This is a genomic window from Shewanella sp. MF08487 (assembly GCF_050848685.1).
Classification (GTDB): domain Bacteria; phylum Pseudomonadota; class Gammaproteobacteria; order Enterobacterales; family Shewanellaceae; genus Shewanella; species Shewanella glacialipiscicola.
The window spans coordinates 115343-173013 of the sequence record NZ_JBOZPB010000003.1 but is presented as its reverse complement, the minus strand read 5'-3'; the positions used below and the strand labels follow the sequence as shown (position 1 = coordinate 173013).

Sequence of the window (57671 nt, the reverse complement as noted above, 5' to 3'; positions counted from 1 at the left end):
TTTCATCCCACTGAGCACGTTTCTGGCCGGGATGATTAAGCCACCCCAGTAAATCTTTAATGGGATCGTTAAATACCAACTCTTGAAAGTCTTTCGCCTCTAAACGACGACCTTTCAGTGCATCCACTTGGGTTTCAAGTAAATCACGCAGCACTTTGGGAATGACCTCTTGAGTACTGTTATCTTTAGCCACATCCAGCTCTAGTCCAACCCTTGGGTTTGTCAAAAACGAGCCAACACTCCAGTCTCGTCCAGCAGTATTATAAGCCCACCAGCTTCCGCGATATTGTAACTCTGCAAGCGGCCGTAAATAATCCGGACAATCCTCAATGGCGCGCAGCGCCTTACGCCCCACGCCTGGTAAATAGATGATAGGTGTGCGCCCTTGGGGAATTTGTATCTCTTCGAGTACCCCCGCTATCACACACTTAAGCCAAATGGCAGGGCCGATTCTCTCACCGGGCTTATAATCCCCCAGCTCAATCAGTTCTGGCAGGTATTCCTTAATCAAGGGCATGGCGCTCTGCCATTGGCGTGCTTCATCGGTCCACAGCACTGCGGCTGGAGCCACTTGCACAGCAGGATTGAAAGCCGCACTTTGGCGCAGTTGCTCAACCAGTTTATCTATCACTTGCATTCTTTACTTCCCTGCTACTTCAGGTAAACAAAACAGCGTCAAGGCTTTATCAACCATCACTGCCGTTCTTTGCTCAATTTGCTCAATCGACCAGAGCTCGGCCTCGGCCAGTTCCTGGTTCAAGTACAAACCATTGTTATACCCCACAGGACGCTTGTCGCGGGTCATACGGTCACGTTTTTCCAAAAAGCTCTTATTACCCAAGGTGCTGTTGTAACCCGAGATGGTTAAGTTGCCCAGGCGATGGGCATGGCTTTGCCTGTATTGCTCCGCCAGCGCCCTATCGCCATCTGCCATCATAGCCACCCAGGGTTCAGGAATATTGGCGCCTTGGGGGAATACATGCTCGATGGTCCACACAAACTGCTTACCTTCCATCGCCCATAAATCGACCTGCTTTTCCTTGGTCATCATGCTTTCTTCAATGGCACATAAAATAAAGCGGCAAACCCAGGTATTGTCTTCATACAAGTTACCGCTAAGCGCCTGGCGAAAATGCTCATCGGTGGTACTCACGTTTGTCAGAGTGCTGGCTATGGCACTCACCACCTGCCCGCCCTGGCAGTTTAATAGTTGTTCGGTTAGCTCCATAAAGATGCGGTTCAGATCGCGGGTTGCTGGTATGTCTGTGGTATTACGGCGTACAAAGAAGTTAATCAGTAGCCTCACAACCTGTTCAATCTGGTTAAAACTCAATGCCAAGGCTTCGCGCTTGGCAAATAGCATCAGTAGTAACAAATAAGAAGGTGCTCCTTGAATACGATCCAGACTTTGCAGTAAACGAGTTAACTTAGGCTCCCCTGTTACCGCACAATTACCCACAATTTGTGCGTACCAGGCAGAGTGGTTACGCATCGCCTGTAAGAACTGCTGCGGATCGTGGGCAATCAGTTTCTCAAATATCTGAATGAGATTAGATTTGGTAGCGACAGGCACGCTGATAATATCTTTAAGCTCCGGCTTAAACGCGTTGTAGTACTGGCGGAAAAAACGCTCCTGCACGCCATAGTCATCCCCCAAGGCTTCCATTACCTTGGTCCAGCTAACAAAGGATTTATCAATGCTCCCAGGCTCCACTTGCTCCAACTTAGCCAGTAGCTTGTTTTTCATCAAATCAATGGCCGTCAACGGTACACCGCGGTTATTGAGAGACTCAAACAAGGTGTAGGCGTCGGAGTGGCTCGCCACTTCAATTTTTACCAAGGTCGCGGCATTGACTTTATCCAGCAGGGTACTCAAGGCCTGCAGCGCATCCGCAGTACCTGCCACATACTCGGCGATACGCATCATAAAATGGCGGTAGGCTTTAAACACCCGCCGGTTGCCAGCATTGGCAAGCCACTCAGCCTCTTTCAAAATGCCAGCTTCTTTGAGTACAGCCAGGTAATCCTGCTGATTAGCATTTTGAACCTGGGGTACCAATCTGGGCTGCTCGGCATTTTTCTTTAGAACCAGCTTATGCTTTAGGTTATACAGCTCTATTTGCTGCTCCATAGCAAGTTCAATCCCCTGCTGCTGGAAACTGGCATAAATTGCCGCCAACAGCAGTGACAAGGTCGTCATCCGCTGTTGACCATCCACCAGTTCCAGCTGCTGCACGGACAGGGCATCTGTACTTTGATTGATGCAGATAATCGAGCCCAAGTAATAACTCAGGTCATTTTCCAGCAAATCTTCAAATAGCGCATCCCACTGCCACTTGCCCCAGGTGTATTCACGCTGGTAACGAGGGATGGCATACACCACCCCAGCTTCGATATCGAGCAGAGTTGAAACTGGGTAGTTAAATACTGATTTAATCATCCGTGATTTTCCTTAGGCTTTGCTGGCTTGGTTGACCACGGCATCCCTGGCGGCTTGTTTTTCGGCCAGGCTTAGGTGGTGGTCGTTGATGCGGGCGCCTTCTTTTTCGCCGTACTCTAGGCCAAGGTGATACCAAGGGGCGCTGGCGACATCGGTGCCGCGGTCTTTATTCCAGTTGATATTGGGCTTGGCGCGCAAAATACCGGCGCCTTTTTTAGCAACATCAGGCGCTTGCATAAAGGGGCGGATATTCAGGCGTACACCATCATTTAAGTCCGGGTGCCAGCCGATTGGCTGCTCGTGCAGCGGTTTCCAGCGCACAAAGATATCCAAGCCGATTTTTCCACTAATGGAGTCGCCCTTAAGGATGGCTTCGAGAGTGTCTTTTAGGTTTTTGGCGGCCATCAAACGGCTGTCGGCGCCATCGATACCCTCTTTCACGCCGTGCTCTTGGGTGCGGATCCACTCACCAAGGTAGGTGTAAATCAGCCGCTCCAGGCCTTTGTAGTCGAGGTTATGGTAATTCACCAGCACCGAGAAGCCGTCATTCAGGCCATCCCAAATTTGCCAAATAAACGGGCGATGCTGGAACAGCTTGCAGTGCTGCTCAAAAAACTTATCCCTAAGCCAAGTCTCTAGGTTCTTGCTGCCGACGCTATTAAGAAGACTGGTGAGCACCGAAGCCGACCAGTCGCCTTCGAAAGATGCCTGCAGCATGGCCTCTAAGCGATTGGCCGCCGCCTTTTCGCCGCGAATGGCCGGCAAGCAAACGATGCCATCGTCATCTTGCAGCGCTAACAAGTCATCGCACTTATCGAGCCAGGTCTGCATCTCATCGGCAAGCTCCATGTTTTCATCGAGCTCCGCCGGCCAGCGGTAACCCAGCAAGCGGGCAACGGCGACTTGCAGCACGGTCTCGTCGGTGCGCTTTTCCGCAACCACAGTCCATTTTTTGTCTTCATCCCACACCACAGAGCCGCAAGGATGACCATGGAAGATCCATTGAATCGGGTCATTGCTGTAGGGCTTAGGGAGGCCGTTGGGATATTGGTCTTCGGCGATTTTAGTCCAATATTCTAAATCAAAAGGAACCTTTGTTAATGTTGCAGCCGTTACATTTAGCTTCTGATCCACTGCTCTTACATTTTTGGCATATTCCGTAGACTCAACATATGTGTAAAGTGCGGGAATATGAGAAACATCTGCAGGAGCTATTGGACAAATATTGTCATCAAACACTTCTCCAAAATACAAAAATGGCTCTAGAGATCTCATCTTATTTACCGCGACACCAGCCTTTTCCCATACATCTTGACCTCTAAGCCAGCAACCGAGTTGTGATTGCATAGTCGGACTATTAATAGGTGTAGTTGTAATCTGAGAACGACCCGACCAAGGCTCACATTTCGATGGGGAATCTAGCCATAAAGTATTGTGCTCTCCAATCTTAGAAAGCTCCCAAAACCCAACCATGAATCTTGGTTTATCACCAGTTGTACTACCCTTGCCGAAATCTGCTGTATCACATAACAATGGACCACTGGCAACTTGCGTAAGAACAATTCTCGCATCCGGATTCTCCAGCTGCCTCGCTTGCTCCACACTTTTCAGCGGCTCAATCAGCAGTTGTGCAGCTTTGTCTGCGGCGGTTTTGGGGGCGGAGACATCCAGGCCATGGAGCAAGGCGCCGTGGGCGGCCGCGCCCTTGCTGAGGGTGATCAAGATGGCTTGCACCACCTCACCGGAGATGGTTTCAAAGGCTCTTGGCCCCAAGCGCGCCACCAGGTTCCAGCTGTCTTGGGTAAGCAGTTTTTCGCGGAACTTTTTATAGCTGGTAAGAAACAGCCAGTTTTGCGGCAGGACTATGGTTGAGCTGCCACCCGTGGGGCTGAACTCGAGGCAACGCTCAAGAAACACGGTCGCTAAATCGGGCTTAGCTTCAGGGTAATAGTTTTCACAGAAATCTTTTAGGGTGTCGCACTGCTTACCACGGGCAAGATACGGTACGTTGGTGGCAACCAGGGTGTATTGATTGGCAAGCAGCTTAGCCGCCATGGCGAGGCCCTGGGCAGTGACTTGGGCAGTTTGCGCTTCATCACCCAGGTTTTGCATACTGGCCTGCTCATCCAGCAACACTTGCCAGGGCGCAGGTTTGCCTTGTGCTTTACCCTCATAGTAAGAGGTGTTGACATCAATGAGGCTACCCAGTACCGGTGCGTCGTTAAAGGTGCGGGCAAACCAGCTAAGGGCGTCGCTGATCTCAGGGCGCTGTTTGGCCAGCGCCTGCCATTCGCTGCTAAGGGCACTGACATCCAGGCCCGAGCAGGCCAAATTAAGTGCAGGCAAGGTGCGGTAGCCGCCGGCGTTAGGGTAGCGCCAGGCTTCCAGCGCCAGGGCAAAGGCGGCGATTTCCACGCAGCGACTATCGAGCTCCAGGCCATGGAGGTTTTGCTTAAGCACAAGGTCGATGGCGGTGTTGGCATCGATGCCTTCAAGCTGCATACGCATCGGCACCAACATTAACAACAGCGCGACCAAAAAGTGGCCGGAGCCACAGCAGGGGTCGAGGGTTTTAAGGGCGGCGATATCCTCTGGCCAAGCCTCAAACCAGCCACCCGCCGCTTGCCACAGCTCGCCTTGGCTATCCTTGGTTTTGACAAAGCGCAGGTACTCTAGCGGCACGCCATTAATAGCGGCGGCGCGGCGCAAGGTGGCCTCGTCGCTGGCGGTGCGAAGATCGGCGTCGGTTAAGCGCTTTTTGGCCCACCAGGCGCCGAGGCTGTTATCCAGCAAAAAGCTCACCATATAGGGCTCGGTAAAGAGCTGGGTAACAGGGCTTAGCTCATCGGCGCCAATGGGGACACCGGCGGCATTAACCTCTTCTTTACGCTTGCTTTGCCAAAACTGATAACACCAGCCGAGGCTATCCTGAGCCGTGAACACCGCCGCAGGCAGGGTGAGAATAAGGTCTTCCAGCTCGCGCACCCTATCAATGGCGAGCGGTAAGGCAAACACCGGCGAGTCGCTTTTAAAAATTTGCGGCAACATCCGCTGGGCCAGCATGCCAGCGAGCTGCCAGCCATCTTTTACGCCTTCATCGGCAGCCAGCTCCTGACACTCAGCCAGGGTGACAGCGGTGTATTGGTCGTACATCAGCAGCTGGTTTTGCTCTAAAAAGCGGGCAAATAGCATGCGGTGCCAATGCTCATAGGCCATTTCGGCGCTTAGGTGCGCTATGCCCTGCTTACCATTGGTGTGCAGCTTGTCGCCTAACTGGCGGGCATGGGCACGCAGGCGGTTACGCAGCGCTCGCTCATCTTCTTTTAGGTAGATTGGCGCCTCGCCTAAGCCAACGCCTAAGCGGGTTAAGGCCTCGACTGCGGCAATTTCAGTCAGCTCTCGGGCACGGACAACGGCTTTTTCAAGCAGGTTTCTGAGGGTTTTATCCAGGGCTTGACGCATAAGCGGTTCTCTATCTCAACTAACTGTCATTTGAGTGAGCCTTGCCCAATTGAGCAAGGCTGATATTAACATGGCTCTTGTAAAGGGCTCTTTTTCAGGGTGCTTTATAAGCGCTACTTTAACGACGCAGGGCGATTATCGTTAAGCGCCGCCATCACATCGGCCCGCACCTGCTTAAGCCAGGCATCGAGCTCGGCTTCGGTGTTAATCACCACCTTGGACAGCTGCACCTGCTTGGCCTTGGGCACTAACCTGTCTACCGCCTCTTGCCGTACCCGACTAAAGCGGCCAGCCAAGGCGGAGGTTTTATCGCTCCATTGGGTGAGCGAGGTGTTTTCGATGCTGTCGATGACTCTGTCATTGCCGGAAAGCGGCTGCAACTCGAGGTTATCCAAATGGTGCTTGGTTAACAGCTCGCTTTGCTGAGGGCTTGAAAGCTGCGCCCAAATGGCGTCTTGCTCAAGCTCTTGCAAGCAGGTTTGATATTCATCCTGGAAGTCTTGATACTTCTTCATGATGGCCATGCGAATCGCTTCAATGGCCTGCTTTAGCAGTGGTTCTATGGGGTTAGGCTCAGCCAAGAGACTGCGATTTTGTTCGATGGCACGTTTCTCACTATCGAGGGCATCGTATCCCGCTAACCCTTGACAGTGCTTGAGCGCAGCCTTGAACTCGTCCCATAGGTAAAGACGAGCACTGACCTTATCTGCCTGCGCTTTCCATTGTTCCAACTCTTGCAGAATAATGGGCTGTGATTGGTAGGCGGCCAGCAATTGCGCATTGCCTGACAAGACTTCAATCTCATTCAAGTGCGGGGTCGCAGGCGGCAGCGGCAGTGGCGCATCGCCCCCCGCCTTACGGGCAATTTGCTTAGCCTGGGCTATCGCCTGGCTTAGCTTGGACTGTTCTTCACCGTTAGTACAACTCACCCCAATGGCATTGATTAAACTGCGCACCTTGAGGATTTGTACCGTACTAAGGCTGACCGTTTCGGGGCGGAACTTGGTTTGGCCGACTTTGGCACGCTCAAGACTTTTGGCATCGAGCGGTTTTTCTTGGCCATCGGTCGCCTTTAATACCCCAGAAGCCAACATGGCGTACAGGGCACCGTCGATAGTGTCTTTAGGCCAACCATAAGGGGCATTTTGGAAGTTATCGCGGATTTCGGCGCCGGTTTTCATCACGCCGATAAAACGCTTAATGGCCACGCATACTGGGTGTTTGTCGGCTTCGTCATTAAAGCCAATGGCAGCCAGGGCATTGGCATCGGCCGACTTACTGGCACGGTCGTACACTGTGCCCCAGCCTTTGACATCGACCAGTTTGAATTCGTTGTAAAGGCGCTCGCAGGCTTTTTTACCGCCATTTTCAAACTGTTCGGTAAGGGTCTCCCCCATGACCTCAGAGCCGCCGGCCAATTGCACCATAATGCCGTCAAAAATCTCTTTTAAAATAAGCTTTTTGGTGCGTTCGGCCTCATATTTGCGATGCTCCATAGCGGCTTTAGCATCTTTACCAGCGTCGGTGGCAGGCAGGCCACTCACATCTAAGGTCGTCTCAGCGGCTTTAAAATCGACAATAGCACTTAATAGATCAGAGCGGCGTATGCTGGGCACATGGACGAATAAGGTGGCATTGTCGGCGCTAGCACTTCTCACAGCATCGGTAAATTTACGATCACTGTCTTCAAGCACATGGGCGTACAGTCGCTTATTAGCATCGGCGGGGAGATCCGCATCGAAACACAAATTGATAGTACGGCCTTCAGCCACAGTCCCCTGGTTGACTTTGGCAGCGGCCAATTGTCTACGAATATAGTGCTGAATTTCCTGACTGCGGAATGTCTGGAGCGACTGTGTGTTACCACGCAGGTCGTTTTGCTGCTGCTTGAAGGTGTCATGCCATTTCTGACTCTCGACGGTTTGCAGGCGATATTCAACGCCAGCAGCGCTGTTCATCGGCAGTAATGCGCCCTCTTCCACCAGTTGGCTGAGTAAGCCTGGCAGCCGGGCACGAAGTTCGTGCTTACCTTCACTTAAATGTTCAAGCAGCAAGTCGGCTAAAAACGCTTCCGTTGACGCAATGCCGTGATTAATATCGGCTGGCAACTTGCTCATAAGCAAGATCAATGACAGCAGACGCCCTTGCAACTGCTCATCGTCATTACCGGCTTTTAAGCGGCCTATTTTTTCGTAGATGTCTTTGCCAATCACGCCAGTTTGCAGCAGATTAATGGCAATTTGATCGTAGATAAAATCGGCTGGCACCACACTGCCCAAGGGTTTAAGTGCTGTTAACTTAGTTGCCTCGTGTACGACTCGAAGCTGGTTACGTAGCTGTGAGCCAGTACCGGTTTTGTCCAGCGCTGGTAATACCCGCTCCCAAAAGCGGCGACGTACTGGCAGCAGAGGATAGTCGGCGACCATCCACTGCTCATCATCTTTATTGGATTCAATAACAGAACCGCGTAGATGGCGGTTGATTTCACCCAAGTTTTCTTGAATCACACTCTCAATACTGACTCTGGCGGTTTCCTTTTTCTGCAGGATCACTTTGCGAATAACGGCATCCACATCGGTGTCTTCCAGTTGGACCGATACCTGGAAGCGCCCCATCAGACGCTGCAGGTTTTGCAAGCCAGATAAGGCACTTTGCCCGGTAGCAACAAACAACAAGCGCCCTTTAAATTTGCCTGCTTTACAGCAGGTTTCTATGGCTTCTTGCACTGCATAGGCTTTATCTGGGTCGTCGGCAATATATTGCTGTACCTCATCGAGCACGATTAGGGTTAATGGCATTTCACCATGGTTGGCCAAGGCATCAACGATGGCTTGTACCATTTCAGTGTTTGAAACATCCTCGACAATCTTGTACTGGGCACGCAGCATATCGCGCACTTCTTTTTCATCGCTGCCAAAAGATGGCATGGCATGCAGTAACGCCTTCGCCATCACGGGCGAGACGTGAAGGTTACGCAGCTCTTTTTGCCACAAATCTTCACCTTCTTTACCTTTGGCGTGCTGCTCGATATAGGCCTTTACCTGCGCCAGAATGCCTTCGGCCTTAAGCCAAAGTTCAAATCTTGCCAGGTGGTATTGCTCTGATAATCCGACCGATTTGAAAATAACCGCCAATAACGCCAAACGCACCTTATCATCAGCACCCGCACCTAAGGTGCCGGAGGCGGCATGTAAACCACCCAATTTGGCGCCTAATGTTGAGAGCTCGTCAAAGTGATGACTTATAGCGTCCGGCAAATCAACCAGTGAGCGCGCATCGGTGCCATCATTTATTTTTTGATTGGTCCATAGCGTTCTGAGCATTTTAGCCAGGTGTGACTTACCAGAACCGAAGAAGCCTGAGATCCATACCCCTGGCTGTTCACCGCTGCTTTTTACGTTACGCAGACCTGGCTGTTCACCGCTGCTTTTTACGTTACGCAGAAATGTACTGAGAATATCGTCTAGCCCTTTGGCGTAAGCACCACTACACACAAAGGTGCGAAGCTCATACTCGAGCGTTTCGAGCGCGCCTTGAGACAGGTCGTCTTTTACTTCGGCTACACCATTGTTAGCCAGTTTACTTTCCAGTGGATTTAACTGATAGATATCGCGGTTTAGCATTGTTTCGGTCCCTCGTTAAACGGCTGTGATAGCGGTGGCTTGGTAGCCCCATCCATCCTTGGCATCAAGTAATTTGTAGTTATTGTCGTGATATTCTCCGGGGAAAAACACCACCAAGCGGCCATTCACCTGCGCAGCCAACGATTTAACTAGTGCAGATACTGACAGGAAGCCAAATAGCGCACCACATCCCATTAACGCTACGACAGTGTCGGCCGTTTGCTGGTTGTTAATTTCAGCGCTCAGTAATTTCACCAGTTCATCAGCAAAGTAGTCGTAGCTACCTTCGAGGTATTCAGGGTCTTCAAAATAGGCTTCTTTATAATCCTGCTCGGCCATCCAGTTGGCAAAGGCGTTGGTTAAATCGAGCAGTAACCATGGATGTTGGGCCTCGATACTGGCCTGTTCAAATTCAGTCAATCGTGCTCTAAGCTTGAGTTCATCGGCCTTGTCATACACCACGAAAATGGCTTTTTCCTCGGCGGAGATGGTGTTACTCCAGGGCACACTAATATGGTTGCTAAAGCTGTTTAGCAATTTGGTAAGTCTGTCGGACATGGATTCAATCCTTGAATTCAGGAAGTTTTAATGGTGAAAATGACACTTCTATCACCTCGCTTGCCTGTTTAAAGTGGATCAAGCCTCTAAGCGTCGCACGATGAGCTAATTCGTATAAATCAGTGTGACTCTTTAAGAGCAACTTACACCAGAAGCTGTTGAAAAGCCTTACACCACTAAGCTCGTGGTAATGGGCCAAAACCAAGGCAAATACCAGGTTTACATAGGTAACTTTAGGCTCGCTACGGTATTTTTTAGCCTTGCCAGTGAGATAGCCCGCCTGAGTCCAGGTACCGTTTAAATTTTGCGAAAAGGACTTTAGCGAAGCGGGACTAAATCTGTCCGGGTCATCTTTGGCAAGGTGCACTTCCATGATTTCTCTAAGGAGCAGCTCTCCTGGTTCTAGAGATAAAATTACCTCGGCGGAACCTCTTAAAAGCGGATCTCTGGCAACGGCTAACTGCAATGCCAATAGCGGCTGAGACTCCTCTGATAAATCCCACAACTGACGAAATACCTTAAAAAGCGGAACTTGTGGCGACAAACCATAAAGATCGACCATATGTCGAAAAGTAAGCTTGCGGGCATTCTCACTCGATTTGTGCAGAAGGTTGGCATCGATAATATTAGCGCGGTATTCATCCAACGATGCCTGCTCGGGCAGTGACATCAACAGTTGTGTCAGCTCTTGGATCATCATGCTTCGGGCAGCATGCGCCCCATTTTTACCAAACTTGAAGCCAATTTGAGTCAAATGCGGTAGTTGCTCCATTAATTACTACTCTTTTTCAGCGAACACAGAAACGATGACATATGGTATCGCAGTTTGTTGTAACAGGTTGCTCTTATTCACAAATATTCGCACAAATTACTCGCAGTCATCATCAAATAGGCATTCGCTGTAATCCATTGGTACATGACCTTGCCCTCTGGCTTGAATGACTAAAGAAACGCCCTCAGCAATAGAACAATCTTCACCATTAGGGTGATTACCAATAACTGCATGAGGGGCATAGTGTCTAAATGCAGATTGGAAACGACGCAACATCGCATTTTCATCTGGGAAATCAGGCTCTCGCGCCTTTAACAAGGCATCAAAAACTTCGAGATCCATGAGGGTGCCGTCCAGCCAATTGACTTCACAACGGTAACCAAACTTCCAAACAATGGGAGAATTTGTCATTGATTCGCCCAAGATGTCTGTGTTATTGCCCACTAAACACGAACCGATGACCACACCTAAGATATTATTTTGTTTAGCTTTAGTTTGGATAATCTTTAACGCGTTAGCCAAATTGATGTGATGTAGGCGCTTACCTGCTCCGTGACATGCTATATACACGTAACAGCGGTCGTATTGTACCCTTGTGAGGTTATCAAGCGCCATTTCAAAACTTTTAGCTTCGTAGAAGTGAGAGTGAAACAGATCAAAATTCCCTCTCAATCGCTCCAACCCTTGAAAAAAGGGTAAAACACTGACCGTATTTTGGTCTGACTCAGACAACTCCCATGGAGCTTCTAAAATCAAAATTGCATTCTTTTTTTTCATTTCCCTTTGATATCCTAACTTCTATTGACCCTAAATAGAGGCGTTGTTGATTAAATCATTTAATAGAAGGCAATGCTCCCAAGACTTCTGACCGATTAAGCAACTTGCTGACGAACGGGCATACCCAGTCTAATGACTTTGTTCATCGCCTTCACACCCGCCAATGCCTCTGCGACTTGCCCATTGTAATCACGCAAACTGAGCATTGGACTATTCAACTGTTTATATCGGCCCATGGCGGTCTCTGCTAGAGAGCGCTGGTGATAGCCGTTATCGATTTTCCATTGTTTCAGCTGACCCATTTTCAGTGCTTCTATGGCTTCATTGCGTGGATGCCCCTTTTCCCATAACCCCGCATTTGAGCGTGGTGGGATGGTCGCTTTGCAGCCTTTACGTTGCAGTAATTGATAACAACCCTTTGTATCATAAGCCCCATCTGCCGATATCTGCATTATCTTTCGCCGTAAAGGATTGAGCAAAGTCGGCAGTACTTCATTATCGCCTACTGACACAAGACTGACTTCAGCTGCAACGACTTCGTGAGTGCTTGCATCTATGGCTAAGTGCAACTTGCGCCATGTGCGGCGTTTTTCACTGCCATGCTTGCGCGTTTTCCATTCGCCTTCACCAAACACTTTCAGACCTGTGGCATCGACAACCACATGCGTTATAGGCCCGCGACTGGAGTTGCGGTACTTGATATTGACTGTCTTAGCGCGTTTACTGATAGAAGTGTAATCGGGGGAGTTAAGTGGCACACTCATCAACGTAAACAAAGAGTTGAGAAAGCCTTCTAGCGCACGCAACGATAAATTAAAGATGCCTTTAACCATCAACGCGGTTTCAATCGCCACATCACTATAGCTAAACCCGCGACCACGCCCGCCATGATGCTCATGGCAGTACCACGCTTTTACAGCAGCTTCATCCACCCAGAAAGTGAGCGAGCCGCGATTGACTAAAGCTTGGTTGTATTGCTTCCAATTAACGATTTTACGTATTGATTTGCCCATGTTTGCCGTCCTGAAGGTGAGTCAGGAGATCTGATCACGGCAACGCCAATTAGTTCACGGATTTGTTCAACAACACCCTAAATAGACCACAATCCACTGTATGGCTGACTATAAAAACATTTAACAATAAAATCAGTGCATTGAATACTTTCAATTCGTATTTTTTAGCGGAAGCTTTAAGTACTTTGAGTTTAATCACAATAAAAGGAGCTTTCGCAGTTTTTTCCGAGCTAAGGTAGCATGGCAAGTCAAGGCTTCTACAACCAATAATGTAACTAGTTTCTCACTCATTAATTGGCAATAGATCTATTACGGTTTTACCTTTTCATGCTCGATTACAGTTATTCATTTTACACTGACTCAATAGCTAAATCTGTTGTTTCTACGAGCTTTTTAAAAAACGTCAGGCATTTTTTCATATCAGGCCGGCTTACTAAATGAGTGGCTTGTTTGTCATTAATAGACCGATGAACAGCTTCACCTCGCTTTTTTATCCATTGGTTTAGTTTAGATTTAACTTGCTCAATATCACTATCAATCCAGGTCCATTTCTCGGTCACATCTATGTATAAAAACCGCTCAAACATTCCCTTGGTTTTCTGAGAATTTGGGGTATGAAAATACTTAAGCTCAGTTTTAAGTGTCGATGTAATAAATTTTCCGACATTCGAGCCAGCAAGGGTTCTCAGATCTACTGTCAACTTTTCCTCAATGACATCTTCGACATAGGTTTCCCAAGCGGTTAAGGTCATGATCAATGCAGCCCGCTTAAGCTCCTCAGGTTCTCTTTCCCTACCTTCAATTTTGTTTAAATGGTCATAGGCTTCTAAAATCCATTCAGCATCTTGAATTGCCTTTTCAAAATTATCTTTAGCTTTTGTCACACATGCTCCCTTATCACTGATATAGGTTATTTTGCAGATCTAACCAACTTGAAAACTGATGCAACGGGTCACAGATCTTGTCCATCGGCGACAAACTCGACCCAATAACAACCCCATGAATACTCAATCCGCTATTATCCTTACGATGACTAATTTTACGGGTTAGTCCAGAAGACACCGCAAACTCACCATCGCTGACGAGCAATATATCTGCTTGATGCCATTTATTTTTATCACTTTGCTCAAGAGCCAAGTTAAGTGGCCCCTCTGCATCTGTACCACCGCCGAATGACATGGACAGAAAAAGTATCATCCGCTCTAAGCCCTCAGCATCGGGTGTCAGCTCCATTTCTGTCACTTCTCCCCTGCTACCAAATAGGTAAACATAACAAGCACGTTTTTCGGTTTTAGCCACACTGATACATTGCAACACCAGCGCCTTGGCAACATTCTCTGGTGTTCCTTGCATGGAACCGGAAGTATCTAGACAAACAATCATGGGACCACGGTTACGATTTATTTTGAAGCCGGATTTTTCTTCCTTAACCTCTTGCTCAAATGTAACCTCTTCAGTGATGACGTCCGTGCCTTCAACAGCGTAACTGAGCAATGCATGCTCAGCTCGCCGGGCATGCCAAAGTTTTTTAAGGATTGGATGCCCCAAAAAAGCCGCTTCTTGAGGCAACATTCGACTGATTGAGTCAGAACGAGTGATCCCCTTGGTTTCCATTGGCACAAGCGGCATAGAAATCTCTTTATCGCGCCTTTTCGTTACGCTCATCTTAGAGATAATTTCTTCAATCACGGGCTCACCGTCGCAATCTTTCATGCGCCCCAGGGTTTCAATCACTTCACGCAATTGTGGGATTTGCTCGACCAGCTTCTGTAATCGCACCATGTTCATCCAACCATGGCTTTGCAGCATTCCTTTCGATAGGTCCCAACCAAGACCAGTGACCATACCTAAATCATCAAAAATCTCTGAAAGTATTTGCCAGACTTCCAACCTTTCGGCCCAAACTGATGGCAATGTAAATGGATGTTGTCCATTTACATTAATTAACAGCAACCAGGCCTCTAATTCAGCCTGGAGCTGACATTCAAGTTTTTTTGCATCTGAAAGAACAAGTGAATTTTTAAGTTTGGCTGAATTGCGTTTGATTTGGATAGCGGCGAATTCTTCTTTCAGCGCTTCTAACGCCTGCTTATATTTGATTTGAGCTAATTGCCGAGCAAGGATTAATGCTCTTGTCTGAGCACCTTCAAGAGCAGATAGTAAATCCAGTATCAAGGCATCGGTGACTTGCGGATTATTTTGACAATAAGTTGCAATACCTGAACGACTAATTACATTAACAATGTTTTGCTGAACAGCCTCAGGTAACCAAGGACAAGGTTGTGATAATGGCTCTCCCGCCAACAACTGATTTCGCAATAATGCGATAGTCATACAGCGAGTAGATAAATCGCCTCCTGGTAGGGTAGCTACAGCTGGCACCAACGAATCAGGTAATAAATCAATATCAACTAACTGCCGCTCCAAACCAGCTAAAATATTAAGTGCTGGAGCCAGCTGTGTTGGTGTTGGTTTTTGTTCATTCACAGAGTTCACCCTCTAACACTGCATCAACTGGAATGCTAGTGTCCGACAAATCAACTTCTTGTTCCCGTGGCAAGGCTTCAAAACCTTGTTTCACTTTTACCAGACGATTGGATAATTTATGGCTGTATTCAAGGGCGTTATCTAAACTCGCAATCACTTTAGAAAGCAGTTCAGGATTTAACCAAAGATGACTTTCAAATACTGTCTTAGCATCTTCTCGCTGTTTGCTTAAAGCGTTGATGTGGTTTTTTATCAACGCAAGAATTTCTTCTACGCCAGCAACACGGCTCTGAACATGCGCTTCAGAATAACTAATTGATTCCATATCGGGTTTAAATGCTTGATTAATCATAATGGCATTTAATGAAGAGCTATAACGTCCGCGACTTGAGGTTGTCTCTTTATTGTCATAGTCATCCCAATAGAGAACTTCACCTTTAGCGTTTATTTTTTGGACTTCTCCAGAGGATTGTAATGTCTGCTTACCTTTATCATTAATAAACAGTGGCCGACCTTTGTTGTTTACTTTCTGCTTTTGTTGTGACTTGTCAGCCTTTAATCGTCCTTCCCAAGTTGCCACTAAACTTGATGCACGTTCATCGGTAAAATCACCATTGATGGCTACAGCTTGATTATAGAGATCTTGCAGCCCAGAAAACTCCTCCGGCTTATTCCACAGACAATGAGGTAAAACCCATGCATCATAGTTACTCACTTGCGTCAATCCAGAGGTGAATGCTGATACCTTCATCAGTTTTATCAACTTGAGCCAACGTCTATCCGAAACGTAAATATTCTCTCGGTTTAAATAGGCCCGAAACTCTTTACACAATGCCAGCACAGAAGAACTCAGGGTAACCTTGTCAGCTAACTGCTGCACCTCAGTAAGATCTTCTAGCTTGAGTCGGATATTCAGCTCAGGCTCAAATTTTTCAGCTGAAAGCTGCAATAATTCACTAAATGAACTATCGGACACTGGACCGACAAAACTACGTAACATAAAGCGATCATATAAAGCAGAAAGCTCCTCACCTTCCGGTAACTCGTTACTCGCAGCAATAACCGAAATTAAGGGCACCTTGTATCGACGATTACCATTATCAAATTCTCGCTCGTTTAATATGGTTAAAAGACTATTCAAAATGGCACTGTTTGCTTTAAAGATTTCATCAATAAAAGCTACTGATGCATCAGGTAGATAACCACTAGTTAAACGAGCATACCTATCATCCTCTAATGCACGAATAGAAAGAGGCCCAAAGACTTCTTCTGGGACAGAAAAACGTGTCAACAAACGCTCAAAATAACTCGCTTCAACAAAGATATTTTTTAGCCGTTTGGCAAGTTCACTCTTTGCGGTGCCCGGAGGACCTACAAGCAAAACATGCTCACCCGCAAGTGCGGCAAGTAAAATCAGCTTAATTTGTTCCTTTCGCTCTAACAGACCAACATTCATCGCAGCCATAAGCTGTGAGATTTTATCTTTACGTGAGAGTGGTTGTATTGCCGTTAATTGTGTCACAGTGGATCTCCTTATGTTGAATTGCATTCCCTGGCTTAATTCAGGGTCAAACTCATATAGCGACTTTTATGCCAATTTAGTCATTGTCGTTTTCTAGACCGAGTTTTTTAAGGCGATTATTTAAAGTTTGGTGATTGTTGTAGCCGAGTAACAACGCCGCTTTACGTTTATTTCCTGACGTAAATGCCAATCCTCGTTCTAAATAGTGTCGTTCTACTAGATCAATAATACTATTTATATCAACACCTTTAGATATATCTCTTTCGAGAATGCCCTCACTATTTTGGAGCGTCGAAAGTATCGCCCTGCGTATATCAACTTCTTCCAATACGGCAGTTTCAGACCATAAGGCTGCCCTAAGAATCGTTGCTTTCAGCTCTCTGATATTTCCAGGCCAACGATGATTACTGATAATTTTTTTTGCAGCAGTGGAAATTTTTTTACCACCTAGAGAAGGGTATTCTTGTGTGAGCATGGCGGTAAACTGATCTGCTAGATGGTCTAAATCGCTTTGTCGAGACCTTAGAGGTGGTAAGGACAACACACCAATGGCAACCCTATAGAATAAATCCTCCCTGAACCTACCCTTGGAAACGTCAGCCATCAAGTCTCGATTAGTTGCTGTGATTAAACGGAAATTGCTGCTACGTTCTTCACTATCTCCCAATCGAGTGAATTTACCATCCTGCAATACTCTAAGGAGCCTGACTTGGGCTGAACTATCAAGCTCGCCAAACTCATCCAAAAAAAGAGTACCTGAATGCGCCAATTCAAAAACTCCTACCTTATCTGAAACCGCACCAGTAAAAGCCCCCTTTTTATGACCAAAAAGTATTGAATCGATAAGTTCTGAGGGAAATGCGCCACAATTGACCGCAACAAATGGTTTATCCCTTCTCGCACTAGCATTATGAATTGCCCGAGCAAACATCTCTTTGCCGGTACCACTCTCACCACAAATCAGCACAGATACTTCATGCGATGCTAAAACTTGTGCCTTGGCTTTAAGTAGTAACATTTCAGGATCAAGGGTAATAATGTCATCAAAAGCGGGATCAGCATCAGAGCCCAATAGACCAAGTTGCCCAAGTTCAATAGGGGCTAAATTAGTCATCGAAGGAATATACTCAGCAGTGAGCTGAAAAGGAATTTCTACAGTATTAACGCCTTGTTCTTTGGATGCTTGATAAAAGTTGCAGGCGAATCGAGTTTTACCGAGTAATATCCATACAGCCTGCATAGCAGGTGTACCCGGACTTAGTAAAATAGACAGTGCAATGGCTTCACGACTAATGCTGTCCAGTAGCTGTTCTGCGGCTAAGTAAATTTCTCCAAAATCAACTGGCGAGGATAAATCGGCCTTACGGGCGTTGACTGGACAACTCTGATTATCACTGAGTAGTTCAAGATACGGAGTAACTAGGTCCGACGGATAATTGTAAATAAGCTCAAGCCGATCAAAGGTAACATTAGATACTGTCGCCCATATAGGGCCAGTCATTTTACTATCCTTTGATTCTAAATCGTTGCCACCAATCCAACTAACCAACACTTTTTCGTTAATTATGTTCATCCCTAAACCAACATTTAAATTTATCAATAGTAAAAGCAAGCATGCCGTACTGGCACTTATTTGTCAGACTTGTTGCGTTTTATAATCTACAGAAAAATAACCATTTTTCAATGCATTTGAATCAATATTGCCTATTACAGCTCTTTGTTTTTCATTTTTGTTGATGTCGATTACTACCTAACAATTAATTACCTTAATGCTTGCCAAAATCCACTCTTACACTTCACTTTCAACCCTAGTGAGGTTCTACCGTCTAACGTCACTGTTTTGGGGAAAATACCTTTATCTACGTACTTGTAAATTGTTGAACGGGCTAAGCCTGTGGTGTCAATCACGTCTTTTATTCGAATAAGCTTTATGTTTGGTGTCATACTGAACTCTTGATAATGGTTTCATTATCTACGCCAGTAATTTTTAACTTTTCCAAATCTTTTCAGATATATATCACTCCTGTGCATAAGCCCATTAACGCTTTCAAGGAGCCTGATATGTCAACAAAAGCGATACACACTAAAGCTGCTCTACACGAAACCACTGATAAGCACGTGACTCAGTGGCCACAAACTGCCGAAGCGATCCTCGCCTCTGCCGCCAATATCATTGCCGAACGTTATGTAAAGAAAGATGCGTATACCAACCCTCAAGCCACTAAGGATTTTTTAACTTACAAACTCGGCGGTTATGAGCGGGAGGTGTTTGCGGTAATGCTGCTTGATAACCAGCATCAATTACTCGAGTTTAAGGAGTTGTTCTTTGGCACTTTAGATGCCGCCAGTGTCTATCCACGAGAGGTGGTTAAGGCAGTATTGGCCGTCAATGCAGCAGCGGTGATCTTTGCCCATAACCACCCGTCCGGTGAATCTGAACCTTCGGCTGCAGATAAACACATCACTCAACGGTTAACCGATGCATTAGCACTTATCGATGTGCGCGTGCTTGACCATATCGTGGTAGGCCGCTTGCCAGTGTCCTTTGTTGAGCGCGGCTTACTCTAGCCAGCGTTTAAACCTGCCACGCCAAATCAAGGAGTCCATCATGATTGAATTTACCGATAGTTTTTCACAGGCCTGTGTCGCCGAGGCCTGCGCCGCTTTTCCTGAACTGCGTAATCGCTTAGCGGTTGAACTCATTTTGCCGATGTTTGTGCGGCCACTTAATGCCGTGGGCCAAGTGATAGGCAAGCCAGTTGTTGCACCACACCGCGAGCTACATAAAACCGTATTATTTGTTTTTCACCGTGATGTGGTTGAGCACTTGCCCAAGGAAATCAGCTTTTGCCGCTATGTTTGCCCCTGTGATAGTTATGGTGTGCCAACAGGTGAATGGCAGCGTGTGATCAACGGTGTGTACTTCAACCATGGCAGCAACGAGCAACCGAATTGGAGCGTACACACTTAAAGAACGTTACCTGTCATCACCCACTCCACTAGTCGGCTGTATTAACCGCTCTTACTAGCACTGGTATTTATCACTGCTCTCGCTAGTCAGCTAATGAGCCCCCTACTCCCTAAAGTTCTTTTCAACCATTGAGGTCACTATGACAACGCTTAAACTTTTCGATATTGAGCACGCCTGGGGCTTACCCCGTAAAGTATCTCCCCGCTTTGGTGCAAGGCTGATTTTACGTGGTCTGCACTTGGATTATCTCCATGACCGTGCAAGCTTTGTTGGTGAATTTCCACCAGCAATTAAACAACAATTTGTCGATGCCTTTCCCGCCATGGTTAAACAGCTTGAACGGCTGGTGGCCACCGGCGATATTGATACCACTGAACAGCACTGCGTCACCATTGAGCACGTTGGCTTTACCTGTGAGGCCGACACATTAGGCAGTCACGGCTATTTGTATATTGCGATTTATCAAACCGAAACTAAACCAAAGCTAAGCCACTGACCACCAGCAACCTCACCCTCACTCGATAACCCGTTCATTATCGTAAGCCAGTACCAATCTCGTTAAACATAACCACCAAACTTTAATCTCCCAGCTCAAAAGCCTTAGCAAGCAGCCCTTAGCGACTCACATTAAACCGCTTAACCAACACCCGTTTTATTAACCAAACCGCATAGACAGCAAAAGCCAAGGCGGACTGCGCCTTGGCTTTTGCGTATGCCCGTTTTTAAATAAGGAATATTCCATGACATTAACTATCAAGCGTAATCAACTGCCAGCGATGCCTGATCGTTTTTACCACGTGATTGAAAAGGAACTGACTGAAGTCACACCAAAAGACGCCAACGCCATCACCCTTAATTTTCGCGATCCAGATTACAGCGCCGAAGCAGGCGGCTTTCATCCCGTCGAAGTGCGGCTTGAGAAACAACAAGATCACTGGCGTTTAGTCTACGTTACCGACTTTGCTTTTCGTGGCCATCCCTTCCCTGAACTGGTTAAAGACATCGATATCTGCTTTAACAGCAAGCAGGTCTATAGCCTATTTAGTGGCTGGATTACTGAGCGGGAATCACAGGGGCTGATTAAGTTGTTTAGCGATAACTTTGTCAGTTACTACCAGATGGAAGCCTATCAAGTGCAGGTGAGCTTGGATTAACTCGCCTCGCCCTCATTTTGTGCGAACATCCTAACCATATCTACCGGTTTCAGTTCTACCCTAATCAAAGAGCTAAGCCCATCACACCCGCGCCCTTGTAACCTAAATCATTACGACAAGCCCCTGTCGTTAACAACAACCAACCTCGCCCGCAACGCCCGTCGTTAGCGGACTTTTTGCTTTGGAGTCCACCATGAAAATACACCGCGAAACCATCCTGTCACTGCCAGAGCCTTTTTATGAGTTGTTAGAACGGCAACTGGCCGCACTCAATAACCCCGACCTCAACATCGTCACCTTTAACTACCGCGATCCCGACTACAGCTCTGATAACGGTGGTTATCACCCAGTGGAGATCAACCTCTACCGCCAAGGTGATGGTTGGTATCTCAATTACTTCACTGACTTTGCTTACTGCGGCGGCCCCTTCCCTGAGCTTGAGAAAGAAATGGAAGTGCTGTTTCAGGAGAAGCAGGTCTACAACAGCTTCTTTGGCCGTTGCTACCTGGAACACGCTGACAGCTTGGTGAGGCTGCTGCTGGAGAACTTTTGCAACTACGTCGAAATGGAGGTGTACCAGGTTCAGGTTAGCGCCGACTGAAGTTGGTGCCCACAAAGGTATTTTGGGAACCAAGCAACGCAGGCCCGATGCGGGTTTGCAATGTGCTGGTACCCACAATCATCACATAGCTAATTGAGGGAACCAAGCATGAACGAAGTCGAAGCGGTCAAGAACCGCGACACCATCAAGCTTATCAGTTACCTGCTCGAACGTCACTTTGGTGAGCAGATGGCCGATGTCTGGAATATCGGCCTTAACCTGGCACTGCGGATCTCTGACTTACTGGCCATCAAGTTCAGCGATATCGACGGCGACCGCTTAAATATCATCGAGCAGAAGACCGGTAAACGGGCCAGCATCAAGCTCAACCCGAAGACGCTGGCGTTGATTGAGGCTATTCATCAACGCCACCCCGAGCATATCTACCTGTTCCAATCCCACCGCTCGAGCCAAGCAAAAGACCAGCATGCACCCGCTAAACCGCTGACACGGCGCGCCGTCGCCAAAGCGTTTGCCTTTGTCGGTGACGATATCAAGTTAGCGCTGGGCACCCACTCGATGCGTAAAACCCGGGGGTATCACCTATATCAAGCCTGCAAAGACATTGGCCGGGTGATGCGCATGCTGCGGCATCAATCGGAAGCGGTCACCCTGCGTTATATCGGCATTACTCAACAGCAAATCGATAAAGACTTTGTCGAGCTGGAAATCTGAGTCAATCAGCACGTCCATTTCATCCTATTCCACCCATTAGCAGATGCGACCTAGGGGTATCTGCGTTATTTTTCTTGGAGTACATACCATGTATACATTTCATCCAGGTGATCATCTGGTCACCAATATAGATCCGCTTGGCTTAACCGAACACCATGGCCTGTATGTGGGTCATGGCCATGTGATCCACTTATCTAAACAAGGCATCATCGAAGAAATTGCTCTGCAGCAATTTGCTGGTGGGCATAGCGTTAGAGTAAAGAAATCCACACTGTTTCCTCATCAGGCCATTGAGCTTGCGCGCAGTCAGTTGGGTCACACCCCATACGGCGTTGCCACCAATAATTGCGAGCAGTTCATCAACGAATGCTTAGAAGGGAGCAGCACCTCTAATCAAGTGAGTAATCTTACCCACATTGCGCTGCAAGGCTCTGCCAGAGCAGGCTTACTGGGGAGCACCGCGTCGAAGTTGGCAACGGGGGCTATCGCAAACGTCGTATTAGCCTCTACAGCCATCAAAATGACCGGCGAATACCTTGGGCTACCCGATAACGTTAACACGCTGCTAGGCACGCCTGGAGATCTTGTTGCCAAGCCTGCCGAATGCCTACTAAAAGGCAGCAGCCAAACCCTGGGTGAGAGTTATGCTTGCTTACGCCAAGGTGAGATAGCCGATGCTGGGTTCAAGCTTGTTACAGGCAGTGTAGAAACTGGCTTAAACACCGTGTTGACAACAGCAGAAGTGGGCATCAATGGCGTAAAAGCCGGTGCTGAGCTGATAGCCGATGCATGGCATTGGTTAAGGTCATAATGCTTCACCTGCAGTATTGAGTACTCAGTCAGCCATAACCCAAACGCTATAAACGAAGCGGCACAACTCGCCGCTATCGTTTTCACCCCTCTTGCGATTACGTTGAAGATTAGCGTGATGACGGCGTAACATGTTTGCCCAATTAAGTGATACAAACTTTCTTCTATCATCCTTGAGCTTATGGCGTTGCTCGGGCAGCCGAGCAAACCGTGTAATCATTATTTTTTTGTACCACGTTATGCTAAGGTATTACCTAGTAGTACTAAGCATTACCTTTGGAGTCACAGATGAGCACAATCAAACCCGTGTCGGTAAAATTAGATGCCGATATTAAAGCCAGAGTCGAGCATTTAGCCGAAACTCGTAAACGTTCATCACACTGGATGATGCGTGAAGCGATCCGTGAATACGTTGAGAGAGAAGAGAAACGCGAAGCGTTGCAGCAAGAAGCGTTACGCGCATGGGAAGAACACCAGACATCAGGCTTGCATGTCACCGGTGACGAAGTGGTGAATTGGCTGGAGTCCTGGGGAAGCGAAAATGAAAAGGCTGTCCCTACATGGCACAAATAATCTTCACTGCCACTGCATTACGTGATTTAGAACGCTTACGTGAGTTTCTTCGCAGTAAAAATCCCCCTGCCGCACAACGGGCTGCCAGCGCCATAATCAATACCATTAGAAAACTGGAAAGCTATCCAGATATTGGTCGACCTATCGATGACAATGACTTTAGCTTTAGGGAACTGCTCATCGACTTTGGTGATACGGGTTATCTGACAATGTACCAGTATGATGGCGGCGAACGATTGACAGTGTTGTGTATCCGACATCAAAAGGAAGCCGGCTATTGATCTGGCCGCGCTACGGAGTGTTCTAGTGGACTATGTCTCAAGTCTGCAGTGTGAAAATGCCATTGCTCTATATGAACGCTAAAGCAAGGGAGCTTAATCCCTTGCTCATCACTCCTTTATTTTGACTCACTCCACCAGCAACCGCATTTAGTAAGCGAATCACTCGGTAATCATGCTGATACGCGACTACAACCAAAGTTGTGATTGCCATTCCCATAAATTTTCGTGTCAGTTTTAGCAAAATAACTTAATCTTTTAAACAAGTCTTGGTAAATGTAAGTGAAATCAGCTTGGTTACGACACAGTAAATATTGAGCATTTACTGGAAAATGGATCAACCCTTGAGCATTGAAAATATCTAACCTTAGTGCACTCGCCCAAGCTTTGTGTATTCTGTTATACATATTAGCCCGACCCAATTCAAATTTCCCTAAACTTTTATACGCATGGCCATTGAAGAACAAACAGACATGGTAATGACACTTATCCCTTCCACTCATCTCTTTAACCCAAATGTAAAATAACTCACTAGCATGAACCTGACCGTCAGTTGTGTTTCGTAGTTTCGCCTGATAATCCGCTTTTAACTGGGCTTTCAATGATTCGAAGAAACGGGTGATCACTGCTGTATCACTCGATTCAAACGTATCAGGAAATCGTAGATCAACTCTTATCGCAAACACCTTTGAATACTCCATAACCACGCCATTTATAACCTTTGAAATTTTATTCAGATATTCTTCAATAGCACCATTCATAAAAGAAAGTGTTTGTAATCCATCATATTGAGGTGTTGTTAACACCGTTAAATTCCTATTAAAAATACTATTCATAACTCACCCTCCATTCCCCATCATTATTTAAAGGGTGTAGTCAACCACTCAAAATTAATAAACTAATTTTGATGAATACGAAACACCCAAGCAATACACCAGACAACTAAATTAAAAACATTAAGCAAGTAATATATAAATTACAGATATAACTACAGATATAACTACAGATATAATACTATTAAAACCCTAAATCAAAATTATCGAAAACCAACCAGGTTCAAGCGAAATTTTAAATTTAGACAATAAAGTTTACTGAGATAAATATTTATCATCACTCTGAATTAATATGCATACTATGAGCAAAATAAATAAATAAATAAATCTTGAGAAATAAACGTTAAACGTTAAACGACTTATTTTGATTAAAAGTAACACTCATAAATAGCGCGCCAGATTTTCAGCTAGTTGAGCATTGTCAGGTTCTTGATTGCAAAATAAATCCATTACTCTAGTCTTACCTATAAAAACTTCAGCCATTGGGTTGCTTTGCTTTAAATAATCTAATGCAGATTGTAAGTCGGCTTTTTTACGAATACAGTTTGGACCATATTGTAAAATATAATTCTTTCTTATGTATCTTATTCCCGAAGCGGTAAATGGCTGAAACCATGCGATCAGCTCCTGTGAATCCAGTACATATTTAGGCGGAGGGCAAAAGACTCGCATAAAATCTCTTGAGAAATAACTTAACAACTCAACGGCTAACCACAAGGATTCTACAGATATTTCAAAATCGTCTGGATGTTCAAAACAATGGATCAAGGCGGCAACTCTGGCAATGTTCTCTGATAACTTGGATGCATGGTCTCTTGCACATGCATACATGCCCCCGGGAGCCATTTTAGTTTCGATGTCATTATAAATATTCCACCAGACTTTTTCAGCTGCCGACGAAAAAAACACCTTTTGTCGATGCCGATAATCAACTAATCCCAATGACTGCTCGAGTAATTGTCTAATCCTGCAATTAAACTCTTCGATACCCTCACGGGAATGCCGATGACCATTAGCTTGGCGAAAACCACAGGTAGAAAGTGGCTCGCAAACTAACATCCGAGATAGAAAGCCATTATCACGGACATTAACGTTAGGCTTATTCAAAAATTTCTGTAACGTATCTGGTTGCACCATGATATGCATCGATAGTCGAATATCATTTAATTTAAAAGATGGTGAGGTTTTTCGATTTACCGTCATATCATCACCACTCCACATCGGGTTAAAATTAGCAGCGTTGCTCATAACCCTACTTTTAAATATTAGATCTCCTTCACTGGAGCCGAAAAAAACATTAGGCAGATCATTTTTTAAACCATCAAGTAACGCTTCACTGGTGGTATCCTCATATATCACTCTAGGGGCTCGAGGTTTTGTAGGTTCTTGTTCAGATAATGCTACCAATTGCTGGGTTGTCTGTTCATTTTCAGCATTATCCAGCGTAATAGTCTTTTTTAATTTTGCTTTTTTTTCCTTATGTATATCCATCTGAATGTTGTAGTCTTTAAAACTTTTCTGATAAACAGCCTCTTGTTCTTTTTCAATACTTTTAATCTCTCCCATGAACAAGTTATCAACGGTCGATTTACGTTCACCCGATTGTGCAATGGTCATTACCATGAGTGATACTGGAGCGATTTTCCGAGTAGGTATTTCAACATTGAACACCCCTTGCATAGCGGTTGCCATCGACGTTAACTGACAAGCCAAGATCATACCGTCTGGTGCTTGCAGAAATGCTCTTGCTTCTTCAAACGCTTTCTCCATCTTAGGAGCGACGGTTAGATTTGGAACATAACCGTAGGAGATTGGAAATGATTTCTGGTAATAATAACTATTCATAATTCACCTTTATTCATATTCAGTAAATTGATTGCGATTCAGCTCAGCAAAATCTTCTACTTTGCAGCCACTGTTCGACTTCTTGCATGTACCAGCCAACGGCACGAGCGCCAAGGCAAACTTTTCGAGGAAAAAGTGGATCAAACCTGGGGGATTTGGGATTGAGTTTATCGTAGATAGTTGAACGCGAAAGCCCTGTAAGCTGAACCAAGGTCTTCAGTCTAATAATGGAATTGCTTGTGAGAGTTGTGTTCATAATCGTCCTCAGAGTTGTGAATAAACGTCTACAACCCTGAGATTAGATGGTTATCAAGCATGAATAAACGGGGTAAAAACGGTCCCCCTTGCTCACCTAAAGTGCATTATTCATTGTATTATATGCGTTTTTTTGGTCCCCAAGGAAATTTTCTCGGTCTTAAAATTAATTCTGCGTATTTAGCATTATCACTCGAAAAACCTTCTCCCTCTGTCCCCTCTAAAAACTTTATAATTTGAGCTGTTATATTTTTATTGTATTTTTCCTGATTATGCCAAAAACGTTCAAGGCAGTAAGTTAAGTATGAAAACTGGCAACCATCTGCAATCAACTTAGTTTTACCGCATAGGCCATTGGGATTAGGGTTGAGAAAAAAAGCCGCCGCTTCTGCCTTTTTTGGAGCATATTTTAATTGATTGATAATCAACTCTACCAATCCTTTAACTTTTGGCGGATTAGCCGTTTTCCCCCAATAATAACGGAAGCCTAAAATAGATAATTGGTCCAGATCGGATTGATTACGTAGGAAATCTTTAACATAGTAAGGACTTGTTTCGGGAATGTCAGGGGTATCTATCTTTCGTTCAACATCTTGATGAACAAATGAAAGAATATCACGTTCAAAAACATAAACTGAATCTATTTTAGTTGGTAAGTCTTCTAGCTCATTTACAATAAAATGTGTATTGGATAAAAATTTAAAGCTTTTTCTTGTAAAGGAAAATTTAATGTTGTAATTATAGTCATGGAAATCTGACTGCCAATTTATCCCCAACTCTTTTGCGTTAATAGGTACTTCATGTATTTCTATATATTTCTCACCACTCATCAATTCAAGTTCGAAGTTTTCAGTATACAAGTAAAATTCCGTGATGAATTTCAAATTAACGATCCCGTTTTTTATTAACATGGTTAAGTCATCACTCCCTAACCTTAGATATTCTGCTTTCGGAACCAATGATGCCACAGAGAATGATTCACTACGTTTCAATTTATTCCGTGCAACCTTTCTATACATAGAATCCTCTCTAGTCAGATATGGCCCATTACGATTTTTATACGTACTCCTTTCATATACGGCCCAAATATTAATATTAACAGGAGAAAAAATTAAAACAGGTTTATTTTCTTTCAAAAGGTGCTGTACAACCTCATCTCGGCTAGCATTTAAGTTCACCTTCGATAACTCTACAATTTTTTGCATTGATACAATCCTTTTATCTGCTATTTCTGCTACTAATAGCAGAAATAGCAGATAAAATAAATTTGATTATTGAAATTTTCCTCACCAGATAGCTTAACTTGTGAATATTTTCAACCTGTCATCGTGACTATGTGTAAAAAATATGCTTAAAGTGAGTTTTCGTAATGCGCTAAGGTTTAACACTCTATACCTTGGAAGTTTAAGCAAGCAAGTTCACTTTAGTGATTTTCATTTATATATAAGAGTCTGGAGGGCCCCTTTTAGTCACTCTTCAGCGATAACCATTCCAATCCCTGCTCTGCAAAGACGAATAATCTATCGCTATAACCTTGAGAGATCACACTGCGGATGATCTCAGGGTCAATATTCAAATGATCATGTACCAGTGCATTACGCAGGCCGATCACTTTACGCCAGCCATTTAATTCATCAGCTGATTGTGATCCTCGTTGACACAGGATCTCAAATGCTTGGTAGGCATCCTGCGGACTATATCCAGCCAGTGCCTTAGCCCAATGTTTGGCAATGCCAATGCAAGCTTCAATAGAGACCTGTAGTATTCGCTCTGCAGCACGATATTCAAGATTCGAAAGAGGACGCTGACTAAGTAATTGACGTAACTCTCCAAGCTCGGCTTGATACCGGTTAAGGCTTAAGCGCAATGACGTGATATAGCCATTATCCAAAATAATAAAGTGGTTTGGGGCTGAATAATCGAGTTCCATTTGCGACATTATGCGAGACGCTTCTTGCATTCTTCGGCCTTCATCTCGACTAAAGATAAGTTTGTTGGCATTAATGATTCCGAAAGCAAGAGGGATAGATGCTAGATTGATATCGACAATGGATAGCTTTCCTTCGGCTAGCCCTAATGCTCGTTGCCAATCCATAGCAAGCAGTTCAGCTCTAATACGAGTATCAAGCACACTGTCCGCCTTTACCGGGTCGAATGCGACGGCTAAATCCCAATCGCTATGCTCGCTAGCATTTCCTTTCGCCTGCGAACCATACAGCCATAATACTGCCACCTCAGAATGGCTTGGAGCTAAAGCGTTTAGTTGGTGCAAATGCTGGCTCTGCTCGATAGTCATTGGCTTGGCTTTAAGTTTGTCATGATGTAAGAGTCACAACCCTGAGTCGGACTTAACAGGTTAGATTCGTGTGTCACGTCCCCTAACGTTTTGACTCAGGGAGATAATCTCTATTCGGCCTTACAGGTCATGCCCCTAATTTTCTTGAACCCGCTGTTACTGACAAAGAGCCCACTGCTGCAGTGGCAATATGGTTGCTCCACCACTCCATTAACTTGGTACGTCGCTCTAGGTAGGTCGTGCGATTATAGGCACTGCGGATTTGGTTTTTATCAACATGGGCTAACGCAGCCTCAATAACATCACCATCAAAGCCTTGCTCGTTTAAGGTAGTGCTCGCCAACGAGCGTAAACCATGACCCGTTGTTCTTCCCTTTAATCCCATGCGCCCTAATGCTTTGTTGATGGTTTCTGAGTCTGTGTGCTTTTTAGGATCTTTAGATGACGGAAAAACGAATTGGCTCTGTTCACTAATCGGCTTAACAGTTTCAAGTATCGCGAGGGTATGCTCTGTAAGCGGGATAATATGCTCACGATTCATTTTCATGCGTGATTCAGGAATAGTCCAAAGTTTGGCATCAAAATCGATTTCTTCCCAACGGGCTCCGGCCGCTTCATTTGGCCTGGTCATTGTGTGCAATTGCCATTCAATCAAACACCGGGTCGTTAACAATAAATTGGCGTTTGCGACGGTCTGCAGCAACTCAGCTAGCTCTGCTGGTTTTAATGCTTTCAGATGTTCTACTTTGCTCTTTCTAAAAACGTCTCGAATACCTGACAACGGATTGGCATGAATGTAACCAGAGTTAACCGAATAGTTCATGATTTCATTCAGCAACTGAGCGGTACGCTTAACCGTTTCAAGATGCCCCTTCTGCTCTAGGGGCTTGAGCGCGGCAATGGCTATGGGAGCCGTGAGTCTGCTAATCGCAATACTCCCCAGTTTAGGGAAGGCATACAGCTCAAGCTTGCGCCAATTGCCTTCGATGGTTTTAGGCTTAATGCTTCCCTGCTTTGAGTCCATCCACATTTGCGCAATATGCTTCAGAGTTTGAGCGTTCTCTGTTGCCGCTTTTAATTTGTTTTCAATTTTAAGTAATTGAGGGTCGATGCCTTCGGCCAAGTTTTTTCGCGCTTCTAGCGCTTTATCTCGCGCCTCAGCTAAGGATATGTCAGGGTATGAGCCTAAACCAAAATAGGTGGGTTTGCTGGTGGAGGGACGTATGTATCTAAATTCCCACGTTTTCCCTGCTGTGCGCACATAGAGATAGAGATTGCCACCATCTGACAATCTATAGGGCTTTGCTTCCGCTTTAGCATTGAGCACCGCTTTTGCGGTCAGCTTATTTGTACTCCTTCCCATACCATTCTCCCCCCTCAAATTAAGCCCCAAAGTAATGCTTGATTTTGGCATTATTTCGCACTCTAAAATCTAGCATTACTTATCACTGAATAAACTCAGATTAATCAGGATATTGCCAAGTTAAATCTGGGCTATAAAATCGAGAAAATCAAGTAAAAAAACGGCATAAAAAATGGGTATTTTTTGAAGTCAAAAGTAATGCCAAAATTTGCCAAATTTCCTTGGCATTACTTTTAGCATTACTAAAGATTTCGGATGCAGTAGGATGTCATTAAACAATATAGGATGGTAAGTCATTGATTTTTATAAAATATAGATAAGAAAAAAGACGCCCTAGGACGTCTTTAAACTTGAATTTGGCGGTGAGAGAGGGAGTCGAACCCTCGATACGTTACCGTATACACACTTTCCAGGCGTGCTCCTTCGGCCACTCGGACACCTCACCATATTGTCGATTTATGTTTTCGTGGTTAATCTTTTACGTAAAAATTCGTTTACGATATAGCACAGCATTGCCGAAATACTGATTCGTTAACGGAGCCGTACTTTACGCAAAAGCCTAATAAGGGTCAAGTAAAAAAGACTCAATTTCAGGCGGTTGCACAATTGCTAAGCAAACCGCCACCAAATTGATTCTTTAATCGATTAATTCACCGTAAACTTATTCACTTCTTTAGACATCAGATTGGCATCAAATGTCAGTGCTTTGGTCAGTTCCCTAAGTTCATCAGAAATGCGTTGGGTATTGAGGTAGATTTCACTAATTTTTAACGCATTACGGTTAACATCCTCAGATACGGCAGATTGCTCATGTGTCGCAGTGGCAATTTGTTCGTTCATACGGTCAATAATGTCTACCTGTTCAACAATACGTTTAAGCTCAAGGCTTGCCTGCTCACCTTCTTTTACGCTGGTATAGGCCTGTTCAAGCCCTTGTTGCATTGCTTTTACGGCAATACTTGCACCTGATTTTAATCTGTCGGTCATATTTTTAATGTCGGCCGTTGAGGTTTGCGAGCGTTGCGCTAAATTTCTTACTTCATCGGCGACCACGGCAAAACCACGCCCCATTTCTCCTGCTCGGGCAGCTTCAATCGCGGCGTTAAGCGCAAGTAGGTTAGTTTGTTCGGCAATACTGGTTATCACATCTAACACCACCACAATACCGTGGATCTCCCGATCAAGATCATTAATCGCTTGAGATGCGCTATTGATATCATTTGCTAATGCTTTAATCGCTTTACCCGTTCTATCGACCCCCATATTGCCGGCTTTCGCATCATCATTCGCTGCAGTTGAGGCTTCGGCGGCTTGCACTGCATTACTGGCAATCTCAGCGACCGTTGCGCTCATTTCAGTCATTGCAGAAGCCACTTGCTCCGCCTCACTGTGGCCCGCCATGACATCTTGCTCCATTGCATGGGTACAAAAATCCATTTGCTCAACAGCTTGTTGTAATTTAGCGCTACTCGCTCGCACCTGTAAGATAACGCCTTCAAAGTCATTCATCATGCCATTAAAGGCGATGGCCAGCTCACCAAACTCATCAGTGCTCGTTTGCTCTAAGCGCACACTAAGATCGTAATTTTTACGTGCATGGGTAACCGTAGAAAATAAATGATGCACGCTATCGTGTAGGTAACGTATCACAGACAAACTTAATACCAACACTACGATTAGCACCCCTATTAAGGTGGCTAATACAAAAAACATTTCTTGGTTTGCTGCAGAAAGTCGAGTCTGAGTGGTATTGAGCAAATCGGTTGAGACTTGTTGTTCAAAATCTCGCAAGCTATCAATACGCAGTGTGGATTTGGCAAACCAATCCTCAGGGCTTTGTTGCTGAATTTTTTGATTGTCTTGGGCTAATGCAATCTCACGCAGGACTTCTACATCTTGTACAACTTGAGAAGATTGAATACGCGCCACGGCTTGCACCAGCTCTGGGGCCGCTAAGGCTTGAAAGCGCTCGAGATAACTATTTTGTTCTGAGACTAATGTAATAAATTTTGCATAAATCTTAGGTCTAAATCCTGTTTGCCCAAAGGTGGAGCTAAGCACTGCGCGCTCAAGCCCTGCCCGTTCTTTCATCTGTAAATAGGCACTAAAGGCAGCAGCTTTGATTGCAATCTCTTGGTTAGCACCGGCTTTTGCCGTTTCATCAACAATGGCTAATAAACGGTTATTAACCTCAGTATAATAAGCGACCTCATCGGCAATATTGATCGATAAATTATCAACTTGCGAGCGAATTGCCGTAAGTTTCCCCAATAAGGTATTGAGTTCCCGGACTTTAGGTGCAAACACTGCTGGTAAAGTATTTTCAGTAATAAATGACTGATACAACTTAAGTTGTGTGTCGGTCATTTTTCTTTGACTGGGTATTTTATCTGCAAAAGTTTTGCCGCCTGAACTAATAAAACCCGCACTCATACCGCGTTCTTTTTGTATTTCATGCACTAAATTACTATTTGTGACAGCAAGATCACTTAACTGTACAACTTGCTTTAAATCCTGACGGTATTCATATTTTTGGACTAAAAAGAGTGCGCCATAAAGAAAACACGCCAATAGCGGGGGCAGTACAACCATGAGTAACTTTTGTTTTAAGCTAAGATTACCAATCCATTGCCATTTCATCGCGTTATTCCTTTTATTTCACATTTGAACATAATAAGAGCCTAATAATGTATAGCATAGGATCGGATTGAGAACGAACCATACATACTGTTTTAGTTAAAATTAAATAGCCTAAAAACATGTGCTTGCGTTAATTTAATCTAAGTTAAATCTAAAATACATGAGTCGCTAGTAGACCTAAGTAAAACAAGTGCATCGAGGCTATTTGGACGGCGTTAATCTGTGAGGAAAATGATGACACCGTTATGTTAAGGTAACGGCGTTACGATAAATTTAATCGTAATAGTAAAAAGCAAACCCGTTTTAGGGTTTGCTTAATTGAGTTGATTTAGCTAAATAATTGTGGAAAAAGCCCTTTAATACCCGCAGCAATAACTTCGATACCGATAGATAACATCAAGAGTCCCATGAGACGAGTAATCACGTTAATCCCAGTTTTACCAAGGATTTTATAAATTATAGATGCCATTCTAAACAGACCAAAGCTCACTAAACCAAACACAATCACCGTAATACACATTGCAATGATATTTGATAATGAATTATGTTCCGCCGCAAACACGATCACCGAACTAATTGCACCAGGTCCTGCCATTAATGGCAAAGCTAATGGGACTACCGCTACAGACTCCATCGCTGAAGACTCGCGGTCTTCTTCTTGGTTACGCTTAACCTCACCTAATTTACCTTGCAACATCGACATCGCAATAATGGCAATCAGGCTACCACCGGCGATCCTAAAGGCTGATAACGAAATGCTGAACATATTCAAAATATGTTGCCCAGCCACAATCGTAACTAACAGGATAACCACTACCGCAAAGTTAGCGACTTTTCCGGTTTGGTTGCGCTCTGCTTCAGTTTGATGGCTGGTTAAACTCACAAATACCGGCAATAAACCAACGGGATTGATAATGGCTACCAAGCCAAGAAAAAACTTAACGTAAAGTGTTAACTCCAAGTTGCAATCCTTATATGCGCATCACGCTATTTTCAGCAAAGTAAACTTCAGGGTGTATTATAGTATCTTAACCGCAGATAACTGAAAAATGAGATTTTTAGGCTAAACCACAAATTCGCATTATCTCCAATTATCTAATATTGATAATTTTAAATCAAAGTTATCGTAATAGATCATATTTTTTGTAATTTTATTACACATAAGCCCTGTTATGATAATGCGGTCACACTATTGCCGGTACTTTTTGTGTAACTTTTTACCATCAAAGAGGATTTAGTGAATACGCCTATTCACTAAATCTTTTTAGGAGTATTAATCATGACAGTGACCAATGCACAAGAACTGGATCTCATGGTCGAGCGTGTAGCGAAAGCACAAGCCGAGTATGCGACATTCAGCCAAGCGCAAGTCGATAACATTTTCCGCGCAGCTGCCCTTGCTGCTGCCGATGCGCGTATCTCGCTGGCCAAAATGGCCGCCGCAGAAACCCGTATGGGTGTGGTTGAAGACAAAGTAATTAAAAACCACTTTGCCTCCGAATACATTTATAACAAATATAAAGATGAAAAAACCTGCGGAATTTTATCTGAAGATGTCACCTTCGGTACTATTACCATTGCTGAACCCGTAGGCATCATCTGTGGCATAGTCCCCACCACAAACCCCACATCGACTGCAATATTTAAAGCCTTAATCAGCCTTAAAACCCGTAACGCAATCATCTTCTCGCCCCATCCTAGGGCCAAAATATCTACCACAACTGCAGCAAAATTAGTGCTTGATGCTGCCATAGCCGCGGGCGCGCCCAAAGACATTATTGGTTGGATTGATGAACCCAGCGTTGCACTATCGAATCAATTAATGACTCACCCTAAGGTGAATTTAATCCTCGCAACGGGTGGCCCTGGCATGGTGAAAGCCGCCTACTCTTCCGGTAAACCAGCTATTGGCGTAGGTGCGGGTAACACGCCTATTGTTATCGATGAAACCGCCGACATCAAACGCGCGGTCAGTTCGATTCTCATGTCGAAAACCTTCGATAATGGCGTCGTTTGTGCGTCAGAACAAGCTGTGATTGTGGTTGACAGTATTTATGAGCAAGTAAAAGAGCGCTTTATCTCTCACGGTGGCTACATGCTATCGAAGGATGAAACCGCGGCGATGCAGCAGGTCATTTTAAAAAATGGCGGTTTGAATGCCGATATCGTTGGCCAAAGCGCCGCCAGTATCGCGCAAATGGCCGGCTTTGAAGTGCCGCACTGGACTAAGGTTCTGATTGGTGAAGTCACCGACATTTGCGACAGCGAAGCCTTCGCCCATGAAAAATTATCGCCACTGCTTGGCATGTATCGTGCCATCGACTTTAACGATGCCATGGATAAAGCTGAAGCCTTAGTCGCACTTGGCGGCATTGGCCACACTTCAGGACTTTATACCGACCAAGATACTCAAACCGAACGTGTACATGCCTTTGGTTTTAGAATGAAAACAGCACGTATCTTGATCAACACCCCAGCCTCACAGGGCGGTATTGGCGATCTGTACAACTTCAAACTAGCGCCTTCGCTGACGTTAGGCTGTGGTTCTTGGGGTGGCAACTCGATTTCAGAAAACGTTGGCCCGAGCCATCTGATCAACAAGAAAACCGTCGCTAAGAGGGCCGAAAACATGTTGTGGCACAAGCTTCCTGCATCCATCTATTTCCGCCGCGGCAGTTTACCCATCGCACTTGAAGAACTGAGCGATAAAAAACGCGCGCTGATCATCACCGACAGATTTTTGTTTAACCACGGTTATTGCGACGAAACCATGCGGATTTTAAAGGCCCAAGGCCTTGAAACCGAAATCTTTTACGATGTTGAAGCCGACCCCACTTTAGCCATAGTCCGTCAAGGCGCTAAGGTGGCCCAAAGCTTTAAACCCGATGTGATTATTGCACTCGGCGGCGGCTCACCAATGGATGCGGCGAAGATTATTTGGGTGATGTACGAGCATCCCGATGTGGATTTTGCCGATTTGGCGCTGCGCTTTATGGACATTCGTAAACGTATCTACAAATTCCCTAAAATGGGCACCAAAGCCATGATGGTGGCTATTCCGACCACTTCAGGCACAGGCTCAGAAGTCACCCCTTTTGCGGTAGTGACAGACGAAATTACCGGTAAAAAATACCCGATTGCCGATTATCAACTCACGCCCAACATGGCGATTGTTGACCCAAATCTAGTGATGGACATGCCTAAATCTCTGACCGCCTTTGGTGGCATAGATGCGGTGACCCATGCTCTTGAAGCTTATGTCAGCGTGATGGCTAACGAATATAGCGATGGCCAAGCACTGCAAGCCCTCGACTTACTGTGCAAATATTTACCCGATGCGTACAACTTGGGCTCACAGTCACCTGTCGCCCGTGAAAAGGTCCACAATGGCGCCACCATCGCAGGTATCGCCTTTGCTAACGCTTTCCTCGGGATTTGCCACTCAATGGCGCACAAACTGGGCGCCGAGTTCCATCTCGCCCACGGCTTAGCCAATGCGCTATTGATCAATAACGTAATACGCTTTAACGCAACGGATCTGCCCACTAAGCAAGCGGCCTTTAGCCAATACGACAGGCCAAAAGCCCTGTGCCGTTATGCTGCCATCGCAGATCACTTGAAACTAGGCGGAAAAACGGATGAAGAAAAAGTCGAAAAATTGCTTGAGAAAATCACACACCTCAAGAAGACGATTGGCATTCCTGCTTCTATCCAAGAAGCCGGCGTCAACGAAGCCGACTTCCTCGCCAAGTTAGATGAATTAGCCGAAGATGCTTTCGATGATCAATGTACGGGTGCCAACCCACGTTACCCCTTGATTAACGAGCTAAAACAGTTGTTCCTCGATAGCTATTATGGCAGTGACTATAGCGATAACAACTAGGCAATCGCCTAACGATGCTAAGCCCGCGCTAAATAAACGCAGCGCGACATAAATGAAAAAGCCCTCGAATGAGGGCTTTTTACTGCGTGACGTACCGTGGCTTACCTAGTTAATGAGTGACTTAATCGATGCGTTAGCAACACGAACGTAAAATCACTTCACTAGCCGCTAGCTCAACTTACGAGCACTAAGCTAATCATTCATAAACTTAATATCACTAAAAATGGTCATCACAACAAACTACGACTAACGCTGCGCCAGTACATAATCGATGGCGCTGGTGATGGCCGCAACCTGCGCCAGATTACATTCGGCAGGCGTGGCTGTTGGGCTATCTGGGTACACTTCTGTGGTGGTGTTATAGATACAACCCGTGACACTGCTGCAAAGCCCTAGTGACTTAAGCGGATAGTTAATCACCCCGTGCTGCACCACAGTCGAGCCAATGATCTCGCCTTTCTCGTCGGCAGGAGCAATGTGCGTCACTTTGCTCACGCCATCGATAATGGCTTTTTGGAAAGCATCCATTGAATGTTCGGTATCGCCCACAGCATAAAAGCCATCTGGAATAGTGCCTTTGTCATATTCAATGCCATCGCGGGCGCACAGCGCTGGACGAAATTCTAACTCATCTGAATCTGTGGTTTCATGCAAATCCACATGCACATCAAAACCTTGCGCAACTGAAGCAACTAAAGCCATCAAGGCCGCCGATTCCTGTGCAGGACTGTTGGCATAGAATGAACGGTTCGGATCGATAGCCTTTGGGTTCCAGCGATTAATCGTCTCGTAACCCCAAGGACTCACGCACACGGCAACCATTAAATTCACCCGTTGCACGTAATTCGCCACTTCATTCGTTAAAAAGGCCAATGCGCCATGCACACCGCTGGTCTCGTAGCCATGCACGCCGCCAGTCACCAGCACGGTTGGCTTTTGTGGATCAAATTGTTGGCTTTTTACCGCAAATAATGGGTAACGCTCGGCGTTAATCGACAAAGCGCCATATTGCACAATGCCAAGCCCAAGCGATGACAGCTCAGCTTCCATCGCCTTGAGTGGCGTCACGACATCGTCTTGATATGAACGCTTGATTTGGGTGCTCGCAAGCCATGCGGCTTTTTCAGCCTCGCCCCATTTCTCGCCAGCAGTGCCGATGGGATAAAACGTTAAATTTGCCATAATTCCTCTATTTTTAGTTCTATTCGGTAAAGTTCTTTTTATTCCAGCTCTTTTTATTCAAGTTCTATTCGTTCAAGCTCTTCTCGCTCAAGCTTTTTCGTTGAATTGCTATTCAGTCGAATGATAGTGCTCGTGTTTGGATGATAAATGAGTACAGCTGACTCAAAGCGTCAGCTGCATGGGAATATCGCGGATCCCGCCGCGCTCTCGCTCGGGTCCAAGGGGCACAAAGCCAAAACCTAAGTACACAGCTTGTGCATTCAATGCCGAGTTCACGGTAAATATGCCCGGATTGCCTTGAGCTACACACTGAGCTTTGGCATGTTCCCACAACATTCGCGCCACGCCTTGCCCCTGTGCATGGGAGGCAACAAAAAGATGGTACAAGTGACTATTCGCCTTCATCCCCACTACGCCTGCGAGTTGGCCCGAGTCCGTTATGGCGACATGGTACTGATAACCCATAGCAAAGTAGCTACCAATCGCTTCTATCGACATGGCATTGACTAAGATTGTAGCGCCCTCTGCAGTGCAAGTTGGGGCAATAAAATCTTGGGTTAATTGAGTGAGTAATACGCTTATTTCAGGGATATCAGTTAAGGTTGCGGCTCGAATATTCATCTTAACTCCTTGATTAAAAACATTTCATGACACAATAAAAAGCCAGAACAGAGTCTGGCTTTTTAAGATACAGTATCAAAAGGCACTTAATCAAAATACACTTGGTCAGAAAACGCTTAGTTTAAATACAGACTAAAAATACTTTGATTGTCAGTTGAGCATTAAATGACTCGCCGATGATAATCCTATCAGGACGAGCCTTGCTTCTATGGGCTTTCGTCGGTGCAAACCCCATAGACGTACAGGCCGTTATTATTTAACCTGAACTCGGGATAACGAGTGTCGAAAAATCTAAATTTAACAAATAAAATCAATGGTATAAAATTATTCGTTTAAAGCGAAAAATCTATTTTCTGACTGAATGCGCAGATTTTTGCGCATATCAAGGCGCTCTGTCGTATGCCATAGCGAGCTATGGTTAGACAGAGCAACGCAGAGAGGCCCGAAAAGATGCCTATTCAGCGGCTCTGCTTATCCCGAGCTCAGGTTATTTCGTCCAGCGGTCCATCCAACCGAAGACATTAGCATACCATTGCTCTAAGTTTTCAGGTTTTAAGATCCAATGGTTTTCATCAGGGAAAATCAATAACTCTGATGGGATCCCTTTACGCTGCATAAAACTGAATGCCGCTAAACCTTGACCATAAGGGACGCGAAAATCCTTCTCACCGTGGATCACCAGCATGGGTGTTTTCCAGTTTTCAACATAATTCACAGGGTTAAACTTCTCATATAACGCTTTGTTATCTGAGTAAGTGCCACCAAACTCATGCTCTGCGAACCACACTTCTTCGGTCACGTAATACATAGAACGCATATCGAACAGGCCCGCGTGGTTAACTAAGCACTTGAAACCGTCGCTCCAGTTACCTTGGATCCAGTTCATCATGTAGCCGCCGTAAGAACCGCCAAGTGCACAAGCATTTTGCGGATCGAGCCACTTTTGTTGCTGGCTCACCGCCGCGAGGCCTTTTTGCAGATCTTCTAATGGCTTACCACCCCAATCTTGGCTGATTGAGTCAGTAAAGGCTTGGCCGTAACCGGTTGAGCCGTGAAAATCCACCATCACGACACCGTAACCTGCACCCGCCCATAATTGCGCATTCCAACGGCCACTGAATGAATTACCAAATGAGCCTTGCGGCCCACCGTGAACGAGATAGGCAATCGGGTACTTTTTACCTTCTTGGTAGTTAGCCGGTTTGATCCAGTAACCGTAAACGTCTTCATTATTCCAACCTTTAAAGCTGAACTGTTCAAACTTACCAAACTTGATCTCGGCCAATTTGTCTTTGTTCACTTCGGTCAAACGCTTAAGCCCTTCACCATCGGTGGTGATACTATAGAGATCGCCCGGTTCAACTAAGGTTTTGCTATCGAAAATCAGTTCATCGTTAGTGACCGCAATTAAACTGTTCGTGCCATCACTGTAGACAGAACGCACATCGCCAAATTGGGTATTAACTTGGAAAATTGAGACTTGACCTAGGTCTTGTGCCGTCACATACAAAGTACGATTGTCAGGAGCAAACATCAGTGAGCTTGGGCTGCGATCCCATAATGGCGCCACTTCTTTAGTTTGGCCAGTGCTAGTATCGCGCAGTATAATGCCATAGCGATCGGCTTCAAAGCCCGGTTTTTTCATCGCTAAATAGGCCATGTAACGACCATCGCTCGAAAATGTTGGCTGCGCATCCCATGCAAGATTGTCTTTGGTTAAGTTGGTTGCGGTGCCGCCTGTCACTGGCACTTGCCACAAATCATAGCTAGTGGTCCAAGCTTGATCTTTGCTGGGGGCTTTCGCGCTATAAACCACAAACTTACCGTCTGGGGTGAAGGTCACTTCTTCCATACCCGAGAAAGGTTTTGGCGGCGTTTCAGTATCTAAACCTTGAGTCACATCCACTACTTTAGTGAGTTTTTCACCGTTTACCGCACCAACAAATAAATGATTACGGGCGTGGTCTTCCCACGTATCCCAATGGCGAACCATTAACTGCTTGTATTCACGGCCCGTCGATTTACGCTCAGCTTCGGCGGTAAATTTATCCTTTGAGCAGGCTAAGTCCTTACACTCGGGGAATACTCGCATGCTGAGTACAACTTGTTTACCGTCGTTTGATAATTTGTAGCCATCAATATCCAAAGGTAAATCAGAAACTTGTACCGCTTCACCGCCCGTTAATGGCAGTTGAAATAACTGGCTTGAACCACTGCGATTGGCAAGGAAATAAATCGACTTGTCGTCATTGGCAAAACTCACATCGTGCTCAGTGCCTGCGGCAGAGGTCAGTTGTAACGGCTTCGCTTTCGTGTCAGTCAGATCCAATAGATACAGATCAGAGCTGCCCTCTCCCTTATCGTTTACCGTTTTAAGACCATAAACTAATTTAGTGCCATCATGGGATACAGTCGCAGAGTGCATCTTATTGAGTTTAATGAGTTGTTGCACAGTAAAAGGCGTTGGATCGGCCGCTTGGGCTGATAACGCCAACCCTGCGGCGCCGAGCGCCAATAGGAGAGGAGCTATTTTCATTGTTATGTCCGTCTTTTGTTGAACAGGTTCGAGGTTTGCAAATATTCGATAATCATCATTGCTGCAAACACGAATGTTAAAAACGATCTGAGATCGTATCTTTTGCAGATAAGCTTGCCACACTATCGAAACAAAAACGCTCAGGCAAGCCAAATGGCGAACCTGAGCGTATTTTTTTGTGACAAAATGTCAGTGGCGCAGCGTTTTACCTAAAGAATAGATATCAGAACTCAAACTTAAGCTATTTTGCTTAAAAAGCCATCAAGTTCAATCCGCTCCATCCTCACCTTTACGCTTTAGCTTTAGCGTTGGCGATATTGACTTTCCAAATGGCTGGGCCGGTTTCGTGGGCATTAACACCATTTGAATCCACAGCCACAGTCACTGGCATATCTTGCACATCAAACTCGTAAATCGCTTCCATTCCTAAATCGGCAAAGGCCACAACGCGAGAATGTTTAATCGCTTTAGACACTAAATACGCAGCGCCGCCAACGGCCATCAGATATACCGCTTTGTGTTTTTTAATCGATTCAACTGTCGCAGGGCCGCGCTCAGCTTTACCTATCATGCCCATCAAGCCAGTTTTCTCTAACATTAAGTCAGTGAATTTATCCATACGAGTTGCTGTGGTTGGGCCCGCAGGACCGACAACTTCAGTGCCTACTGGATCAACTGGGCCAACGTAGTAAATAAACTTATCGGTAAAATCCACGCCTTCTGGCAGACCTTCACCGCTTTCAATCAGGCTTTGAATGCGCTTATGGGCAGCATCGCGACCTGTGAGCATTTTACCGCTCAGCAGAATGGTTTCACCGCTCTGCCACTGCTCGATATCCGCTTGAGTCACTGTATCTAAGTTCACGCGGCGCACATCATCACCCACTTCACGGGTAATTTCTGGCCAATCGGCCAATGATGGCGGCGTTAATTCCGCAGGACCTGAACCGTCTAAATGGAAATGTACGTGGCGAGTCGCTGCACAGTTAGGGATCATCACCACTGGCTTTGACGCCGCGTGGGTGGGTGCCGATTTGATTTTAACGTCTAACACTGTGGTTAAACCGCCAAGACCTTGCGCACCTATGCCTAAACTGTTCGCGCGCTCAAAAATGTCTAAACGTAGTTTTTCTTCGGTAGTTTGCGCGCCACGGGCCATCAACTCATGGATATCTACGCTTTCCATCAGTGCTTCTTTGGCTAATACGGCCGCTTTTTCCGCCGTGCCGCCGATACCGATACCTAGCATACCCGGTGGACACCAGCCCGCGCCCATCGTCGGTAGCGTTTTTTCTACCCAAGCGGCGATATCATCTGATGGGTTTAACATCACCATCTTAGCTTTGTTTTCACTGCCGCCGCCTTTAGCCGCAATCGCCACTTCAATGTGGTTGCCAGGCACCATGTCAATATGCACCACAGATGGGGTGTTATCTTTGGTATTTTTACGGCTGCCCGCAGGATCTGACACTATTGATGCGCGTAGTGGGTTATCAGGATTGGTATAGGCACGACGAACACCTTCGTCGACCATTTCCTGGATCGTCATATCGGTTTTGTCCCATTGGACACCCATACCCACTTTCACGAAAGTAGTCACAATCCCAGTGTCTTGACACAGAGGACGCTTACCTTCGGCCGACATGCGCGAGTTAATTAAGATCTGGGCAATCGCATCCTTCGCCGCCGCACTTTGTTCACGCTCATAAGCTTGGCTCATGGCATCAACAAAATCCTTCGGGTGGTAATAAGAAATGTATTGCAAAGCATCCGCCACACTTTCAATAAAGTCGGCTTGTTTAATCACAGAAGTTTCAGACATTTTATGGTGAGATGACATAGTAGGAGCGCTCCAGCAGCCTTTGCGGCCTAACTTATTTTAATCGTTTTTTTAAATACCAATCACGTCAAATATCGAGTCAGTTCAGCGCCACTAAGGCATTTCAACGCAGCATATTAAGGTTAAATGCCTTACTGGCTCTCGCTTCGCGCGGGCTGCATTTTATGCTGCGTTGGCGGCTTTTGGACTTCAAGCCTTCAACTTGCCTAAAATGCGTTAAATTCCCGCTGAATGAACAGATATTTAACACGACTGGTATCATTCTTTCTGGGCCAATATGATACTCTTTCACATCTTTTTGGGCTACATCACATTTTGAATAGGGTTAATCGATGGCAATTAGGGCGTCAAAACAGCTTGCATCACGCCAACTTGACTGGACATTAAGTACCGCAGCACTGTTCGAACACTTTGCAAATGACACTTGGGCAATTCTGTTAGATTCGGCGAACGCGCCGCACCAAGACGCTAGGTTCGATATTATTTGCGCCAGCCCCATCGCCACGTTAGTCACTCAAGGCGAGCGTAGCGATATCAAGCTTATCGATAAAAACTTGAGCATACCCGAGGCCATAGAGCCAAACCGTGATCCCTTCGACCTGCTCAACACTTTATTAAGCCATTGGTATGCAAAATCTTTTGAATGTAATCTGCCCTTTAGTGGCGGCGCCATGGGCAGCTTTAGCTACGATTTAGGCCGCGGTATTGAATCCCTACCAACCACGGCAACGCAAGATATACAGCTGCCAGAGATGAATATTGGCTTTTATGACTGGGCGCTGGTTTTTGATTACCAAGCTCAATGTTGGCATTTGCTGCATTATTTAGGGGAAGCAGCCCTTGAAATTGAGTTGAAAAATATTCAAGAAAAAATAGTTAAAAAGCGAAATGCCGCCCCATTTACACTTACCAGCCCATGGGCCACCCAAATCAATAAAGCCGAATACACGGACAAATTTAACGCAGTACAAGCTTATTTGCACAGTGGCGATTGCTATCAAATAAATTTAACCCAACGATTTGAAGCGTGTTATCAAGGCGATGAATGGCCAGCCTATTGCCAACTGCGCAATGCCAATAAAGCGCCCTTCTCGGCCTTTATGCGTCTGCCGCAAAATACGATTTTGTCCATTTCACCTGAGCGTTTTATTCAGCTTCGGGGCGTTGATATTCAGACCAAACCCATTAAAGGCACCTTGCCGCGCCATAGTGATCCTACGCTTGATATTCAAGCCGCCAATACGCTTGCCAACTCGCCAAAGGATCGCGCCGAAAACGTGATGATTGTCGATTTACTGCGTAATGATATTGGTAAAGTGGCCGCGGCGGGTTCGGTACGTGTACCGCATCTATTTGAGATAGAAAGTTTTCCCGCTGTGCATCATCTTGTCAGTACAGTGACGGCTAAGCTTGATGCTAAGTACAGCGCCAGCGATTTGTTGCGCGCGGCGTTCCCCGGCGGTTCAATTACCGGCGCACCTAAAATTCGTGCGATGGAAATTATCGAAGAACTGGAACCGTCACGGCGAAGTTTGTATTGTGGTTCTATGGGATATTTAAGCCAAGATGGTCAAATGGATACCAGTATTACTATCCGCACACTGGTCGCCGAAGACGGTAAACTCTATTGTTGGGCGGGCGGCGGCATAGTGGCGGATTCAGAAGTGGATGCCGAGTACCAAGAAACCTTTGATAAGATCAGCCGTATTTTACCTTTGCTGGGCAAAGGCTTATAAAAGTCCCTGAAGTGTTAATACGCCATAATTAATGGAAATATCGATGGAAATGACAGAGTTTAGACTCAGATTTAATTTGCATTCGTTAGCCCAGCAAGATCCTGCTGCCTTCCCATATGGTGGATTACGCAAGGCCGCAGTATTAATTGCACTGCAGGATATAGACGGTGAATTGCATCTTATTTTAACCCAAAGGCCCATGCATCTGCGTGCCCACCCGGGGCAAATCAGTTTTCCTGGCGGTAAAATAGAGCCTGATGATATCGATGCCGTTGCGGCCGCATTGCGAGAAGCAGAAGAGGAAATTGGGCTATCAAAGGATAATGTGGATATTTTGGGCACATTTCCGGCCTATAACACCTTTACTGGATTTGAAATAACCCCAGTGGTCGGTATCATCAAACAAGCATTTGCATTGAAACTCGACCCCGGGGAAGTCGCCGATTGTTTTACTGTGCCGTTAAGCTTTTTTATTGAACCAAGTCACCGCCATCAAAAATCATTTTTACGGCAAGGACATTATTACAGAGTGCATGTCATGCCCTATCAACAACGGTTTATTTGGGGCGCTACCGCAGCCATTATTGACCACTTATGTCGTCAATTAAGTATCCCTGCCGACATCATTTGATGCTGGCCACAAACAGATAAACGCCGACTTAAATCATCAAATGCACATACAAACCCGCAACCACAGAGGTGAGCAGTAGCATAGGGATGTTAAACCAAAATCCTAGTTTACTGTGATGCGCCACATAATAGTTAAATGCCAAACTGATCAAACTTATCGCACCACAAGCCCAAATTAGATACACCAATAATTGAGTTTCATGTGGGTCCCAATTCACCCTGAAGGTGGCGCCACGCGCTAAATAGGCACCCACTTCACGATCTGGTCTCGCCTCACCAAAAACCAATAATGCATAGACGGCAATTGCCCAGCCTAAAATGGATAAGGTCGCGAGGATTATTTGAAAGATTCTGGTCTTGCGCATACCACCTCCCACCGTTTGACACACTTTAATCGTTAAATATCGATATTATTAGACTCAGGATACCTTTTTCAGCTTGAGAAAAGCCACCAGCAAGGTAATATAAACCTCCAAAATTTTCATATAAAACGTTTCGTTGGAGAATTAAGTAACAATGAGCATCGCATCTGTCGCATCTGTATTTAAAGGTGAGCACGCCGTCGGTTCAACAGTCACTGTACGTGGCTGGGTTAGAACACGTCGTGACTCTAAAGCCGGTATCTCTTTTTTAGCTGTTTATGACGGCTCCTGCTTTAATCCTATCCAAGGTGTCGTGCCCAATAGCTTAGATAATTACGACAACGAAGTATTAAAGCTCACTGCTGGTTGCTCTGTCGTGATGACGGGCGCTGTGGTTGAATCTCCAGGCGCTGGCCAAGCATTTGAACTGCAAGTCACCGCACTTGAAGTCGCGGGTTGGGTGGACGATCCAGACACTTACCCAATGGCCGCTAAGCGTCATTCGATTGAACATTTACGTGAATTGGCTCACTTGCGTCCACGTACTAACCTGATTGGTGCGGTTGCCCGTGTGCGTAACTGCTTATCCCAAGCCATTCACCGTTTTTACCACGAAGAAGGCTTTATTTGGGTTTCAACGCCACTGATTACCGCATCAGATACTGAAGGTGCTGGTGAAATGTTCCGCGTATCGACCTTAGATATGGAAAACCTGCCCCGCACTAGCGATGGCAAAGTCGATTACGATAAAGACTTTTTTGGTAAAGAAGCCTTCTTAACCGTATCAGGCCAGCTTAACGGCGAAACCTACGCCAGTGCGCTGTCAAAAATCTATACCTTTGGCCCAACGTTCCGTGCAGAAAACTCAAACACCAGCCGCCACTTAGCGGAATTCTGGATGGTTGAACCTGAAGTCGCCTTCGCTACCTTAAATGATATCGCAGGTTTAGCTGAGGCTATGCTCAAATATGCCTTTAAGGCAGTATTGGCTGAGCGCATGGACGATTTGGAGTTCTTCAATCAACACGTTGATAAAACCGTCATCGAACGTCTGCAATCTTTCGTATCGAGCGATTTTGCCCAAGTAGATTACACCGAAGCCGTTGAGATTTTACAGAAATGTGGCAAAACCTTTGAGTTCCCAGTGTCTTGGGGGATTGATTTATCTTCTGAGCATGAGCGTTACTTAGCCGAAGAACATTTCAAAGCACCAGTGGTAGTAAAAAACTACCCGAAAGATATCAAAGCCTTCTATATGCGCCTAAACGAAGACGGTAAAACCGTTGCTGCGATGGACGTATTGGCCCCAGGTATTGGTGAAATCATCGGGGGTTCTCAACGTGAAGAACGTTTAGACATGCTCGATGCCCGCCTTGAAGAGATGGGTTTAAGTAAAGAAGATTACTGGTGGTATCGCGACCTGCGCCGTTATGGCACAGTGCCACACGCAGGTTTTGGTTTAGGATTTGAGCGTTTAGTATCTTACGTCACTGGCGTTAGCAACATTCGTGATGTTATTCCATTCCCACGTGCTCCACGTACTGCAAACTTCTAAGCACGGTTTAAAACAGCTGCTATAGCAGCTGTCTTGAGCTAAAAACGCGCCTCGGCGCGTTTTTTTATTGTGTCGCTTATTCATTAAGTCACTCTCTACCTAATGATGTAGTCAGCATTGATATCTACATCATTAGATATCAATAGCAGCAAACAATCATCAAAACACTCAAAGCGCCGTATTTAGGTTGCATCAAACCTACGCTATTCCTTTATTAAAAGTCCATTTTAGCCAACACGTTATAGCCGACTAAGTAACTCATATTCTAAGAATTATCCTATGACACAGTACAGCATTATCTAATTTGGCCCTTTGCTGCAACGGCGCAGTTAAAAATACACTCACATGACAGTGCAGCCCACTTGACTCATGTTGATATAATGCTGACATATTCGGCGTTTTTCAGCTTGTTCATAGCAATCTGACAAATACTGCTCAAGCATCACCTAAACTCACAGCAAACCACTATCGCATCATTTTCCCCTCAGATAGCTCACCTAGCATAAGCCGCTAACAGACAATTAATCGATAGGTGTCTCGTCATCAGCGTCAAAGTCGTCAAAATACCAATAGCCTAAATTCACCCATTCAGTTAACTGGACCAAAAATGCTGGACTGGTTAACCAAGGCGCTAACGCCATTTTATCGAGTTGATTCACATCACATAATAATGGGATTACTGCGGCCAATTCCACTGCAAGTTGGTATTTGTCACCGTTAATGTAAACTGCACCTTCGGCAACATTAATATCAAAATACAAACAACGAAGACCACCGAGACGTATTAACGGCTGCTCATCAAGCCAAGCAAGCACTTCTGTTTGTGTAATATCCAGCGGCTCATCGGGTAAATCTAACGCACACTTAGATTGAGTTAAATAACGACCCGTAAATTCGCTCACTAACTCGTCACTAAGCATATTCGTCAGCTGCGAGCGTAAACGTGCTAAATCGGTATTATCTACACAACCATTGCGGTTTGATAAGGCGCGATCGGGATCGCTAATCTGCTGAACGCCTAAATCCTGCTCAGAAAGGTGATCCGCCAAGGCGCCTACCATTTCTTTGGCAGATGCTGTGCGATAACCAACTGAGAAGCTTAAGGATTGCTCTAATGTTACCCCCTCGTGTGGAAACCCAGGAGGTATATATAAAATATCTCCTGGCAACAGTTCAGTATCAATAATTGGCTCAAATGATTCAGTGTGTAGCAAAGCGGGATGGGCAATAAATTGTTTGTGTAGCCCTATGTTTCCTACACGCCAACGACGACGTCCTGAACCTTGGCAAATAAATACGTCATAAAGGTCAATATGTGGCCCAACGCCGCCACCAGGCGTTGCAAAGCTCACCATCACATCATCTAAGCGCCAACGGGGAATAAAGTCAAAGCATTGGATCAAGGCTTCAGCATCTGGAACCCAGTTATTTAGGGCTTGTACAATTAACGTCCAATCTTTTTCACCCAAATGATCATAGCTTTCAAAAGGGCCAAACTCTGCCTGCCATTGTCCTTCTTGCTGGTAAACCCGCCTAGATTCGACCAGTTCATCCATCGCTAAACCTGCTAGGGCTTCTGGTGACACTAAATCTTGAAAATGGCTAAATCCTTGACGAATAACCAGTGGTTTTTTCTGCCAGTATTCTGCTAAAAACTGCGCAGGGGTTAAGCCATTAATATCGAGTTGCATAGGGGATGATGTACCAAGTAAACATAAATAAATGGTAATACTAACAGTAAGCTAAAACCAAAAAGCTCGATAGGATCAATAAAGTTGTCGCAGATATGTTTTCATTTCAGCGATGAGATTATCGATTGAAGAATGACGATAAGCATCAATCCAAACAAAAAGGCCAAGCATCAATAATGCTTGGCCTTTAACTGTGTATCTTTGCTTACAAAGGGATTAGAACCCTTCTACGCCTTTCATGTCAGGGAGATGATGGGCAATCCCTTTATGACAATCGATACAGGTCTTTTCACCATTCGCCAGAGAAGTAGAATGCATCTGCGACGCCCGAGGAGATTGGCGGGTAAAGTCCATGTAAGTAAAGTTGTGGCAGTTACGGCATTCGAGCGAATCATTCGCTTTTAACCGTTCCCACTCGTGCTCTGCTAACTCACGGCGCTTACCTTCAAACTTTTCACGGGTATTAATGGTACCAAACACTTTACCCCACACTTCCTTAGAAGCTTGCATCTTACGGGCAATTTTATCGGTCCAGTTATGTGGCACATGGCAATCTGGACAGGTTGCCCGCACACCACTGCGGTTAGTAAAATGGATCGTCGTCTGTAATTCTTGATAGACGTTGTTTTCCATTTCATGGCAACTGATACAGAAAGCTTCTTGGTTGGTTGCTTCAAGGGCCGTGTTAAAGCCACCCCAGAAAATCACCCCAGCCACAAAGCCACCTAAGGTCAAAAAGCCCAGACTATAGTGAACACTCGGACGGTTAAGTACCTGCCAGATTTTTTTCAGTTTATCTAACATGCTAACTCCTAGTGTTTTTTCTGCTCAGTGTTGGCTTTAATAAGATGTTCCATATCAACAAAGTCGTTTTCGACCAGTAGTTTGGCATCTAACTGCGGCACATGGCACTGAGTACAGAAATAGCGGCGCGGCGATAATTCGGCAAGGAAGTTGTTATCCCTATCCATATAGTGCGTCACACTCACCATCGGGGCTTGCGACTCCCCAGTACGGCTTCTAGCGTGACATGCCATGCATTTATTCACTTTCAGATCCAATTGATAACCATCAATTTTATGTGGGATCACCGGTGGCTGCATAGGATAGTTACGCACTTCTTTTATATCTGTATTACGCACATTTTGCATCGCCGGTGGTGTTGGCTCAATATCAATGGGCGCTAAACGTAACGTGTCGATTTTATCTTCAGGAATACTCGTCGCCACGGCATTCGTCATGACGAATGAGCAAAGAGCAAGTAAACCCATCAATGATATTAATTTGAATGTTTTCATGTTCTACTCCTTATGCTTTGACGATCTTCACCGCACATTTTTTATAGTCAGTTTGTTTTGACAAAGGATCTGTCGCATCTAACGTGACTTTATTAATGAGCTGGCTAGCATCAAACCAAGGCACAAACACTAAGCCTACTGGTGGCTTATTACGACCACGGGTTTCAACGCGCGTTTTGATTTCGCCGCGACGCGACACCACTCGCACTTCATCACCACGGCGTAAACCCCGTTTCTTAGCATCTTCTGGGTGCATAAAACACACCGCATCAGGGAAGGCACGATACAGCTCAGGTACACGTTGAGTCATTGAACCTGAATGCCAGTGTTCAAGTACGCGACCTGTTGATAACCATATATCGTATTCTTCATCTGGTGACTCAGCAGCAGGCTCATAGGGCAGTGCAAAAATAATGGCACGACCATCGGAGTGACCGTAAAACTCAAAGTCTTTTCCTGGTTTCACATACGGGTCGCTACCTTCACGGAAACGCCATTTGGTTTCTTTACCGTCAACCACAGGCCAACGTAAACCGTGCGCCTCATGGTACGCATCAAAAGGCGCTAAATCGTGGCCATGACCACGGCCAAAGGTCGCATATTCTTCGAATAAGCCCTTTTGAACGTAGAAACCAAAATGTTTTGCTTCGTTGTTTAGGTACTTAGGATCAGCATCTGTGAGCGGGAACTTTTCGACATTGCCATTTTGATATAGCACTTCGAATAAGGTTTTACCTTTAAATTCTGGATTTGCCGCTAATACATCCTGTGGCCACACTTCATCGGTAGTGAAGCGTTTAGCAAATTCCATCAGCTGCCATAAATCAGAGTGCGATTCACCTGGCGCCTGCACCATTTGATGCCAGAACTGTGTACGACGTTCAGCATTACCATAAGCGCCTTCTTTTTCGACCCACATTGCGGTAGGAAGAATTAAGTCAGCGGCTTGTGTCGTCACTGTTGGGTAAGCATCAGACACCACGATGAAGTTAGCCGGATTGCGATAACCCGGTAACATCTCTTCATTGATGTTCGCACCAGCCTGCATATTGTTGTTAACTTGGACCCAATAGCAATTTAAATCACCATCTTTAAGGCGACGGTTTTGTTCAACTGCGTGGTAGCCAGGTTTAGGTGGAATAATGCCGCTAGGTATTTTCCAAATTTCTTCAGCACGTTTTCTATGCTCAGGATTCGTGACGACTAAATCGGCAGGTAAACGATGTGAGAAGGTACCGACTTCACGGGCCGTACCGCAAGCAGATGGTTGACCTGTTAACGAGAATGGGCTGTTACCTGGAGTTGAAATCTTACCGACTAACAAGTGAATGTTATAAATCAGGTTGTTACACCATACACCACGGGTGTGCTGGTTAAATCCCATCGTCCAGAAAGAAGTCACTTTAGTATTAGGATCGGCATATAACTTAGCCAATTCAATCAGTTTCTCTTCTGATACACCTGATAATTTACTGACTTTTTCTACATTGTAATCGGCGACAAAGGCTTTAAACGTATCGAAATCGATTGGCGTTGAATCCGCAGCCGTTTTAACGTTTTTGGCTTTTTTCTCAAGTGGATGCGTTGGGCGTAAACCATAGCCAATATCGTGGGTTCCCATATGGAAGTTCACATGCTTTTTAACAAAATCCCAATTCACTTTATCGTTTTGAATAATATAGTTAGCAATAAAGTTTAAAATGGCTAAGTCAGTTTGCGGTGTAAATACTATCGGTAAGTCAGCCAAATCGAAAGAACGATGTTGGAAGGTCGATAACACTGACACTTTAACATGGGGGGCACTGAGGCGACGGTCGGTAACGCGGCTCCACAAAATCGGGTGCATTTCCGCCATGTTAGAGCCCCAAAGTACAAAGGCATCAGCAGCTTCAATGTCGTCATAACAACCCATAGGTTCGTCAATACCGAAGGTGCGCATAAAACCTACCACGGCCGAAGCCATGCAATGTCGCGCATTAGGATCGATATTGTTTGAACCAAAACCGGCTTTCATCAGCTTAAGGGCGGCATAACCTTCCCACACTGTCCATTGGCCAGAACCAAACATACCAACCGCTGTTGGGCCTTTGGCTTTAATGGTTTCTTTCCATTTTTGCGCCATGATATCAAAGGCGCTATCCCAGCTTATCGGTGAAAACTCACCGTGCTTATCAAATTTGCCATCTGTCATACGTAGCATGGGCGTAGTTAAACGATCGCTGCCATACATAATCTTGGATAAGAAATAACCCTTGATGCAGTTAAGGCCGCGGTTAACTTCACTATTGGCATCGCCATGGGTGGCAACCACTTTACCCTCGCGGGTAGCAACGATCACAGAACAACCCGTTCCGCAAAAACGGCACGGCGCTTTGTTCCACTCTAATTTTGTCTGTTCTGAACTAGTAATTAAATTACTTGCGCCAGCTGGCAAGGCTAAACCTGCCGCTCCTGCAGCGGCTATCACCGCATTGGCTTTAATAAAGTCACGTCTATTCATGTTCATTCTTCACCCTCTTTAAGCTCTTCACTCTGGTGGTAAACCATAGTGGCGGATAAGACACCAGGAATGGCATTGATGATTTCGATACTTTCCATAATGGCTCGTTGAGTATCCCCTTCGAGCACAACTACTAATTTCACTTCGTTGTTTACGGAAAGCTCAGCATTTTCAATAGTCATAATCTGCTGCCTAACCTCTGCCATCTTTTGTGGCAAAACTTGTACGACTAAACTTGTAATATGAATCTCTTTACTCATCCGACACTTCACTCTTATTTCATGATTTTTATTATGTTAACCAGCACCTGGTGGGCCAGTTAAAATTTGGCTAAACCAAATTGCAAAACCTAAACCGCTAACCAGAAGCACCGACAAAATAGGTGCTAACAATACGGTTAAAAATAGAAAAATTTTGAGTTCTAAGCTCTTGTTTTCATCTGTTTGAGTTGTCATATACGCTCCCTAAAGTACGTCTATCGTATTCACTACCTTATCTTACTTAACGATTTGATAACACTTATATACAATCAAATTCTTTGTCATTTTTGAAATTATTAGCGCAATTTTATTTATCTAAAAGCATGATAGATAAATCTACGATTTTTTAATGTCCCTCTAATTAGGTAATTAACAATAAGCGTGATCCCGATCTACAAAGCGATTAACAAAAATATTACTCACACCACCTTTACAACAGCAACTGCTTAAGACAATAAAGAATTTTAGTTTTAAACCTCATCACCTTCCCCTTATAAACCGCGTTACATAAGCGTTAAATTAAATAATAGTTCACATACTCATAAAGAGACATTTATCACGTGTGAGGCACTTTATTGATCGTGATCAACATTATAGCGCCCCACACACCACAGACTTATTAACATCTTACAAGCATAAAACAGCAGTCAATATAACTACCACTAAACAACCCACAGTGCTGTGTCCCACAAAATTCAAGGTCGTTAGTAATGTCGTACTAGGAGTTAATTAATAAGATGAGTTCATTTACTCGATAAATTGCGGTTTTTTAAAACCCACCAAGAACCCTTTGCCGATGGGCATAGCGTGATAACCGATAAAGATAGAAGTTGAGAACAGGGCTATCGTCAACGCTGGCAACACGATAAAACTGGATCACTGCAGCCCAGCGCTCACCGGTATACAAAATGGCAATCGACTGGAAAGTCGCGCTGCCTTTACACCCTGAATATCGCACCTTACCTATGGTGTGGTATGTGCCGCCACTATCGCCAATCCAAACGGCAGTAGAAGCAGGTCATATCGGTATGAACGGTGAAATCCCCGATATGAAATCATTGCGTATTCCGCTACGTTACCTTGCAAACCTGTTAACTGCTGGCGATGAAAAACTAGTTGAGCGTGCACTTGAGCGCCTGATCGCAATGCGTGCCTATAAACGCTCACAACAGGTCGACAAAGTTGAAGACTTAGAGGTGCCAACGAGCCATAAAGCCTACGCAGAAAATGCCTACGACATGAAAAGCAGTTGCGGCTTTAGTTTTGGTAATGGCTGTGGCGATGGTAACAACGGCGTCAACTTATTTGGCAGCAAAGCGACTGGCGTACGCTAAGTCATTCCTGTCACATTGGAGAAGTAAACATGAAAGTACTGAGTGTTATTTCAATACTACTCGATAACCCGCACGCTGAATTACTCGACGCGCGGGCAGAGTTAGAGGCCATTGTCACGGGATCTGAACTTGATGCCGCCCATCAAGCCCTTGTACTGCATTATCGCCGAGCTATTTGCGATGGATACCATGGTCTGGCAAGCCGAATATGACGGCTTATTCGAGCGAGGACGCTCTTTGTTCTTACTGTTATTTGAACACGTTCACGGTGAATCCCGTGAACGCGGGCAAGCCATGGTCAACCTTTTAGATCAATATCACCAAGCAGGTCTAGATATCAGCGCTAAAGAGTTGCCAGATTATATCCCGCTATATCTTGAGTTTATGTCAACCCAAGGCAGCGAAAATGGCCGTTATGGATTAGAAGAAGTGGCGCCGATTTTAGCGCTACTGGCATGCAGACTTAAAAAGCACCAATCAAATTATGCCAACTTACTCCATGCACTATTGAGCTTAAGCAAGGTTGATGTCGATCTTAAGGATTTACGTGAACAAATCGTTGACGAACAACCCGACAACACCCCCAAAGAGCTCGATAAAGTGTGGGAAGAAGAAATGGTGAGCTTTATGGACAACGCGCAAACAGGCTGTAATAGCAGCAATAAACCCAGTGAAGCGCAGCGTCGGGACCAACACATTCCACTCAATACCGAACTATTGCAGCCTACCAGCAATAGCCAACGGTTGTAAGGAGACCATCGATGAGCCATTTCTCAATATTTGCCTTTGGCATCTATCGCTATGGCGGTGATGTTTATCGGCAGCTGGATCCACTATGACCGTGAACAATACACGTGGAAAGCAAGTTCCAGCCAAATGCTGGAAAACGCCAACTGCATATTGGTAGCGTATTATTTCACATTGGGGTGAGCGGGATTTTCTTCGGTCATTTTTGGGGTTACTCACACCATTAGCCGTTTGGCACGCGCTGGGCCTGACTGCAGAGTTTAAGCAGTTACTTGCCATGGGTGCGGGGGGATTATTTGGGGTGATTTGCTTTGTAGGATTAACCATTTTGATCCGTCGTCGCCTAACAAACCCTCGGGTTCGCGCCACTAGCAAAAAGATGGATATCGTCATCCTCTTAATGCTCTATAGACAATTGATCCTCGGACTTATTTCTATTCCGGTATCTGGCGGACACTTAGATGGCGCGGAAATGCTTAAGGTAATGGCTTGGGCACAAAACAAAAAATTATTCATATTCCTCAATGTAAACTTAATTAGTTAAGCCATCATTTACGCTGCCGCTTTATTGCACCTGTTGATATTGAATTGACTAGAATAGGTCAAGCTTAAATCAATCCAAAATAAATAACATAACCAATTGTTTAAAATACAGTTTAAGCAAGAGCATCACCAGAGTAAACTCATGCCTGATAAAGCCTTATTTGAGTCAATAGCCAGCGGTGAAATAACCGGCTATTGGCTCAATATTAATCTAGGCGCATTTATGACGATTTGGTAAGTTGATTTAATATACGCTTTTCGGAAATAGGATATGCCGTACCTAACACCTGAGCAAAACAAGATACGCGATATTCCTCAATCATCCAGCGAGCTTCAATTAACGCGGGCGGTGTCGGCTGCGATCGCGGCACTTTAGCCAGTTGTGCGTTCAATGCTTCCTGCACCTTGTTAATACTCTGCATATGCAAACGATCGCGGGTTGGATCGACAGGCAGCTTCTCGACACGGATTTCAATCGCTTTTAAGTAACGCGCCACATCGGCTAAACGATTCCAGCCACAGGATTCAACAAACCCTTTAAACACTAGTTTGTCTAATTGGCTTTGAATGTCACTCATAGCAAAGGCGATATCTAAGCTAATTTTGCCCTTGAGACGCTTTTTAATGCTCTGGTATAAGGTCAAAATCTGCTCAACCTTCAAGGCGATTTGCTCAGCGGTCGGGTTGAGTTCTTGGCGAACCCAATCCTTTGCCTGCTCAAATTGGGCTTGATTACGCACATCGAGGGCTTTTTCATCCAACAATTGCTGCACAGCGGCGGCAATAATGTCATCAATTAAGATTTGTACTTGACCGAAGGGATTGAAATACATCGCCAATTTTGCCTTATTCGGCAAAGCTTGCTGCAAGTGTTTCACTGGTGATGGAATGTTTAGCAGCAATAACCGTCGCAGACCTTGGCGATGGGCATCTTGCGCCTCAAATTCATCATCAAATAATTTGATCGCAACACTGTCTTTTTTATCGATCAGCGCCGGAAACGCTCGTACTTGGTAATTGCCTTTTTGTTGCTGATATTGCTGCGGCAAATCGCCAAAGGACCACTCGGTTAACGCTTCTTGCTCTATACCTTTATCCGCCACCTGACGAATGGCCTTCGCCACCACGCCCTGCAACTCGGCTTTTAAGGTATCGAGCACCCGACCTTCGGCCACTAAGTTGTTTTTATCGTCTTCGATTTTAAAGTTCATCTGCAAATGCGCAGGGATCTGCGTTAAATCAAAATCCTCCGGCGATATACGCGTGCCACTCATGCGCAGCAATTGCTTGCACATAGCTTCAAGCAAACTGGCACTAAAAGGCACCATGGCCTGCACACAAGCGCGGGCATAGTCAGGCGCGGGCACAAAGTTACGTCGTAAACTCTTAGGTAAAGATTTGATCAGCGCGATGCACTTTTCTTCCCTTAGCCCTGCCACTAGCCAATCAAAATCGCTATCGTCGATTTGATTGAGCAGCGCCACCGGAATGTGAACCGACACACCATCATCCGCAGCCGCGGGTTCAAAGTGATAACTCAGCTGCAGGCGCAAATTGCCCTTGTGCCACGTATCGGGAAAATCCAAGGTCGAGATATGGTCGACATTGCGCTGCATTAACAGTGCTTTACTGAAATCGAGCAAATCCGGTTGCTCGCGCTTGGCCTTCTTCCACCAGCCAAAAAACAGCTGGGCGTTGTAAATCCCTTCAGGAATGCGCGGCTCGTAAAAGTCCACCAACACTTGCTCGTCCACCAAAATATCGCGGCGACGGGATTTATGCTCAAGGGATTCAATGTCTTCGAGCAGCTTTTGGTTAGCGACAAAAAACGCTTCTTGGGTCTGTAACTGCCCTTCAGCCAAAGCGCTGCGGATAAAAATCTCACGCGCTTCAACGGGATCGATGGGGCCGTATTGCACTTTGCGGCGGTGCACAACCGTCAAGCCGTAGAGCACTTGATTCTCAAGGGCGATAACGCTGCCAGGTTTTGCCTCAAAATGGGGCT

The 57671-nt window shown here is 45.4% G+C and carries 48 protein-coding genes, 1 tRNA gene and 3 pseudogenes (2 of these 52 running past the window's edge); 18 read left to right on the top strand and 34 right to left on the bottom strand.

The genetic code is table 11. From position 1 onward, the window contains the following. The 13 genes from pglZ to ACRN9H_RS03335 all read right to left on the bottom strand — a co-directional run. On the bottom strand, positions 1-637 hold the 5' end (the start) of the coding sequence (gene pglZ, locus ACRN9H_RS03395) for a BREX-1 system phosphatase PglZ type B (protein ID WP_432312466.1). 1403 nt of this gene lie to the left of the window's left edge; only the first 637 of its 2040 coding nucleotides appear in the window; the start codon lies at positions 635-637; its stop codon lies off the left edge, out of view. A gap of 3 nt (positions 638-640) precedes the next feature. Continuing rightward, positions 641-2440 (bottom strand): DUF262 domain-containing protein, encoded by a 1800-nt coding sequence (locus tag ACRN9H_RS03390; RefSeq protein WP_432312465.1) that lies wholly within the window; start codon positions 2438-2440, stop codon positions 641-643. A gap of 12 nt (positions 2441-2452) precedes the next feature. Next, a complete protein-coding gene (locus tag ACRN9H_RS03385) occupies positions 2453-5902 on the bottom strand; it encodes an Eco57I restriction-modification methylase domain-containing protein (protein WP_432312464.1) in 3450 nt (1149 codons plus the stop codon). Positions 5903-6015: 113 nt separating this feature from the next. Beyond that, on the bottom strand, positions 6016-9525 hold the full coding sequence (gene brxC / locus ACRN9H_RS03380) for a BREX system P-loop protein BrxC (protein ID WP_432312463.1): 3510 nt from the start codon (positions 9523-9525) through the stop codon (positions 6016-6018). A gap of 15 nt (positions 9526-9540) precedes the next feature. Beyond that, complete coding sequence (locus ACRN9H_RS03375; RefSeq protein ID WP_427613959.1) at positions 9541-10083, bottom strand: BREX protein BrxB domain-containing protein; 543 nt, start codon at positions 10081-10083, stop codon at positions 9541-9543. 4 nt (positions 10084-10087) lie between these two features. Then, complete coding sequence (locus ACRN9H_RS03370; protein WP_432312462.1) at positions 10088-10855, bottom strand: hypothetical protein; 768 nt, start codon at positions 10853-10855, stop codon at positions 10088-10090. 96 nt (positions 10856-10951) lie between these two features. Beyond that, positions 10952-11632, bottom strand: coding sequence for a hypothetical protein (locus ACRN9H_RS03365; protein ID WP_432312461.1), 681 nt, complete (start codon positions 11630-11632; stop codon positions 10952-10954). 95 nt (positions 11633-11727) lie between these two features. Beyond that, positions 11728-12645, bottom strand: a complete 918-nt coding sequence (locus ACRN9H_RS03360) for an IS5 family transposase (protein WP_432312460.1) — start codon at positions 12643-12645, stop codon at positions 11728-11730. Between the two features lie 350 nt (positions 12646-12995). Further along, positions 12996-13529 (bottom strand): HEPN domain-containing protein, encoded by a 534-nt coding sequence (locus ACRN9H_RS03355; protein WP_432312459.1) that lies wholly within the window; start codon positions 13527-13529, stop codon positions 12996-12998. Between the two features lie 13 nt (positions 13530-13542). Next, positions 13543-15132, bottom strand: a complete 1590-nt coding sequence (locus ACRN9H_RS03350) for a VWA domain-containing protein (protein WP_432312458.1) — start codon at positions 15130-15132, stop codon at positions 13543-13545. After that, complete coding sequence (locus ACRN9H_RS03345; protein ID WP_432312457.1) at positions 15125-16654, bottom strand: AAA family ATPase; 1530 nt, start codon at positions 16652-16654, stop codon at positions 15125-15127. Before ACRN9H_RS03345 ends, ACRN9H_RS03350 begins: the two co-directional genes overlap by 8 nt. 76 nt (positions 16655-16730) lie before the next feature. After that, on the bottom strand, positions 16731-18227 hold the full coding sequence (locus tag ACRN9H_RS03340; protein ID WP_432312456.1) for a sigma-54 interaction domain-containing protein: 1497 nt from the start codon (positions 18225-18227) through the stop codon (positions 16731-16733). A 188-nt stretch (positions 18228-18415) separates the two neighbouring features. Further along, positions 18416-18598, bottom strand: a complete 183-nt coding sequence (locus ACRN9H_RS03335; protein ID WP_432312455.1) for a helix-turn-helix transcriptional regulator — start codon at positions 18596-18598, stop codon at positions 18416-18418. A 117-nt stretch (positions 18599-18715) separates the two neighbouring features. Between ACRN9H_RS03335 and radC the strand changes: the two genes are divergently transcribed. From radC to ACRN9H_RS03290, 9 genes are all read left to right on the top strand, one after another. Beyond that, a complete protein-coding gene (radC, locus tag ACRN9H_RS03330) occupies positions 18716-19222 on the top strand; it encodes a RadC family protein (protein WP_432312454.1) in 507 nt (168 codons plus the stop codon). Between the two features lie 40 nt (positions 19223-19262). Beyond that, on the top strand, positions 19263-19625 hold the full coding sequence (locus ACRN9H_RS03325; RefSeq protein WP_432312453.1) for a hypothetical protein: 363 nt from the start codon (positions 19263-19265) through the stop codon (positions 19623-19625). Positions 19626-19764: 139 nt separating this feature from the next. Beyond that, positions 19765-20121 (top strand): type IV toxin-antitoxin system YeeU family antitoxin, encoded by a 357-nt coding sequence (locus ACRN9H_RS03320; RefSeq protein WP_432312452.1) that lies wholly within the window; start codon positions 19765-19767, stop codon positions 20119-20121. 244 nt (positions 20122-20365) lie between these two features. Beyond that, a complete protein-coding gene (locus tag ACRN9H_RS03315; protein WP_432312451.1) occupies positions 20366-20779 on the top strand; it encodes a DUF2787 domain-containing protein in 414 nt (137 codons plus the stop codon). 193 nt (positions 20780-20972) lie between these two features. Further along, positions 20973-21380, top strand: coding sequence for a DUF2787 domain-containing protein (locus ACRN9H_RS03310; protein WP_432312450.1), 408 nt, complete (start codon positions 20973-20975; stop codon positions 21378-21380). A gap of 108 nt (positions 21381-21488) precedes the next feature. After that, entirely contained in the window at positions 21489-22055 is a 567-nt protein-coding gene (locus ACRN9H_RS03305) for a site-specific integrase (RefSeq protein WP_432312449.1), read from the top strand. An 88-nt stretch (positions 22056-22143) separates the two neighbouring features. Beyond that, entirely contained in the window at positions 22144-22866 is a 723-nt protein-coding gene (locus tag ACRN9H_RS03300) for a lecithin retinol acyltransferase family protein (RefSeq protein WP_432312448.1), read from the top strand. Positions 22867-23153: 287 nt separating this feature from the next. After that, complete coding sequence (locus ACRN9H_RS03295; protein WP_432312447.1) at positions 23154-23438, top strand: CopG family ribbon-helix-helix protein; 285 nt, start codon at positions 23154-23156, stop codon at positions 23436-23438. Beyond that, on the top strand, positions 23426-23719 hold the full coding sequence (locus ACRN9H_RS03290) for a type II toxin-antitoxin system RelE/ParE family toxin (RefSeq protein WP_432312446.1): 294 nt from the start codon (positions 23426-23428) through the stop codon (positions 23717-23719). The genes ACRN9H_RS03295 and ACRN9H_RS03290 overlap by 13 nt, the downstream gene beginning before the upstream one ends. A gap of 170 nt (positions 23720-23889) precedes the next feature. Here ACRN9H_RS03290 and ACRN9H_RS03285 read toward each other — a convergent pair whose 3' ends face one another. The 9 genes from ACRN9H_RS03285 to ACRN9H_RS03245 all read right to left on the bottom strand — a co-directional run bounded on the left by ACRN9H_RS03285 (position 23890) and on the right by ACRN9H_RS03245 (position 33909). Further along, positions 23890-24552, bottom strand: a complete 663-nt coding sequence (locus tag ACRN9H_RS03285) for an inovirus Gp2 family protein (protein ID WP_432312445.1) — start codon at positions 24550-24552, stop codon at positions 23890-23892. 378 nt (positions 24553-24930) lie between these two features. Further along, a complete protein-coding gene (locus ACRN9H_RS03280) occupies positions 24931-26394 on the bottom strand; it encodes a YfjI family protein (RefSeq protein ID WP_432312444.1) in 1464 nt (487 codons plus the stop codon). Positions 26395-26437: 43 nt separating this feature from the next. Continuing rightward, a complete protein-coding gene (locus ACRN9H_RS03275) occupies positions 26438-26650 on the bottom strand; it encodes a helix-turn-helix transcriptional regulator (protein ID WP_317519666.1) in 213 nt (70 codons plus the stop codon). A gap of 118 nt (positions 26651-26768) precedes the next feature. Next, on the bottom strand, positions 26769-27854 hold the full coding sequence (locus ACRN9H_RS03270) for a cytoplasmic protein (protein WP_432312443.1): 1086 nt from the start codon (positions 27852-27854) through the stop codon (positions 26769-26771). A 260-nt stretch (positions 27855-28114) separates the two neighbouring features. After that, the gene (hepT, locus tag ACRN9H_RS03265) at positions 28115-28945 is read right to left on the bottom strand and encodes a type VII toxin-antitoxin system HepT family RNase toxin (RefSeq protein WP_432312442.1); all 831 of its coding nucleotides are present in this window, start codon (positions 28943-28945) and stop codon (positions 28115-28117) included. A gap of 127 nt (positions 28946-29072) precedes the next feature. Then, on the bottom strand, positions 29073-30308 hold the full coding sequence (locus ACRN9H_RS03260; RefSeq protein ID WP_432312441.1) for a tyrosine-type recombinase/integrase: 1236 nt from the start codon (positions 30306-30308) through the stop codon (positions 29073-29075). 357 nt (positions 30309-30665) lie between these two features. Continuing rightward, positions 30666-30753 (bottom strand) — tRNA-Ser (locus ACRN9H_RS03255). A gap of 200 nt (positions 30754-30953) precedes the next feature. Then, positions 30954-32948, bottom strand: coding sequence for a methyl-accepting chemotaxis protein (locus ACRN9H_RS03250; RefSeq protein WP_432312440.1), 1995 nt, complete (start codon positions 32946-32948; stop codon positions 30954-30956). A gap of 328 nt (positions 32949-33276) precedes the next feature. After that, positions 33277-33909: a YchE family NAAT transporter gene (locus ACRN9H_RS03245; protein WP_220732820.1), complete on the bottom strand. Its 633-nt coding sequence runs from the start codon at positions 33907-33909 to the stop codon at positions 33277-33279. 318 nt (positions 33910-34227) lie between these two features. Between ACRN9H_RS03245 and adhE the strand changes: the two genes are divergently transcribed. After that, positions 34228-36831: a bifunctional acetaldehyde-CoA/alcohol dehydrogenase gene (gene adhE / locus ACRN9H_RS03240; RefSeq protein WP_432312439.1), complete on the top strand. Its 2604-nt coding sequence runs from the start codon at positions 34228-34230 to the stop codon at positions 36829-36831. A gap of 246 nt (positions 36832-37077) precedes the next feature. Here adhE and ACRN9H_RS03235 read toward each other — a convergent pair whose 3' ends face one another. The 4 genes from ACRN9H_RS03235 to ACRN9H_RS03220 form a co-directional block, all read right to left on the bottom strand. Then, positions 37078-38013: a M14 family metallopeptidase gene (locus ACRN9H_RS03235; protein WP_338725252.1), complete on the bottom strand. Its 936-nt coding sequence runs from the start codon at positions 38011-38013 to the stop codon at positions 37078-37080. Between the two features lie 162 nt (positions 38014-38175). After that, a complete protein-coding gene (locus ACRN9H_RS03230; RefSeq protein ID WP_338725253.1) occupies positions 38176-38634 on the bottom strand; it encodes a GNAT family N-acetyltransferase in 459 nt (152 codons plus the stop codon). A gap of 487 nt (positions 38635-39121) precedes the next feature. Then, positions 39122-41170 (bottom strand): prolyl oligopeptidase family serine peptidase, encoded by a 2049-nt coding sequence (locus tag ACRN9H_RS03225; protein WP_432312438.1) that lies wholly within the window; start codon positions 41168-41170, stop codon positions 39122-39124. 289 nt (positions 41171-41459) lie between these two features. Further along, complete coding sequence (locus tag ACRN9H_RS03220) at positions 41460-43010, bottom strand: fumarate hydratase (RefSeq protein ID WP_432312437.1); 1551 nt, start codon at positions 43008-43010, stop codon at positions 41460-41462. 332 nt (positions 43011-43342) lie between these two features. On the opposite strand from ACRN9H_RS03220, the gene pabB reads away from it, so the two are divergent. Continuing rightward, positions 43343-44746: an aminodeoxychorismate synthase component I gene (pabB, locus tag ACRN9H_RS03215; RefSeq protein WP_432312436.1), complete on the top strand. Its 1404-nt coding sequence runs from the start codon at positions 43343-43345 to the stop codon at positions 44744-44746. 43 nt (positions 44747-44789) lie between these two features. After that, a complete protein-coding gene (locus tag ACRN9H_RS03210) occupies positions 44790-45377 on the top strand; it encodes a CoA pyrophosphatase (protein WP_432312435.1) in 588 nt (195 codons plus the stop codon). Positions 45378-45405: 28 nt separating this feature from the next. Here ACRN9H_RS03210 and ACRN9H_RS03205 read toward each other — a convergent pair whose 3' ends face one another. Then, entirely contained in the window at positions 45406-45741 is a 336-nt protein-coding gene (locus ACRN9H_RS03205; protein WP_432312434.1) for a hypothetical protein, read from the bottom strand. 151 nt (positions 45742-45892) lie between these two features. Here ACRN9H_RS03205 and asnS point away from each other — a divergent pair, with 151 nt between their 5' ends. After that, on the top strand, positions 45893-47293 hold the full coding sequence (gene asnS / locus ACRN9H_RS03200) for an asparagine--tRNA ligase (protein ID WP_432312433.1): 1401 nt from the start codon (positions 45893-45895) through the stop codon (positions 47291-47293). 521 nt (positions 47294-47814) lie between these two features. Here the strand turns inward: asnS and ACRN9H_RS03195 are convergent. From ACRN9H_RS03195 to ACRN9H_RS03170, 6 genes are all read right to left on the bottom strand, one after another. After that, on the bottom strand, positions 47815-48984 hold the full coding sequence (locus tag ACRN9H_RS03195) for a JmjC domain-containing protein (RefSeq protein WP_432312432.1): 1170 nt from the start codon (positions 48982-48984) through the stop codon (positions 47815-47817). Between the two features lie 216 nt (positions 48985-49200). Next, a complete protein-coding gene (locus ACRN9H_RS03190) occupies positions 49201-49788 on the bottom strand; it encodes a cytochrome c3 family protein (RefSeq protein WP_076500126.1) in 588 nt (195 codons plus the stop codon). 8 nt (positions 49789-49796) lie between these two features. Beyond that, the gene (locus tag ACRN9H_RS03185) at positions 49797-50282 is read right to left on the bottom strand and encodes a nitrate reductase cytochrome c-type subunit (protein ID WP_432312431.1); all 486 of its coding nucleotides are present in this window, start codon (positions 50280-50282) and stop codon (positions 49797-49799) included. A 10-nt stretch (positions 50283-50292) separates the two neighbouring features. Then, positions 50293-52782 (bottom strand): nitrate reductase catalytic subunit NapA, encoded by a 2490-nt coding sequence (gene napA, locus ACRN9H_RS03180; RefSeq protein ID WP_432312529.1) that lies wholly within the window; start codon positions 52780-52782, stop codon positions 50293-50295. Between the two features lie 2 nt (positions 52783-52784). Beyond that, the gene (locus ACRN9H_RS03175; protein ID WP_432312430.1) at positions 52785-53042 is read right to left on the bottom strand and encodes a chaperone NapD; all 258 of its coding nucleotides are present in this window, start codon (positions 53040-53042) and stop codon (positions 52785-52787) included. Between the two features lie 36 nt (positions 53043-53078). Further along, entirely contained in the window at positions 53079-53237 is a 159-nt protein-coding gene (locus ACRN9H_RS03170; RefSeq protein WP_220775185.1) for a periplasmic nitrate reductase, NapE protein, read from the bottom strand. 561 nt (positions 53238-53798) lie between these two features. Here ACRN9H_RS03170 and ACRN9H_RS03165 point away from each other — a divergent pair. The 5 genes and pseudogenes from ACRN9H_RS03165 to narI form a co-directional block, all read left to right on the top strand. Next, positions 53799-53876 (top strand): annotated as a pseudogene (locus ACRN9H_RS03165) (hypothetical protein); the annotation flags it as partial. A gap of 35 nt (positions 53877-53911) precedes the next feature. Beyond that, positions 53912-54376 (top strand): annotated as a pseudogene (narH, locus tag ACRN9H_RS03160) (nitrate reductase subunit beta); the annotation flags it as partial. Positions 54377-54405: 29 nt separating this feature from the next. After that, positions 54406-54588: a hypothetical protein gene (locus ACRN9H_RS03155; RefSeq protein ID WP_432312429.1), complete on the top strand. Its 183-nt coding sequence runs from the start codon at positions 54406-54408 to the stop codon at positions 54586-54588. Then, positions 54557-55126, top strand: coding sequence for a nitrate reductase molybdenum cofactor assembly chaperone (narJ, locus tag ACRN9H_RS03150; protein WP_432312428.1), 570 nt, complete (start codon positions 54557-54559; stop codon positions 55124-55126). Before ACRN9H_RS03155 ends, narJ begins: the two co-directional genes overlap by 32 nt. 51 nt (positions 55127-55177) lie before the next feature. Continuing rightward, positions 55178-55667: pseudogene (gene narI / locus ACRN9H_RS03145) on the top strand (respiratory nitrate reductase subunit gamma). Between the two features lie 220 nt (positions 55668-55887). Here the strand turns inward: narI and hrpA are convergent. After that, positions 55888-57671: the 3' end of an ATP-dependent RNA helicase HrpA gene (hrpA, locus tag ACRN9H_RS03140; protein WP_432312427.1), read on the bottom strand. It continues 2101 nt past the right edge of the window; 1784 of the gene's 3885 nt are visible here — the last part of the coding sequence; the start codon falls outside the window, past its right edge; the stop codon is at positions 55888-55890.

Coding starts and splice junctions, on each gene's coding strand:
- ACRN9H_RS03280 (WP_432312444.1), bottom strand. CDS start 26,394: ATGAATAGTTATTATTACCAGAAATCATTTCCAATCTCCTACGGTTAT.
- asnS (WP_432312433.1), top strand. CDS start 45,893: ATGAGCATCGCATCTGTCGCATCTGTATTTAAAGGTGAGCACGCCGTC.
- narJ (WP_432312428.1), top strand. CDS start 54,557: ATGGATACCATGGTCTGGCAAGCCGAATATGACGGCTTATTCGAGCGA.
- brxC (WP_432312463.1), bottom strand. CDS start 9,525: ATGCTAAACCGCGATATCTATCAGTTAAATCCACTGGAAAGTAAACTG.
- ACRN9H_RS03340 (WP_432312456.1), bottom strand. CDS start 18,227: ATGAACATAATTAACGAAAAAGTGTTGGTTAGTTGGATTGGTGGCAAC.
- ACRN9H_RS03335 (WP_432312455.1), bottom strand. CDS start 18,598: ATGACACCAAACATAAAGCTTATTCGAATAAAAGACGTGATTGACACC.
- ACRN9H_RS03325 (WP_432312453.1), top strand. CDS start 19,263: ATGATTGAATTTACCGATAGTTTTTCACAGGCCTGTGTCGCCGAGGCC.
- ACRN9H_RS03385 (WP_432312464.1), bottom strand. CDS start 5,902: ATGCGTCAAGCCCTGGATAAAACCCTCAGAAACCTGCTTGAAAAAGCC.
- ACRN9H_RS03310 (WP_432312450.1), top strand. CDS start 20,973: ATGAAAATACACCGCGAAACCATCCTGTCACTGCCAGAGCCTTTTTAT.
- ACRN9H_RS03300 (WP_432312448.1), top strand. CDS start 22,144: ATGTATACATTTCATCCAGGTGATCATCTGGTCACCAATATAGATCCG.
- ACRN9H_RS03175 (WP_432312430.1), bottom strand. CDS start 53,042: ATGAGTAAAGAGATTCATATTACAAGTTTAGTCGTACAAGTTTTGCCA.
- ACRN9H_RS03250 (WP_432312440.1), bottom strand. CDS start 32,948: ATGAAATGGCAATGGATTGGTAATCTTAGCTTAAAACAAAAGTTACTC.
- ACRN9H_RS03155 (WP_432312429.1), top strand. CDS start 54,406: ATGAAAGTACTGAGTGTTATTTCAATACTACTCGATAACCCGCACGCT.
- ACRN9H_RS03210 (WP_432312435.1), top strand. CDS start 44,790: ATGGAAATGACAGAGTTTAGACTCAGATTTAATTTGCATTCGTTAGCC.
- ACRN9H_RS03295 (WP_432312447.1), top strand. CDS start 23,154: ATGAGCACAATCAAACCCGTGTCGGTAAAATTAGATGCCGATATTAAA.
- hepT (WP_432312442.1), bottom strand. CDS start 28,945: ATGACTATCGAGCAGAGCCAGCATTTGCACCAACTAAACGCTTTAGCT.
- ACRN9H_RS03365 (WP_432312461.1), bottom strand. CDS start 11,632: ATGAAAAAAAAGAATGCAATTTTGATTTTAGAAGCTCCATGGGAGTTG.
- ACRN9H_RS03230 (WP_338725253.1), bottom strand. CDS start 38,634: ATGAATATTCGAGCCGCAACCTTAACTGATATCCCTGAAATAAGCGTA.
- ACRN9H_RS03390 (WP_432312465.1), bottom strand. CDS start 2,440: ATGATTAAATCAGTATTTAACTACCCAGTTTCAACTCTGCTCGATATC.
- ACRN9H_RS03225 (WP_432312438.1), bottom strand. CDS start 41,170: ATGAAAATAGCTCCTCTCCTATTGGCGCTCGGCGCCGCAGGGTTGGCG.
- ACRN9H_RS03315 (WP_432312451.1), top strand. CDS start 20,366: ATGACATTAACTATCAAGCGTAATCAACTGCCAGCGATGCCTGATCGT.
- radC (WP_432312454.1), top strand. CDS start 18,716: ATGTCAACAAAAGCGATACACACTAAAGCTGCTCTACACGAAACCACT.
- ACRN9H_RS03370 (WP_432312462.1), bottom strand. CDS start 10,855: ATGGAGCAACTACCGCATTTGACTCAAATTGGCTTCAAGTTTGGTAAA.
- adhE (WP_432312439.1), top strand. CDS start 34,228: ATGACAGTGACCAATGCACAAGAACTGGATCTCATGGTCGAGCGTGTA.
- ACRN9H_RS03320 (WP_432312452.1), top strand. CDS start 19,765: ATGACAACGCTTAAACTTTTCGATATTGAGCACGCCTGGGGCTTACCC.
- ACRN9H_RS03285 (WP_432312445.1), bottom strand. CDS start 24,552: ATGAATAGTATTTTTAATAGGAATTTAACGGTGTTAACAACACCTCAA.
- ACRN9H_RS03220 (WP_432312437.1), bottom strand. CDS start 43,010: ATGTCATCTCACCATAAAATGTCTGAAACTTCTGTGATTAAACAAGCC.
- ACRN9H_RS03270 (WP_432312443.1), bottom strand. CDS start 27,854: ATGCAAAAAATTGTAGAGTTATCGAAGGTGAACTTAAATGCTAGCCGA.
- ACRN9H_RS03260 (WP_432312441.1), bottom strand. CDS start 30,308: ATGGGAAGGAGTACAAATAAGCTGACCGCAAAAGCGGTGCTCAATGCT.
- ACRN9H_RS03235 (WP_338725252.1), bottom strand. CDS start 38,013: ATGGCAAATTTAACGTTTTATCCCATCGGCACTGCTGGCGAGAAATGG.
- pabB (WP_432312436.1), top strand. CDS start 43,343: ATGGCAATTAGGGCGTCAAAACAGCTTGCATCACGCCAACTTGACTGG.
- napA (WP_432312529.1), bottom strand. CDS start 52,782: ATGAATAGACGTGACTTTATTAAAGCCAATGCGGTGATAGCCGCTGCA.
- ACRN9H_RS03375 (WP_427613959.1), bottom strand. CDS start 10,083: ATGTCCGACAGACTTACCAAATTGCTAAACAGCTTTAGCAACCATATT.
- ACRN9H_RS03305 (WP_432312449.1), top strand. CDS start 21,489: ATGAACGAAGTCGAAGCGGTCAAGAACCGCGACACCATCAAGCTTATC.
- ACRN9H_RS03275 (WP_317519666.1), bottom strand. CDS start 26,650: ATGAACACAACTCTCACAAGCAATTCCATTATTAGACTGAAGACCTTG.
- ACRN9H_RS03205 (WP_432312434.1), bottom strand. CDS start 45,741: ATGCGCAAGACCAGAATCTTTCAAATAATCCTCGCGACCTTATCCATT.
- ACRN9H_RS03195 (WP_432312432.1), bottom strand. CDS start 48,984: ATGCAACTCGATATTAATGGCTTAACCCCTGCGCAGTTTTTAGCAGAA.
- ACRN9H_RS03190 (WP_076500126.1), bottom strand. CDS start 49,788: ATGTTAGATAAACTGAAAAAAATCTGGCAGGTACTTAACCGTCCGAGT.
- ACRN9H_RS03185 (WP_432312431.1), bottom strand. CDS start 50,282: ATGAAAACATTCAAATTAATATCATTGATGGGTTTACTTGCTCTTTGC.
- ACRN9H_RS03170 (WP_220775185.1), bottom strand. CDS start 53,237: ATGACAACTCAAACAGATGAAAACAAGAGCTTAGAACTCAAAATTTTT.
- ACRN9H_RS03290 (WP_432312446.1), top strand. CDS start 23,426: ATGGCACAAATAATCTTCACTGCCACTGCATTACGTGATTTAGAACGC.
- ACRN9H_RS03360 (WP_432312460.1), bottom strand. CDS start 12,645: ATGGGCAAATCAATACGTAAAATCGTTAATTGGAAGCAATACAACCAA.